The sequence below is a fragment of the Streptomyces sp. NPDC042638 genome (genome assembly GCF_040647235.1).
Lineage (GTDB): Bacteria > Actinomycetota > Actinomycetes > Streptomycetales > Streptomycetaceae > Streptomyces > Streptomyces rameus.
The window spans coordinates 17191-73546 of record NZ_JBEZBT010000033.1 but is presented as its reverse complement, the minus strand read 5'-3'; the positions used below and the strand labels follow the sequence as shown (position 1 = coordinate 73546).

The window sequence follows — 56356 nt, the reverse complement described above, 5'->3', positions numbered from 1 at the left end:
TCCGATCAGTGAGATGCGGCGCAGCGGGCAACGCAGCAGGATGCCCCGGCGGGGCAGACGCAGCAGAAGGTGGCCGTCGTCGACGGTCACCTGGTGTTCGGGGGCGGACACCTCGCGGATCAGGCAGTTGAGCAGTGTGTGGGCGGTGACGGCGTCGGCCGTCCGGGCCGGTTCGGCGGCCGGTGCGGTGACGGTCGCGGCGGTGGCGGTACTGGCGTCGGGGGCAGTGCCGGTGGTCATACGGTCGCTCCAGTGGGACAACACTCACGGTCGGGTTGCGTGAGGCGGGGCTCGGCGGCCCCGCGGGGAATGAAGATGCTGGTCGGCGGCCTGCGGGGGGCTCAGCGGCCCGGCGCCAGGGGGTTGGGAACGGACGTCCAGCGGGCCTTGCCCGGGTTCTCCGAGAGGCGCATGGCGATGGTCGCCTTCAGCGGCATCGTGTCCCCGAAGAACGCCGCGGCGTCCTCGTGGTCAGGCAGGCCGGCGTACACGCGGCGGCCGACCTCGGCCACCGCGCCCCACAACGCCCGGGGATCGGCTGCCCGCGTCCGGCCGAGGACGTGGACCAGTTCGCTGAAGACCCCGCTGACCAGGCCGCCGAACAGTTTGGTGTGCAGCGCGTCCACGTCGTCGCCCGCGCGGCTGCCGAGCAGCGGCGGCAGCGTGAAGCCGGACCTGGCCAGGCGGCGCGGGCTGACCCGTACGCCGTCCAGATCCCGGTACAGCACCCGCACCGGCCGCCCGTCTCGCAGCACGACCAGCGTGTTCTGCCCGTGGGCCTCCAGAGCCACCCCCATGGACAGCAGCGTCAGTGCGGGCGGCAGGACGAGTTCGGCGAAGTCCGTGAGCCAGCGCACCGGATCCCCCGACACCACGGCGGCTCCCGTCGCGTGGACGGCGGTGAGCGGTACCGCGATCTCCCCGGCGCCGAGGTGACACTCGGTCGACTCCCGGATCATCGCCGCCAGGCTCGCCGAGGGCTGTCCGTCCACGCACACGGCGCCGCCGCCCAGCTCACGCAGGACACGAAGGCTGCCGCCGTATCCGGCCTTGTCGATGAGGGCCGCGACCAGGTCGGACAGCACAGGCCCGTCGGCGACCTCGGCCGGGGAGATGGTGCGCCGGTAGTTGGTGACCTGCACGTCGAGCGCCGTCTTGATGTGGCAGCCCGGCAGGACGCCCAGCGGTGCCAGGGTGCGCAGCGACAGCAAGGGGCGGGCCGGGATCGTCTCTTGCGTGACGGCCAGGCCGGGGTGGTGTGCGAGGACGTGGTCCCGCTGCCAGGGATGCAGCGGCAGCAGGACCGTGTCGCCGTCGCGCAGCCGCGGCGGCCAGACGCCGGCGCTCCGCCAGCGATCGGCCGGGACCCGCAGCAGCGCCAGCTGGACGACCGGGTGGTGCTCGGGAGCGTAGGCGAGCACGTCGGTGACCGACATGCCGGTACGCGTCCGGCAGCAGGCATGCTGCGGGTGCCCCTCGACGACGGCCTGTTCGGCGTCCGCCGAGTCGTTCGGCGGAGCCGCCCGGTCTGCGTTCGCGGCCCTGGCCAGAGCCAGGTTGTCCACGCTGTTGTCCAGTTCGGCCGCCAGCCGTCGCGCGGCGGGCGTGCGCAGGCCGAGCTGCGCCAACAGCTGTGCGGGGCCGCTGATCGGCCCGTCGGGCCCGGACACGGCGAAGTCGTCCGGCACTTCGGCGAACGGCCGCGCACAGGACTCGGCCGCGGAGAGTGGGCCGCCCTGCCGCAACTCGACCACCAGGCTGCCGGACTCCCGGCGGTGTCCGGTCACACCGGGCAGGCGTTCTCGTACGAAGGCGCCCCACAGGCGGCCCAGCACGGTGGCCCGCGCTCCCGGGAGCGCGGCCGTGAACGGCTCCACGAGGTCCGGGCGGGTGCGACGGATCTCGTCAACGTGTGTCCGGGGCATGGTCACCGTCCCGATCCGGAGACGAACGGCTGTCGAGGGCGGGGAACGAGGAAGGGCATGGGGTGGTCCAGGGGGCTCGTGGGGGTGTGTTCGACGCGGCGCCGCAAGGGGCTCCGGCCGCGCCACGAACGCTACGGGAAGGCGATCAAGAGAATTGCCAGAGCAAATACAGCAAGTGTCCTGAGAACTGCCGGAGAAGCAGTGCGCCTGTACGGTCCGCTGCTGCTTCCGCCGCGGACGCTCCCTCCGACACGCTGGGGCCCTGGCTCGGGTCGCGGCCGTGACCTGGGCTGCTGGGCGTCTCTTAACTCTTTCCTGGCTCCACGCTGTCGACGTGCTGGATGTCGTCGCCGTGCGGCGTCCAGCGGTTACGCCGGCCGTGGTCAGGCCCCCGCCCGCCAGGGGCCCGCGTCCCGGAGATCGCCGCGCGGGCGGCGAGGATCACTGGCTCGGAGGAGGTTGCGGCGTTTGCGGCGCACGCTGCGGCGAAGGTCTGTAACTCTTCTCGGCATGCGTGTCTTGCTGATCGAGGACGACGACCGGGTGGCCGGACCACTGGCGGAAGGGCTGCGCCGTTTCGGGTTCACCGTGGAACACGCCAGACGGGGTGCCGACGGCCTGGCCGCACCGGACGCGGAGATAGTGCTGCTGGACCTGGGGCTGCCCGACATGGACGGCCTCGACGTCTGCCGCGCGCTCCGGTCCCGCTCGTCGGTGCCGATCATCATGATCACTGCCCGGGACGACGAGGTGGACCGGGTACTCGGTCTCGAACTGGGCGCGGACGACTACGTCTCGAAACCGTTCGGCGTGCGCGAGCTGGTCGCCCGGATCCGTGCCGTCACCCGCCGGACCCGGCCCGCGGTACTGGACGCGCACCGGGCGGGGCGGGGGCCCTCGGACGACCCGGCCCGGTCCGGGACACCCCACGTCCAGCGGATCGGCCCGCTGACCATCGACCGCCGTACCCGGCAGGTGCGCCTGGACCAGTCGCCGGTCGCCCTCGCACCCAAGGAGTTCGACCTGCTCACCTGCCTCGCGGAGGACCCCGGAGCCGTCTGCTCCCGTCGGCAGATCCTCGACACGGTGTGGGAGCCGCACTACTTCGGCCCCACCAAGACCCTGGACGTCCACATCGCGGCGCTGCGCCGCAAACTCGGTGACTCCTCCTGGATCGAGAACATCCGCGGAATCGGCTTCCGTCTGATCCCCCCGGCACCGGTCGACGCCGCGCCCGCCGCGGGGCCGGCGCGCGGAGGGCCGCGGTGACGCGTCGCCTCCTGCTCAGCTATCTGAGCCTCATGCTGCTCGTCCTGCTCGCCCTCGAAGTCCCGTTCGGCATCCTCTACGCCCGCAGCGAGCTGTCCCGCTTCACCCATGCGGCGCAGCAAGGGGCGATAACGTTCGCCGCGGTCTGCGAGGAGAAGATGGAACACGGCCTGACGGCGGACCTCCCCGAACTGGCCCGCGCCTACGGACGACGGACCGGCAGCCGCGTACTCGTCGCCGACCAGAAGGGCGTCGTCCTCACCGAGACCGCCGCCCTCCACCTGGTCGGCAAGGACCTGTCCGCCGAGCCGGACATCTCCGCCGCACTGCACGATCGCCCCGCGGTCGCCACGCGCGACGACCCCTCCACGAACGGCGAAGTCCTCTTCGTCACCGTGCCGGGGGGATCCGACGCCACCGTCCCCTGCGTGGTCCGGACCGTGTACCCGCTCAGCCCGATCCGGGCGAAGGCAGACGCCACATGGCTGGCCCTGGCCCTCATCGGGCTGGGCGCGCTGGCCACCGTGGCCCTGATCGGTTTCGTCCTCGCCCGCTCGATCACCCGTCCGGTCCGGGACCTGGAACGCGCCACCGCACAGCTCGCCGAGGGCCGCCTCACCGATCCGCCCGCCACCGATCACGGACCCCCTGAGCTGCGCCGGCTGGCGGCGTCGTTCACGAAGACCGCGACCCGCCTCCAGCACGTGATCCAGGCTCAGCAGGCGTTCGCCTCCGAGGCGTCGCACCAGCTGAAGACCCCGTTGACCTCCCTGCGCCTGCGCCTGGAGAACTTCGAGCCGCACCTCGCTCCCTGCGCCCAGGACAGCCTCGACAAGGCACTGGCGGAGACGGAGCGGCTCAGTCGTATGGTGCAGGGGCTGCTCGCCCTGGCCAGGCTGGAGAACTCCGCGATCAGGCCGGAGGCGGTCGATCTCGACGCCGTCGTCGCCGATCGCGCCGCCATCTGGACGGCGTTCGCCGATGAGCAGCAGGTCGGCATCATCGTCTCCGGAGCCACCCGCACCCGGGTGTGGGCGGTACCGGGGGCGCTGGAGCAGATCATCGACAACCTGCTCTCCAACGCGCTGCGCGTGTCCCCGCCGGGGACCGCCGTCACGCTGACGACCGTCATCGTCCCGGGGGAAGGCAGCCGCACGCCGCCGGTGGCCGAGTTGCACGTGATCGACCAGGGCCCCGGCATGACCGCGGCCGAACGGCTCAGGGCCTTCGACCGGTTCTGGCGGGCCCCCGCGGCCGACCACGACGGCACGGGCCTCGGCCTGCCGATGGTCCGCCAGCTCACCCGGGCCGGCGGTGGTGAGATCACCCTGGAGGCCGCCCCCGGCGGTGGGCTCGACGCCGTCGTCCGTCTCCGGCGCGCCGAGAGCCACCCGCACGGGAACGCCCCGGTGTCCCAGCGGACGCCGACCGCCCAGGCCGCGCGCCTCACCCCACCGCCCACGACGGCGAGGGGGCGGCACGGGGACGGCCCCGAACCGCCGACCGGCGGGGCGAACAGGCCCGCGAGGAGGAACGCGGCGACCGAGAAGCCGAGGAGGACGACGGCCTGCGGGCCCCCACCCTGAGCTGCCGGGCGGGCGGCCCACCCCCGGGAGGGCCGTGCTGCCCTGCCCGCCGGGAGACGCCCCCCGTTCGTCCGGCGGCCCGCTGCCACACGGCGGCTGACTACGAACTTGTAGTCAGCGCTGGTTCCCGTTTAAGTTAGGCATGCCTACGCTAATACGACTGTCGGCGGCGGGGTGGGGAGGGCCGTATGTGGGACGACGCGTTTCCGAGCTTCCTGATCGGACTGCGGGAGGGACTGGAAGCCGGACTCATCGTCTCCATCCTCATCGCCACCCTGGTGCGGGCCGACGCCCGCTCCCGGCTGCCACAGGTGTGGACGGGTGTCCTCGCGGCGATCGCGCTCGCGATGAGCTTCGGCGCGGTCCTCACCTTCACCGCGGCCTCCCTGTCCGCGACCGCCCAGGAGACCTTCGGCGGCACCCTGAGTGTGATCGCGGTGGCGTTCGTCACCGCGATGGTGTTCTGGATGCGCCGCTCGGCCCGCACTCTGTCCGGTGAGATCAAGGAGAAGGTCACCGGGGCGCTCGGCATGGGCGCGGGCGTCCTGATCGTCACCTCGTTCCTCGCGGTCGGCCGGGAGGGCCTGGAGACCGCCCTGTTCCTGTGGACCACCGCACAGGCGGCCGGCGAGTCCGCGGGTCCCCTGACGGGCGCCGCGATCGGCCTGGTCCTGTCGGCCGGCCTGTGCTTCGGCCTGTACCGGCGGGTTCTCAAGATCAACCTGACGAAGTTCTTCACCGCCACCGGCGCCGTCCTGATCGTGATCGCGGCCGGCGTCCTCGGCTACGGCCTGCGTGATCTGCAGGAGGGCGGTGTGCTGCCCGGGAAGTCGGCCTATGCCGTCGACCTGAGCGGCAGCATCGACGCGGGCTCCTGGTACAGCACCCTGGTCCAGGGCGTTTTCAATCTGACGCCGGCCATGACCTGGCTGCAGGTCGCCGCCTACGCCGGCTACCTCGCCGTGGTGATGACGGTGTTCGTGCGCGGGGTGCGCGCCACGACGCCGAAGCCGGCGCCCGCGCGGACGGACCCCGCGCAGCACGCTCCGCCGTCCGCGCGGCGCCGCCCCGCCTGGGTCGTCCCGGTCGCCGTCGTCACCGTCCCCGCCGTGATCGCGGGCCTCGCCGTCGCCTTCGGCCGTCCGAAAACCGCGGCGGGCCAGACCGTCGCCGTATCGGAGAAGGAGTGCGGCAAGGGGTTCACCCCGCCCGAGCCCGGCCGACGGACCTTCCAGATGCGCAACACCGGCGACAAGACCTCCGAGGTGTATCTCGTCGACCCCGCCACCAACGCCGTCTACGGGGAGATCGAGGGCCTGGCGCCGGGCACCACCCGCGCTCTGGTCGCCACCGTGGCCGGCGGCACCTACGCCTGGCGGTGCGTGCCCACCGGCGGTACCGCGGTCACCTCCAAGGCCGTCCGCGTCGCCGGAGGCGGAGGCGCGAAGGCGGTCGTCCCGGTCTCCGCGCAGGACCTCGCCGGCCCGCTCGCCCGGTACAAGGCGTACGTCGACAAGGGCCTGACCGCCCTCGGCGCACAGACCCGCACCCTGGCCGCCGACATCAAGGGCCGCCATCTCGGCAGGGCCCGCACCGACTGGCTCACCGCCCACCGCACCTACGCCTCCCTCGGTGCCGCCTACGGCACCTTCGAGGACTTCGACCGGAAGATCGACGGCAGGGCCGACGGCCTGCCCGACGGCGTCCACGACAAGGGCTTCACCGGCTTCCACCGCATCGAGTACGGCCTGTGGCACGGCGAGCCGGCGGCCTCCCTCACGGCCCCGGCCGAGCGGCTGGCCGCCGACGTGGCGGCACTGCGCACGGCTTTCCCACGACAGCACTTCCAGCCCGGCGACCTGCCGCTGCGCGCCCACGAGGTCCTCGAGAACACCCTGCAGTTCGAGCTGACCGGCGACACCGACGCGGGCAGCGGCACCAACCTCGCCACCGCCGACGCCGACCTCGCCGGCACACGCGAGCTGCTCACCGTCCTCGGGCCGCTGCTGACCACCCGTGCCCCGCACCTGCTGCCGACGGTCGACGCGGACATCGCCCGTCTGCAGAGGCTCCTCGACGCGGCACACCACGCCGGCTCCTGGACCCCCGTCGAACGGCTCGACGCGACCTCCCGGGCCCGCGTGAACGGAGCCACCGGCCGGCTCCTGGAGGACCTCGCCCCCGTCCCGGACCTGCTGGAGATCCGGAAGTCCGCCTGATGACCACCGCACGCCACCACAGCGACGACCCCGCACGCAGCGAAGGGAACACCCCCATGCCGTCCGCCGCATCCCCCGCCCCGCGAGGCGGCTGCCCCGCCGGTGCCGGCCGCCGTTCCTTCGTGAAGACGGCCCTCGGCGCCGGGGCCGCCGGAGCGGTGATGGCCGGCGGCGGCCTCGCCCTCACCGAGAGCGGCGGCGGCACCGCGCAGGCCGCCGCAGACACGCATAACGCCGCCGACGTCCCTTTCCACGGCATCCACCAGGCCGGCGTCGTCACCCCCGCACAGGCCGCCGCCGCCTTCGTCTCCTTCACCGTCATCGCCGAGGACCGAGGGGAACTGGCCGACCTGCTGAAGACGATCACCGAGCGGGCCCGCTTCCTCACCTCCGGCGGCACCCCCACCGATCTGGGGGTCGGCGCCCCGCCCTCCGACAACGGCATCCTCGGCCCGACCGTCCCCGCCGACGGCCTGACGGTCACGCTCGGCGTCGGCGCGTCCCTCTTCGACGACCGCTACGGCCTCGCCGCGGCCCGGCCCCGCCGCCTGACCCCGATGCGGACCTTCCCCAACGACAACCTCAGGGCCGCCGAGTGCCACGGCGACCTGTCCCTGCAGATCTGCGCGAACCGGCGGGACACCGTGCTGCACGCGCTGCGCGACATCGCCCGGCACACCCGCGGCGCCATGCAGGTCAAGTGGCGCATCGACGGCTTCCAGAACGCACCCCGCCCCACCGGCGCCCAGCGCAACCTGCTCGGCTTCAAGGACGGCATCGCCAACCCCGACGTCACCTCGGCCCGCGAGACGAACCGCCTCATATGGGTCGGCGACGGTGACGGGGAGCCCGCGTGGGCCACCGGGGGCAGCTACCAGGTGATCCGCATCATCCGCATGCTGGTGGAATTCTGGGACCGGGTCTCGCTCACCGAGCAGGAGAAGATGTTCGGCCGCCGCAAGGACACCGGCGCACCCCTGGACGGCGCTCTGGAGACCGACATCCCCCAGTACGCCAAGGACCCGCACGGCACGGTGATCCCGCTGGACTCGCACATCCGCCGCGCCAACCCGCGCACCGCCGCCACCGACAGCTCCCGCATCCTGCGCCGCGGCTACAACTACGACCGCGGCATCGACGACGTCGGCAACCTCGACATGGGCCTGGTGTTCTGCTGCTACCAGCGGGACGTCAAGGGGCAGTTCGAAGCCGTCCAGACCCGCCTGATCGATGAACCCCTGGTCGACTACATCTCGCCCACCGGCGGCGGCTACTTCTTCGCCCTGCCCGGCGTGCGGGACGACAGGGACTGGCTCGGCCGCGGGCTGCTCTCCGCCTGAGCCCGCGGCGCCGACGCCCGCCCCTTCTCCCACGCCCGCGGGACGCGCCTTGGCGGTGTACCCGGGCCTGGGCGCAGACCTCGCCGTGGGCGACCGGCTGCTCCTGGCACGGCGCTACCGAGGCACGCCGGTCAGCCGGAACCGGGGAGGCTGCGTCGCGGGCCGACCGTCGTGACGTCGAGGGCTCCGGCCGGGCCCGCTCTCCCCAGCCGTCGGCCACCCGGTCACGGCCGCGCCGCTCCTCCCCCGTCGGCGCACCGCCCACCGCCCGCACCACGTCCGCCGGGCGGCGAGGGGCGGGCCGGCCTCCCGGTCACGGGTGTCGCTCCCCACCCTCCGGATGGTCAGGACGTGCACAGCACCGGGCGACCGCGTGCCGGTGGTCTCCCGCCGGCGGTGGGCTCGTGAAGCCGGGGTGCGTCGCGCACCGCGCCCGCTGTGCGCTGTCCACCATCCGGTCGCTGTCGGACGCGGCGCCGGCGAGGCTCGCACAGCACACCGCCAGCAGCAGACCGCCCGCCACGAAGGGCAGGCTCCGGCGTGCGGGGGGCGGGGCCAGCAGGGCCCGTACCCGCTGCGGCACCGCCCCGCCGGTCACCGCCAGCGCGAAGGGACGGGACGCACCGGCGGAGGCCAGGGCGGCCCGCCCGACGGCGTGGGCGACCACCGTGCGGTCGCCGACCCGCTCGGCGGCCTCCTCGTCGGCCCAGCGCTCCAGGACGAAGCCGCCCGCGACGGCCAGGGGTCGCAGCAGCGGATTCAGGGCCGCCGTGAGCCGCCACAGGCTCTGGAACAGGTGGTGGCGGCCGCGCAGATGGGCCCGCTCGTGGGCGAGCAGGGCCTCCCGCTCGTGGCCGTCGAGGCAGCGCAGCATCCCCCGGGAGACCACGATCCGTCCCGGCGCACCGGGCAGCGCGAAGGCCAGCGGGACATCGTCGTCGACCACGGCCAGTTCCGTGTCTCCGGGCAGCTGGGCGCACTCCCGCCGCACGCGGGCGATGTCACGGACCTGCCGTACCGCGGCCACCCCGAGGGAGGCAATGCCCGCGGCCAGCACCAGGGCGCTGCCGACCGCGACGACGAGGTAGACGGGGTCGTGGGCACGCAGTACGGCCACCGACCAGCGGCCCTCCTCCGCGATCTCCGGTATCTGGGCCACACCGGTGAAGGCCAGCAGGGCGAGCGCGCCCGCCCAGCCCGCCGCCGACACGAGCGCGGCGCAGGCGAGGGCCCAGGCGGCCGGGCGCGGGGGCAGCCGGAGCGCCGGCCGGGGCGCGCACACGGCGAGCACGGCCGTGACGACGAACGGGACGTAGACGCTGATCAGCACCGGCTCACGACCTCCTGCGCGTGCTCTCGTCCTCGGTGCGTGTGCCGTGCCCATGCCCGGACAGCAGCTGGTGCAGCACGTGCTCGTCCTGCGCGGACAGCTCCGAGACGAAGCGGGCCAGCACCGCCTCACGGTCGGAGCCGCCCTCCAGGAGTGACCGCATGCGCCGGGCGGTGTGGGACGCCTCGTCCCGGGCCGGTGCGTAGGCGTAGCCGCGACCCTCGCGGTGCCGGACGAGCATGCCCTTGTCGTACAGCCGGGACAGGATGGTCAGCACGGTCGTGTAGGCGAGGTCGCCCGGCAGCTGTTCGCGGACCTGACGCGCGGTCAGCGGGCCGGCGGCGGCCCAGAGGGCGGCGAGCACGTCGCTCTCCAGTTCTCCGCGCGCCCGCCTGCCGGATGCCCCGGGGACCTCGTCGTCTCTTCGGTTCTCCACCGGCCGCCTCCTTTCGCCGTCTGCCCGCACAGACTACCGGGCGATCTCCTACTAGTTGTAGGAGGTATGCTCCGGTCTTCAAACCGCGAACTACTACATCTCGTAGTGTCCCGCCGCCCCTCGCCTGCGGAGGAAAGCCCATGGCCCACGCCGGAAGCACCACACCCAGACCCGCTGCCGCGGTCACCGTTCCGCGTCAGCGCGTCGCGACGCCCGGGGCGGGCCGGGTCGCGATCGTCTCCGCGAGCGTCGGCGCCGGCCACGACGGCGCCGCCGCCCAGCTCGCCCGGCGCCTTGCCGCTCACGGCTTCGCGGTGGACCGGTTCGACCTGCTGGAGCTGCTGCCCGCCCGGCTGGGTCGTGCCGTGCAGGAGGGCTACCACCGGATGCTCGTCCGGGCCCCGTGGGCCTACCAGCGGATCTATGCCGGCACCGAGCGCGCCGGGGGCGGCGGCCCGGTCGCGCGCGCACTGCTGCGGGCGGCGGAGGACCGGGTGCTGCACGCCCTGCCTCCGGACACCGGAGCGGTGGTGTCGACCTACCCGGGGGCCAGCCGGGTGCTGGGGAACCTGCGCCTGAAGGGGCGGCTGGGCGTCCCCGTCCTGACCTATCTGACCGACTTCTCCGTCCATCCGCTGTGGGTGGCGGACGGTGTCGACGTCCACCTCGCCGCCCATGCCGTGCCCGCTGCCCAGGCCCGGGCCGCCGGGGCACGGGACGTGCGGGTGTGCGGCCCGGTCACCGGTCCGCGTTTCCGGCCCTGCGACGCACAGGGGCGCCACGACGCGCGGGCCCGGTTCGGGCTGCCGCAGCACTCGCCGCTCGCCCTCCTGGTCGCCGGGTCCTGGGGGGTGGGGCCGGTCCGCAAGGTGGCCCACGAGCTGCGCGACTGCGGCGCCGCCGTCCCGGTCGTCGTGTGCGGCCGCAACGAGGCCCTGGCCGGGCGGCTGCGCGCGGACGGCATCGAGCACGCCTACGGCTGGGTCGAGGACATGCCCGGCCTGATGCACGCCGCGGACGTCCTCGTCCAGAACGCCGGCGGACTGACCTCGCTGGAGGCGTTCGCCTCGGGCCTGCCCGTGGCGAGCTACCGCTGCATACCCGGGCACGGACTGACCAACGCGGCCGCCCTGGACGAAGCCGGTGTCTCGGTGTGGGTCCGTGACCCGGCCGATCTGAAGGCGGTGCTGTGCGACCTGATCGACGGCCCGCCCGGACGGCAGCAGCGCGCGAGGGGCCTCGCCCTGTTCGACCGGCCCCAGGACGAGGGCCCGGCGGCCGAGATAGCGCGGGTCCACCGCTCCGGCCTCGCGGACAGGAGCCGGTACCCGGCCGCGCGGCGGCATCCTGGCCCGCGCCGGCTCGCCACCACCGCCGCGGCCGCGGCCGCCGTGTGGGCCTGCGCCGTCGGCACGGGCATGGCGACGTCGTACGACGGTCCGGGCCTCGCGCACGCCATCGGCCACGGCCTCGACCTGGACGGCCTGTCCGCCCACGACTCCCGGACCGGAGTCCACCACCCGTGACCACCGCCCGCACCCTGCGCACGGCCGCCCTCGCCGCCCTGCCCGTTCTCGCCGCCGCCCACGCCGCGCCCGTGGTCTCCACCTTCGGGCCGTTGCGCAACCGCGCCATGCCCCGGCTGTCGGGCCGGGGCCGCCCGGACCACGTCGCCCTGACCTTCGACGACGGGCCCGACCCCCGCTCCACACCGCGCTTTCTGCGCCTGCTCGACGAGCGCGGGGTGCGCGCCACGTTCTTTCTCCTGGGCAGCGAGGCGCACCGCGCCCCCGGTCTGGTCGCCGAGATCGCGGCGGCCGGCCACGAGATCGGCGTCCACGGCTGGCTGCACCGCCCACTGCTCCTGCGCGGCCCCCGCGCCACGTACGCCGACCTGGACCGGGCACGGGACACCGTCGCCGCCCTCACCGGGCGACCGCCCACGCTCTTCCGGCCCCCGTACGGTGTCATGTCGACCGCCGCGCACCTGACGGCCCGCCGCCTCGGCCTCACCCCGGTGCTCTGGACCTGCTGGGGAGAGGACTGGAGGGCACGCGCCACCCCGCAGTCGGTGCACCGCACGGTCACCGCCGACCTGGACGGCGGTGGCACGATCCTCCTGCACGACTCCGACTGCACCTCCGCCCCCGGAGCCTGGCGCGCCGCCCTCGGCGCGCTCCCCCGGATCCTCGACACCTGCGCGGAGCGGGGCTACCGGGTCGGCCCGCTGCGCGACCACGGACGTCCCCTGGGAAAGCCCGCTGCCGGGAAACGCCCAGCAGCCGCCGGTCGTCTACAGTTCGACAGACCGTCTACCTTGCTGTAGTCATTCGTATCGCCTCGTTCCCCCTTCGCATCCTTCCTCCGGAAAAGGCCAGGGCCGTATGACCACACCGGTGCACCTCGCGTCGCAGCTCGCCGTGAACGTCCTCGACGCCCGGTCGCTGCTGGCCGCCTTCGGCGTGCTGGGCGTCGGCGCCGTCCTGTTCGCCGAGACGGGGCTGCTGGTCGGGTTCTTCCTGCCCGGCGACTCCCTGTTGTTCACGGCGGGTCTGCTGTGCACGGGGGCGGCGGACCGGCCCGTGAAGTTGTCGCTGGCCCCGCTGCTGGTCCTGGCGGCCGTGGGCGCGCTGGCCGGGGCGCAGTGCGGATATCTGATCGGCCGTAAGGCGGGCGGGGCGCTGATGGCCCGCAGCCGGTCGCAGCGTCTGCGCGAGGGCATGGAACGGGCCGAGGAGCTGCTCGAACGGTACGGGTACGCCAAAGCGATCGTGCTGGCCCGGTTCATCCCGGTGGTGCGGACCGTCCTCAACCCGATGGCGGGCGCGCTGGAGGTCCCGGCCCGGACGTTCGCCCTGTGGCAGGCGGTGGGCGGGCTGGTCTGGACCGTCGGGCTCACCCTGGCGGGGTACGCGCTGGGCTCCTCGGTCCCGAACGTCGACCGTTACCTGCTGCCACTGGTCGCGGTGATCGTCGTCGTGTCGCTGATCCCTCTCTTCCTCGAGATCCTGCGCGGCCGCCGGGCGGCCAGGCCGAACGGGGGGCGGCCGTGACCCCGGCGTTCTACGGGTTCGCGGTGGGGCCCGACCGCGCTGCCCGGGTGGTCCGGAGCAGGACGAGTGCGGCGGCCTGGATACCGGCGACGGTGACGGTCAGGGCGGGGACGGACACGTCGTACAGGGCTCCCGTCAGCGCGCCGCCGCCCAGCGCGGCGACGCCCATGACCCCCGCGAAGACGCCGTAGGCGGTGGCCCGCCGCCCGGTCGGCACCAGGTCGGCGACCGTGGCGCGCAGAGTGGACTCCTGGACACCGACGGCGGCGCCCCACACCAGGGCGCCGGCCACGGCGATCCACAGTGTGCCGGTGAAGGCGAGGCCCGCGACGGCGGCGGACAGCAACGGCAGGACGACCAGGACCCGCGCGCCGACCCGGTCGTACAGCCAGCCGGTGGCCAGCGCCGCCAGCGCGTCCGCGGCCATGGCCGCCGCGTACAGCACCGGCACCGTCGCGGTGGGCAGCAGGTGGCGGGTCACCAGGTGGTAGGAGAGCACACCGAAGGTGGCGAAACCGACGAGGGTCGCGGCGGTGAAGGCCGCGTAGGCCCAGAAGGCTCGCGGCAGCTCCGGCTGCCGGGCCTCGACGGGGGACGGACGTCCGGGCGGCGGAGCGGCGGAGGTCGCCTCGTAGGCGATCGGGTCGGGGACCCGGGCACGCAACCACACCAGCAGGACGACGGCGGCCACACCGGGCACGGCGAGCACCCCGAGCGCCGGGGCGTAGTCGTCACCGGTCAGAGTGAGGACGCCGGCCACCGTGAGCGGACCGAGCACCGCGCCGACCTGGTCCATCGCCTCGTGCACGGCGAACCCACGCCCGCGGCCGGTGGCCGCGGTGGCGTGCGAGAGCAGCGTGTCCTTGGCCGGGGAGCGCACCGCCTTGCCGACCCGCTCGGCGACCACCAGGGCGCAGGCCACCCACAGGACGCCGGCCAGACCGAGCACCGGGACACTGACCGCGGTCAGGACGTACCCGGCGATCGTCCACAGCCAGAACCGGCGGCTTCGGTCGGCCAGCGGACCGGAGACCAGCCGCAGCCCGAGCGCGGCGGCTTCCCCCGCCCCCGTGACCACGCCGACCACCGCCGCCGAGGCGCCCAGGTGCGCGAGCAGCGGACCGGTGACGGAGCGGGCACCCTCGTAGACGAAGTCCATCAGCAGGCTGACGCCCCCGAACACCATCACGAACCGCCACGGCGACAGACGCCTGGCGGGTCCGCCGGACGATGCGGAGGTCCGGGGCGTGGTACGGGCGGGCGTCACATGTCCTCCCGGAAGCCGGCGTCCTCCTGCCGTGACCGGCCGACCGCCCGGTCATCGCCGACGCTCGGGACGGAGCGGCCGACCGCCCGGTCATCGCCGACGCTCGGGACGGAGCGGATCCGCGCCCGCATGTCACCGCCGTCGTCTTCCGGCGGGTGCGCTGCCGGGGGGAGGACATCAGGGGCATCCTTCGCGGGCGAGGTGCCGGCCGTCAAGCGGCGCCCGTCCGGGAACCACCCCGGCGGCGCCGCATCGCGTCCACGCGACGGCCCCGGCGCGCCGGCGCTCGGACCGGTGGCCGCGTGTCAGTCGGCTCCGCCACGGGCGGCGGCTACGCTCGCACGGGTGCCGGCCACGGCTCACAGCACCTTGCGACGGGCCAGGAGGACCAGCACGACGAGGCCCGGCACCAGCGGCAGCCAGGACGTCAGCAGACGGTAGCCGATCACCACCGAGGCAGCCGTACTCCCCGGGGCGCCGACCGCGACCAGCGCCAGGGCGAGCGCCGCGTCCAGCGAGCCGAGGCCGCCCGGACTGGGCAGCAGCACGGCGGCGCCGCTCGCCGCGAGGTAGGCCAGAGCGACCCCGGCGAGGGGCAACGGCAGTGCCAGGGCGTGGGCCACGGCATAGACGGTGAGTGCGTGCGCGGCGGCGAACGCGAACGAGCCGCCCCACAGCGCCGACGCCCGCCCGGGGTGTGCGTGCACCGCCCTGACTTCCGCACCCGCCACCCGCAGCAGCGCGCGGACACGCAGGCGAAGCGGCCGGACCAGCAGCGCTCCGGGGAGCAGCGCCAGGGCACACGTGGCCGCGGGCAGATGCGGAAGACGGAGGACACCGGGGCAGGCCACGGCCAGCCCGGCGATCAGCGCGACTCTCGACGCGGCGTTCGCGGCCGCCTTGAGGGCGAGGGCGGTCGCCGTGGCGGCGGGGGTCAGGCCGCACCGGCTCAGGAAGCGCCAGTTGACGGTGTTCGCCCCGAGTCCCGCGGGCAGGACGTGGTTGGCCGCGGAGGCCGCGAACTGCGCCGCCGTCAGCCGGGTCGCGGGCAGCGGCGCGGCGACCGCGCCCTGCTGGGCCAGGGCCGCACACGCCCACGTCGCGCACGCGGCCGTGACGGCCAGCGCCAGCCAGCCGCGGTCGGCGGCGGCCAGCTGGTCCGTGCCGGCGTCGAGCACCTGCCGGTTGCGGACGGCGAGCACGGCGCCGATGAGCAGCACCAGCAGGGAGACGGCCGTGTGCCAGCAGGTGCGCCGGCTCGTGAACGGGTGCGCCAGGGAGGGAGTGGTCATGAGCCGCGACGCTTGCCGGCGAAGGGGGCGACGCGGGCGTACACCCCGGCGTCAAGACGGACCGTGGTCCACGTCCGGGCGTAGGACGGAGGCTCGACGCCGTCGGCGGTCAGGACGGCGACCGGCATCCGTCGCGCGGTCCGGGCCAGGCCGGCGGCGGTGGTGTTCTCGTTGTGGCCGGCGGTGTTGGCGGAGGCGCAGCCGGCGTAGTAGGCGATCGGGACCGGGGGTGCCGTCGGGTCGTCGCCGGTGAGCAGGCAGGGCGGCGTCACGCCGTTGCGGTGGAGCCCGGCCGCGATGCGTGCCCAGCGCTGATGGCCTTCGGTCGTGCGGTCGACCAGGCGTACCAGCACGGTGGCCTGGATCGCCAGATGCCCGAGCAGGCCGAGGGTCACCGCGGTCACGGCGACCGGCCGCCAGGTCCCGCGCGGCCGGGTCAGCAGGAAGACGAGCGCGCCGGCGACCGGCAGGGAGAGCAGGGCGTAGGCGGGCAGGAGGAAGCGGGGAGCGGCGTAGCCGATGAGGAACAGGTAGGGGACCGCAGCGGTCGCCGCGCAGGCACAGGCCAGCACGGTGGCCGCGGCGCGCCGGGCCCGGAGCGCCACGACCAGCCCGAGCACCGCGAGAACGGGCAGCGCGAACCACCACAGGGTCTCGGCGACGCTCGGCATCGCCCCCGTGCACGGGCGGCACAGGGTGCGCCCGCCGAGGCTGCGCAGCTGGTCGCCCACAGCGTTGTTCCAGCCCAGGCCCCCCTGGATGCGGGAGCCTTCGGCCAGGCGCTGGGCCGGCCCGCCGAAGTCGACGTACGCCTCGATCACCCATTCGGCCGCGCCCGCCGCCAGGCCCCCGACGAGCGCGAGCAGCAGCGGCCCGTGCCGCCACCGCCGCACGGCGACCAGCGCCACCAGCAGCGGAAGGCAGACCCACACCGCGTCCGTCGGCCGCATCAACGCCATCAGCGCCGCGCCCGCCGCGAGCCCCCACACGGGGCCGGGCCGGCTCCGGTCGGCCTGGGCCTGCAGGAAGCAGCCCACCGCTCCGAGAGCGCCGAGTGCCACCCAGAGGTTGGGCATCGCCTGGGGGCCGTAGAACAGGGTCACCCACAGCGAGGCGAACAGTGCCCCGCCCAGCGCGACCACCCGCACGGGAAGGACTCCACGCCAGGCGCGCAACGCCAGGAACAGGCCGAGCCCGGACAGCACCGCCAGATACACGCGCAGCAGGGGTACGGACGACGACCACGAGGCGACCGGCGCCACCAGCAGGGAGACGCCACGGGCGCGCGGCGCGCTGAAGAACGCCGCGGGGGCGTGCTCGGCGACCTGGCTGACGTACACCGTCTCGTCCCAGCCGAGTCCCATGTCCGGACGGACCAGGACGATCTGGAACACGGTGAACGCGACGCCGACCGCGGCGAACCACGTCTCGGCGTTCCGGTGCCACGGTGTGGCACCGGGGGACGTCCGGAGACAGCGGGCGGGTGTGGTGCGTTCAGTGCCGGTCATCGAACCGCCCAATCTCCTACAAGACGTAGAACGTCCCTCAGCCTACAGGGCGTGGCGCCCGGTCCCGCTCGCCGGTGTGTCCGCCGTCCCGTCCCTTCGGGAGTCCTTCGCTGGTGGCGAAGTAGAAGACCGGGAGAACGACGAAGACGGCGATCGCCAGCAGCGGGGTGACGAGCACGCCCAGGACTCCGGCGGCGCCGTAGGCGAGGGCTCCGGCCCAGGAGCGCAGCCGCCCGTGCCGTACGTAGGCCGCCTCCACGTCCGCCTTCAGCACCTCGGGGCGTCGGGCGAGCTGATGGTAGAAGGCGACCCAGCTCAGACACATCGCCGCGGCCAGCCCGGCGTAGAGGGCGACGGCGACCCGTGCGTCGGAGCCCGCGGTGTCCGCCCGGAGTGCGTCCGCGACCACCGCGGTGGGGAACGAGAGCGCCGCCGTGGTGAACAGCAGCAGCAGGTTGGCGGCGTGCAGTCCGCGGTCCATGACCCGGATACGGACGAAGGCCTGGTGATGGTTGAGCCAGATCACCGAGACGTAGCCGAAGGAGGCGAGGTAGCCGAGGTAGGCCGGCCACTGGGCCAGCAGGGCGTGGCCGAGGCCGCCCGGCCGGTGCGGCGGGTCTGCCAGGCCGAGGGCCAGCAGCGTGACCGCGATCGCCAGCACGCCGTCGCTGAAGGCTTCGGCGCGGGAGGTGTCGGAGCGGGAGAATCCGTGGAGGGGGCTGCGGGGCACGCTGGCTCCTGAGGTGTCTGCTGGTGCCGGAGCGGGCGAGCGCCGCTGTCCGGCCGTCGGCGTCGCGGGTCGGGCCGGCGGGTCGTACGGATCCTGGGTGCCGGCGGGCGGGGCGGCTTGACCGTCCGTGCCCGGATCGTGGTCTGTCCGTGCCCTGGCCGTCCTCGGACCCCTCTCGCCGACGAAAAGGCGCGTCACCGCCGGAGGCGCTTGTGCTGCGGGAGGGGCCGAAGTACCGCATAGTGAACGAGGTGACCGGCGTCTGGGCGACGTCGTCCGGTGTGCCATCTCCCCGTCGGCATCGCCTTCCACGGCTGCTCCGGACAGAGCCGGCCCACGCGGGCCGCCGCACCGACGCTGCGCACAAAGGAGGCTGTATGTCGTTCCACGACCCCGCAGTGCCCGTCTGCCCCTTCGACTTCGCCGACGCGCTGGAGTTCGACCCCTCCTTGGCCGCACTGGCCGAGGACGGCCCGGTCAGCCGGATCCGGCTGCCCTACGGCGAGGCCGAGGCGTGGCTCGTGACCAGCTTCGCCGGGGTGCGTCAGGTGACGTGCGATCCGAAGTTCAGCCGGGCGGCGATCGTCGGGCGCGACTATCCGCGGATGACTCCCGAGCCCATCGTGTCACCGGAGTCCATCAACGTGACGGACCCGCCGCACGCCACCCGGCTGCGGCACGTCGCGGCCCAGGCGTTCACCCGGGACCGGGTGGCGGGTATGCGGCCGGCGGTGGACAGGGTGGTGGCCGGGCTGCTCACGGAGATGGCCGAGGCCGGGCCGCCCGCGGACCTGGTGACCCATCTGTCGGTGCCCCTCCCCCACCTGACGATCTGCGAGCTGCTCGCCGTCCCCGAGACCGACCGCGACCATCTGCGCACGCTCACCATGCGGCTCCTGGCCACCTCGCCGGACGCCCGGCAGGACGCGGCCGACGCCAAGGCCGACCTGCGGGCGTACTTCGCCAAGCTGGTCCCGGACCGCCGCGGCACACCGGGCGAGGACCTGCTCAGCACCATGGCCACGGCGCCGGTGCCGGAGGGCGAGGAGCCCCTGAGCGACGACGAGTTGGCGGTCCTCGCCGTGACGCTCATCCTCAGCGGCAACGACACGGCGACCTGCCAGATCAGCAACATCGCCTATCTGCTGCTGACCCGGCCCGAGGAGTGCGCCGCGCTCGCGCGCGACCTCGGCCGGCTCCCCGGCGCCCTGGAGGAGCTGCTGCGGTTCATCCCCTTCCGCAAGGGTGTGGGCATCCCGCGGATCGCGCTGGAGGACGCGGAGATCGAGGGCACCGCCATCAGGGCCGGCGACTACGTGCACGTGTCCTACCTGGCGGCCAACCGGGACCCGGACGTCTTCCCCGACCCGCACACGCTCGACCTCCGACGGCCGGTGCACCCGCACATGACGTTCGGCTGGGGCGGTCACCACTGCCTCGCCGCACCGCTCGCGCGGGCGGAGCTGGACAGCGCGGTCACCGGCCTGCTGACCCGCTTCCCCGGCCTGCGCCTCGCCGTCGGCCCCGAGGACGTCGAGTGGGACACCGGAACCATCCGCCGCTTCCCCGTGCGCCTGCCGGTCATCTGGTGACCGCGCGACGACCCGCCCGGCACGGGTGCCAGGTCTTACGGAGTCGTGACGTCAGAGCGCGCCCTTCCGGTCCGCCGCCGAGGCGGCCCTAGCGTGGGCGTATGCGTGTACTGGTCACCGGCGGTGCCGGGTTCATCGGCTCCCATGTCGTCGAGGCGCTGACGGCGCGCGGACACGAGGCGGTCGTGTTCGACGTGCGCGCGGACCCGGCCGCCGACGTTCGCGATCCGGCGGCCGTCGCGCGGGCCGTGGAGGGCGTGGACGCCGTCTGCCACCAGGCCGCCATGGTCGGGCTCGGCGTGGGGTTCGCGGACGCGGCGGAGTACGTGTCCCGCAACGACCTGGGCACCGCCGTCCTGCTCGCCGCGATGGCCGAGGCGGGCGTACGGCACCTCGTGCTGGCCGGGTCGATGGTCGTGTACGGCGAGGGCCGGTACGCCTGTCCGCGCGACGGGGTCGTACGGCCGGGGCCGCGCGCGGTCGCCGATCTGGAGGCGGGGCGGTTCGAGCCGCGGTGCCCGGTGTGCGGCGCCGAGCTGACACCCGGGCTGGTCGGGGAGGACGCGCCGGCCGATCCGCGCAACGTGTACGCCACGACCAAGCTCGCGCAGGAGCACCTGGCCGCCGCCTGGGCCCGCTCGACGGGCGGGTCGGCCGTCTCACTGCGCTACCACAACGTGTACGGCCCCCGGATGCCCCGCGACACGCCCTACGCCGGCGTCGCCTCCTTCTTCCGGTCCGCACTGGTCCGGGGCGAGGCGCCCCGCGTCTTCGAGGACGGGCGGCAGCGCCGGGACTTCGTGCATGTGCGGGACGTGGCCGCGGCCAACGTCGTGGCGCTTCAGGCGCCGTCCGCACCGGGCGCGCTCACCGCGTACAACACCGGCAGCGGCGAGCCGCACACGGTCGGGGAGATGGCCCGCGCGCTGGCCGACGCCCACGGCGGCCCCGCGCCCGTCGTCACCGCGGAGTACCGGCTGGGGGACGTACGGCACATCACCGCCGACTCCTCTCGGCTGCGGGCGGAGCTGGGCTGGAAGCCGGAGGTCCGGTTCGCGGAGGGCATGCGGGAGTTCGCGGCCTGCCGCTGACCGGCCCCAGGGTCTTCCGTTCGGATCGGGCCGGATCACCGATCCACCCGAGAGGCTCCAGCTCCGACTCAGGTCACTAAGGGGCCGCGGGCAGCGTGACCTCGAAGCGGCAGCCGCCGGGGATGTTGCGTACGCTCGCCCGGCCCTGGTGGGCCTCGACGATCCCCCGCACGATGGCGAGGCCCAGGCCCGCGCCGGCCGGAGGGGTGCGGGCGTCGGTGCCGCGCCAGCCGGTGTCGAAGACGCGCGGCAGGTCCTCCTCGGGGATGCCGCCGCAGCCGTCCGTCACGGAGAGGACGACACCGTCGGGCGAGCACTCGGCGGCGACGGCGACCGTGCCGTCCGCGGGTGTCCGGCGGATCGCGTTGACCAGCAGGTTTCCCAGGACACGGCTCATCTCCCTGGCGTCGACCTCGACCGGTACCGGCGCCACCCCGTCGCCGACCAGCCGTACGCCGTGTGCGTGGGCGAGCGGGCCGGCGCCGGCGAGGGCGTCGCCGACCAGGTCGTACAGGGAGATCCGGGACGGTGTCAGGGGGAGCGTGCCGGCGTGGATGCGGGAGAGTTCGAAGAGGTCGCCGACCATGCCGTTGAGGCGCTCCACCTCGGTACGCATCTGTTTCAGGTAGCGGGCGGGGTCGTCGGCGACGCCGTCCTCCAGGGCTTCCGACATCGCGCGCAGACCGGCGAGCGGGGTGCGCAGGTCGTGGGAGATCCAGGCGACGAGTTCCCGGCGTGAGGTCTCCAGCATGCGTTCCCGCTCCCGGGACTCGGCGAGCCGGGCGCTGGTGGCGGCCAGTTCGCGGCTCACCGCGGCCAGTTCGGCGGTGGCCGGGGTCGCGGGCGCGTTGAAGTCGCCGCCCTCGCCGAACGAGCGTGCCGCGATGGCGAGTTCGCGGCTGCGCGCAACGACCCAGCGGCCCAGTATCAGCGCCGTCACCAGGGAGACCACGGCCGCCATCGCGACGACGGTCGTCACCACCGTCAGGTCGTGCGGGGACAGGAACATCGCCCAGGCGACCGCCAGCGTGCCCGCGAGCACACCGCAGACACCGACGGCCGCGACCACGGCGAGGGACACGGTGAGCGAGCGGCGCCGCAAGCGCCGCAGCGCGGCGGCTCCCGCCAGGCCCGTGACGGCGGCCCCGGCGAAGGCGTACAGGGCGATGAGCAGGACGTCGCGCATGTCAGTCCGTCTCCTCGAGGCCGCTCGGGTCGAAGCGGTAGCCGACGCCCCACACGGTCTGGATCAGGCGCGGCCGGGCGGGGTCGTCCTCCACCTTGCCGCGCAGCCGGCGGACGTGGACCGTGACGGTGGACAGGTCGCCGAAGTCCCAGCCCCACACCTCGCGCATCAGGTCCTCCCGGCCGTACGCCCGCCCCGGGTGCCGCAGGAAGAAGGCGAGGAGGTCGAACTCCCGGAGTGTGAGGGCGAGTTCGACGCCGTTCCGGGTGGCGCGGCGGGCGGCGGGGTCGACGGTGAGCCCGGCCGCGGCCAGCCGGCGGGTGTCCACGGCCGGCAGCGTGCGGCGGAGCACCGACCGCACCCGCAGGATCAGTTCGCGGGGACTGAACGGCTTGGTCACGTAGTCGTCGGCACCGACCTCCAGCCCCAGGATGCGGTCGTCCTCGTCGCCGCGGGCGGTGAGCATGACCACGGGCACAGGCGCCCTGGCACGCAGCCGCCGGCAGACCTCCAGGCCGTCCATGCCGGGCAGCATCAGGTCGAGCACCACCAGGTCCGGCCAGTGGGCGGCGGCACGGGTGAGGGCGGTGGGGCCGTCGTCGGCCCGGTCCACGACATAGCCTGCGCGCCCGAGGTACCCGGCGACGACCTCGGCGACGGTGGCGTCGTCGTCGACGACCAGGACCCGCGCGGCCCCGGGGGCCGGCGGCACGCCGGGTGCCGCGGCGTCGGGGCCGGTTCCGTCCATGGCTCTGCCCGGCGTGGGCACGTGCGGCTGCTGCATGGTCCCAGCCTCGCACCGGGCCGCCGCGGATGTCGCACCCCTGACCGGGCCCCGGCCCCGACGTCCGCGTTTCGTAAGGAGCGGAAGCCCGATATGCCCGCTTGTCGTTCGTAGGGTGAACGCCGTGATCCCCTCGACACCCCCCTCACCGGCGAGCGTGGATGTGGTGCTGCCCTGCCTGGACGAGGCCGAGGCCCTGCCCTGGGTACTCGCCCGGATCCCGGCGGGCTGGCGTGCCCTCGTGGTCGACAACGGCTCCACCGACGGCTCGGCCGGCATCGCCCGCGCCCTCGGCGCGACGGTCGTCCACGAGCCGCAGCGCGGTTTCGGTGCCGCCTGCCACGCCGGGCTGACCGCCGCCACCGCCGACGTCGTCTGCTTCTGCGACTGCGACGCCTCGCTCGACCCCGCGCTCCTCGTCCCCTTCGTACGGGAAGTGCTCGACGGCGACGCCGACCTGGTGCTGGGACGGCGGCGGGCCCGGGCCCGCGGGGCGTGGCCCGCGCACGCCCGGGCCGGCAACCTCGCACTCGCGCGGCTGCTGCGCCGCCGTACCGGCTTGCGCCTGCACGACCTCGGCCCGCTGCGCGCCGCCCGCCGGGAGCCGCTGCTCGCGCTCGGTCTCAGTGACCGGCGCAGCGGCTACCCGCTCCAGATGGTGGTGCGCGCGGCCGACGCCGGCTGGCGGATCGCCGAGCACGACGTGCCCTATCTGCCGCGTACCGGCACCTCCAAGGTGACGGGCACCTGGCGTGGCACCTGGCAGGCGGTGCGGGACATGAGCCGTGTCCTGGCCGAACCCCCGGCCGACGGGAGGGCCGTACGGTGACCACGCTGCTCGTCATCGCCAAGGAACCGCTGCCGGGGCGGGTCAAGACGCGCCTCACCCCGCCGTTCACCCCCGCCGAGGCGGCCGCGCTCGCCGAGGCGGCGCTCGCCGACACCCTGCACGCCGTGTCGGCCGCCCCCGCCACCCGGCGTGTCCTGGTGCTCGACGGAACACCCGGACCCTGGCTGCCGCCCGGCTTCGAGGTCGTACCGCAGTGCGCGGGCGGGCTCGACCTGCGGCTGGCCGACGCGTTCGCGCGGTGCGACGGGCCCGCCCTGCTCATCGGCATGGACACCCCGCAGGTGACCCCGGAGCTGCTGACGGTGGACTTCACCGGGTACGACGCCTGCTTCGGGCCGGCGGAGGACGGCGGCTTCTGGGCGCTGGGGCTGGCCCGGCCCGACCCGGCCCTGCTGCGGGGTGTGCCCATGTCCACCCCGCGGACGGGTGCCGTCCAGCGGCGGCGGCTGGTGGCCGCGGGGCTGCGGGTGCGCGACCTGCCGCGGCTGCGGGACGTGGACACCGCGGCCGACGCGGCGGCGGTCGCCGCCCTGGCACCGCGCGGCCGGTTCGCCGCCCGGCTGGCCAGGGCGGTCGCGCACAGCGGGAACGGGACCCGGCGATGAGCACATCGCCGGCCGTCGCCTGGGCCGCGGCCGACCCGTACGCCGCCGCCCTGCGCACCGGGCGCGGCCCGCTGTTCCTGCGCCGGAGCGACGGATGGCTGCTGCCGCTGGAGGTCGAGCGGTGGTGCGCGCGGGCGGACCCGGTCGACCGGGCGGTGCTGGACCGGTGCGAGGGCGCCGTGCTCGACGTCGGCTGCGGACCGGGCCGGCTGGTGGCGGAACTCGCCGCCCGGGGCCGTCCCGTCCTCGGGATCGACGTCAGCGAGGCGGCCGTCGACCACACCGGGCGGCTCGGCGGCCCGGCCCTGCGGCGCTCGGTGTTCGAGCCGCTGCCCGGCGAGGGACGGTGGGGCACCGTCCTGCTCATGGACGGCAACGTGGGGATCGGCGGCGACCCGGCCGCCCTGCTGGACCGGGTGGCCCGGCTCCTGTGCCCGGGCGGCCTGCTGATCGCCGAGACGGCCGGGGTGGACGTCGACGAGCGGTCCGAGGTGCAGGTCGTCGACAGCGCCGACGGCCGGACGGGCGGCGGCGCCTTCCCGTGGGCGCGGGTGGGCACCCCGGCGCTGCTGCGGTACGCCCGGGGCTGGGACCGGGCCGGTCGGTGGACGGCCGGCGGGCGCCGGTTCGTGGCCCTGCGCAGCCGCGGCGCCGGCAGCGGCACCGGCACCGGCAGCGAGCCGCCGAACCGCACCGCGGTGATCAGCGGCCAGCGGAGGAGGAAGCCGCCGGCCACCGGGCCGGTGGCCTGACCGGCAGCGCCGGTCCGCCGGGCCGCGGTCCGGGAACCGGCCGCCCCACGGCGGTCGCTCCCGGGCGCGCCCGGGAGAGGGGGCGACCCATGACGAAAGTCTGACGTGGGGCCGCTGATCCGTTCTTTCGCCCGGTCGCCGACCTAGCGTTCCGGTGTGATCCCCCGTAGTCGATATGCCGATCTCAGTGCCGCCTCGGCGGCCGTCCTCCTCGTCCTCGCCGCCGTGCTCGTCGGCCGGCACCTCCAGGACACCTACCGCACCCTGTTCGTCCACTGGGCACCGGTGCTGGCCGAGTGGGAGCCGCACCTGGGCCCGGGCACACCGGCCGCCGTGCTGGTGGCGGTCGCCGTGGTGGCCTACGGGCCGTCCGCCGCCGCACGGCTGCCGTGGCGGCGCCTGCTGCTCGCCGCCTGGGCGACGGCGCTGGCCTGGACGTGGTCCCTCGCGCTGGTCGACGGCTGGCAGCGGGGCGTGGCCGGCCGGCTCACCAACCGCAACGAGTACCTCACCGTCGTCGGCCGCTTCCACGACATCCCGGGCACCCTGCGCGACTTCACCCACCACATCGTGATCGGCACCCCCGACCCCTGGCCCGCGCATGTCGCCGGACACCCGCCGGCGGCCACCGTCACGTTCGTGCTCCTGGACCGGATCGGTCTGCGCGGCGGCGGCTGGGCCGGTGCCTGGTGCATCACCGTGGGGGCGACCGCCTGCGTGGCGGTGCTGGTGGCCGTGCGGGCGCTGGCCGACGAGGGTCTGGCCCGGCGGGCGGCGCCGTTCCTGGTGGCGGCCCCGGCCGCCGTGTGGGTCGGGGCCTCGGCCGACGGGTACTTCGCGGCGGTCGCCGCCTGGTCCATGGCGCTGCTGGCCCTCGCGGTCACCGCGCGGTCGGTGGCCTGGGCCGCGGGCGGCGGGCTGCTGTTCGGCCTGACCTGCTACCTCTCGTACGGCCTGACGCTCTTCGCGCTGATCGGGGCGACGGTGCTGGTGCTCGGACGGCGCCGGGTCCGCGAACGACCGGTGCTGCCCGTCCTGTTCCTGGCCGGGGCGGCGGTCGTCCCGGTGGCGTTCACGCTCGCCGGGTTCGACTGGTGGGAGGGGTACCGGCTGCTGGTCACCCGCTACTACCAGGGCGTCGGCGGCATCCGTCCCTACGGCTACTGGGTGTGGGCCAACCTGGCCTGCACGGTGCTGATCACCGGCCTGGCCACGGCGGCGGGGCTGCGGCGGGCGGGCGCGGTCCTCGCCCGCCGCAGCGCGGCTCCCCCGGCCGATGCCCGGCTCGCCCTGCTCGTGGCGGCGGCGCTGCTCGCCCTGCTGGCCGCGGACCTGTCCGGGATGAGCAAGGCGGAGACGGAGCGCATCTGGCTGCCGTTCGCGATGTGGCTGCTCCCGGCCTGCGCTTTCCTGCCACGACCGCGAGCCTGGCTCGCCGCACAGGTGACGCTGGCGCTGCTGCTGAACCACCTTCTGCTCACCGGGTGGTGAGCGGCGCCGCCGTTCACGGGGGCCGAGCCGCGTCGACGGCCCGGGTCGGCCCGCGTCGCGCTGCGCGGCCCCGCGTCACCCCGCGCGGCCCGACCGGTGGTCGCTTTTCGAGACCTGGCCGGCCGGGCCGCCGCGTGCCGTTGCCGATCAGCCCTCGCGGCCGGCCGCCCGTGAGCGGAAGCGGCGGTACAGCACCGTTCCGCCCATCAGCGATGCCAGGCTCCCCGCGGCCGCCGCCCAGGCGTCGTCCGGGCCGGTGTGGGCGAGCGTGCCGACCGGGCGGTGCCGGACGACGACGGGGGACGGCTCCGGCGCGGGCCGGGTCGCGGGCGGCCGGTGGCGCACAGGAGGCGTGACCCGTGTCGGCGGTGGCGACACGGGCGTCGACTTCACCGGGGGCGTGGCCGGCTCGGCGGGGTGGTCGTCCGTGTTGACGGACTCGTTGCCGAGGACGGGGTTGCCCACGCCCACCACGTTCACACTGTTGCCGCTGACGTTCACGGGCAGTTGGACCGGCAGCTGGATCGCGTTGCCGGAGACCACGCCCGGCGAGTTCTGTGCGCTGCCCTGCGCCGTGGCCCCGCCCTCCGTCGTGGCCCCGCCGTGCGTCGTGGCGCCGCCCGGCTCCTTGGACGCTTCCTTCCCGGCGGCGCCGTCGCTCACGTTGGCGCACCGGTTGCCCGCCGCCGGGTTGAGCAGCCCGACCACGTTCACGGTGTTCCCGCACACGCTCACCGGGACGTGCACCGGCAACTGGATGCCGTTGCCGGAGATCAGCCCGGGCGAGCCTCCTGCGGAACCGTTCGCGGTGGAGTCGGCGTGCACCGGACCCACGACTGCCATCGCACCGGATGCGGCGGCGATGGCGAACACACTGTTTCGGGTAGCCCGTTTCATGGGGTTCCCTGCCCTTCCAGACACGGTCGCGGGCACTCACCCGCTCCCCGTGAAACGCATGTGAAACCAAACAAGTTATGGCTTTTCAGCCTTTTGCCCGGCAAGAGGGGTACTTTCGCCCGCCGGGCGGCCCATGCCGGCCCGCACAGATGGCCGAGTGCACCGCAGCGGCGGAACCGGGGAACTGGTACCTCTCGGTAGGGCAGCACTGCCGGAACCGATCGATCCGGAAACTACCGAGACGAGGAGCGATGGCAACCACCGTACGAGGCAGCAGGGCCGACACCGCACCCGCCAGTCTGCAACTGCCCGGGATCCTCCTGGGCGTCGGACTCGGCGGATTCGTCGACGGCATCCTGCTGCACCAGCTCCTGCAGTGGCACCACATGCTCACCAGCACCGACCACGACCACATCGGGGTGAAGTACTACGACCCGCACACCGTCTCCGGGCTGCGGATGAACACCGTGTGGGACGGCGTCTTCCACACCGTCTGCTGGCTGGCCGTCCTCACCGGGCTCGCCGTTCTGTACGCCCGGGTGACCACGGACCGGCGGCGGGTGTGGGCCTCACGGGTACTGTGGGGATGGATCCTCGCCGGCTGGGGCCTGTTCAACCTCGTGGAGGGAGTGCTGGACCATCACATCCTGGGCATCCACCACGTCCACGGCGGCCCGTACCAGGTCTGGTGGGACATCGGCTTCCTCGTCCTCGGCGCGCTGCTGACGGCCGGCGGCGGGCTTCTGCAGCGCGGCGGACGCTCGTTCGACCCGGCGGCGCCCGGGGCCGGCCGAGACGGGCACGACGTCTGATGGATCATCACATGTCCCCCCTCCCCCGCCAGGAGAGCGGCGGTGCGGCGGGGGTCGTGCTGCCGGCCCTGGTGCTGCTGGTGTGCGCGGGCGGATACCTGCTGCTGGCGCGCGAGGCCCGCCGCCGGAATCCGGTGCGGGCCTGGCAGCCCTCCCGGACCGTCGCTTTCTGCGCGGGCGTCGCCCTGCTGGCGGCGGCACTGCTGCCCCCGGTCGCGCCCTTCGCCCACCGCGACTTCCGCGGTCACATGGTCCAGCACATGCTCATCGGGATGTACGCCCCGCTCGCCCTCGTGCTCGGCGCCCCGGTCACCCTGCTGCTGCGCACCCTTCCCGCCACCGGCGCCCGCCGGCTCACCGCCGTGCTGCACAGCGGCCCGGCCCGGCTCCTCGCGCACCCGGCCGTCGCCCTGCTGCTGTCCGCGGGCAGCCTGCCGCTTCTGTATTTCACCCCGATCTACGAGGCCTCCATGGGCCATCCGGCCGGGCACTGGCTGCTGCACGCGCACTTCCTGCTCTCGGGGTGCCTGTTCGCGCACTCCGTCGCCGGACCCGACCCCGCCCCGGGCCGTCCCGGCGTGCGGGCCAGGCTGGTCTGTCTCGGGTGTGCCATCGCGGTGCACGCGGTCACCGCGCAGCTGATGTACGGCGGATTCTGGGTGGACATCCACGCTCCCGTCGCCCAGGTGCAGGGCGGCGCGGAGATCATGTACTACGGCGGCGACATCGCCGAACTCCTCCTGGCGGCGGCGCTCGTCGCCACCTGGCGCCCCGCACGCCGGGCGATGCCGGCGGCCGCGGCCCAGCCGGTCCGGTGACCACCGCGAACGGCGGCCACGGGGGCGGTAGTGGAATATTCAACAACTGGGTTCCGTTGTGGCGGTCGAAGGGGGTCAGGAGTGGAGACGCAAGTGGAGACCACGTACTACGACCAGGGCACGGCCGCCGATCGCTGGGAGCGCGCGCAGCTGTTCTTCGACGCGAAGGACTACGCGGGTGCGGCACGGGTGCTGGCCCGGCTGGTCGAGGAGGTGCCGGAGCAGACCGGACCCCGGCTGCTGCTGGCCCGCGCCTACTACCACTCGGCCCAGCTGCGCCGCGCCGAAGCCGAGCTGCGGACCGTCGTGGAGCGGGACCCGGTGGAGCACTACGCCCGGCTCATGCTGGGCCGCACGCTCCAACGGCAGGCCCGGCACGAGGAGGCGGAGCAGCACCTGCGGATCGCCTCGGCGCTCGCGGGTGACTTCCCCCAGGAGTGAGCCGTACGCCCCGGGCCCGGTACCCCGTCGCGGGAGCCGGGCCCGCGGCACGTCTCCGCCCCGGGGCGGCACCGCCCGCGGGACCGTCGGGCCGTGCACCCCGCAGGCTCGGCAGCCGTACCGCTCGCGTCCCGCGTCCCTGCGGGTCACAGCGGGGTCGCCGCGTACAGGACCAGGAACAGGGCGACCGCCGAGTTCGCCGACGACATCGCGGACACCAGGGCCCCGGCGGCGGCGCCCCAGACGGCCAGGCCGACCGAGGTGAACGCCGGCGGCCGGCTGCGGGCCGCCGGTGCGGGGGCCGGCAGCGCGGCCACCCGGCGCGGCACGGGACCGTTCGCGGCCGGCGCTGCCAGGGTCGGCACCGGGCTGCCCGGGGACAGCAGGGCCGCCTTGCCGATGGCGCGGGCGACCGTACGCCGGTCGCCCACCGCGCGCGCCGCCTCCTCGTCCGCCCAGCGCTCGGCCGTGTAGAAGACGGCGGTGCGCAGCGGGCGCAGGAACGGGTTGGCACGGGCGGCCAGCTGCGCGGCGAGCAGGTGGCGGTGGTGCCGGGCGGTCAGGTGGGCCCGCTCGTGGGCGAACAGGGCGCGCCGCTCGGCGGGGGCGAGACCGGCCAGCAGCGCCGTGGTGACGACGATCCGGCCCCGGCGACCGGGGAGCGCGTACGCGTACGGCGTGCTGTCGGGCAGGACCGCCACCGTGGGCCCCGGCACCCCGGCCAGGGCCCGGCGGGCGCCGCGGGTGACCCTGCGGTGCCGCCACAGGGTGCGGGCACAGGCGACGGTGACCACGGCGAGGGCGGGGACGGCGGCCCGGCCGGCCACCTCGTCGTACGGGAGAGCGGCCCGCACCTGCGGGTCGGACCAGCCGTCGGGGAGCGGATCGCCGGGCAGTTGCGCGGTACCGGCCACCATGAGCAGGGTCAGGCACAGCGTGCTGCACCCGGCCATGACGACGGCGACCGCGGTCAGCAGCCGGGTGGCGGTGCGCGGGTGCAGCCGTGTCTCGGCGAGCCGGGCGACCGGCCACGCGGACAGGGGCAGCACCAGGGGCAGGAAGACGAAGACGCCCGCGTGCGGTCAGTCCTCCGTACCGCCGGTGTCCGTGCCCGGGATGTCGAGCAGGGCCCGCAGGACCCGCTCGTCACCGGGCGGCAGGGCGGTGACGAAGCTGGCCAGGACCGCCTCACGGTCCCGTTCGCCGTCCAGCAGGCGGCGCATGCGCAGGGCGGCCAGCCGGGCCACGTCGGCCGTCGGCGTCCACAGGAAGGACCGGCCGTGCCGCTCACGGGAGACGACGTCCTTGGCGAGCAGCCTGGTCAGGATGGTGACGACGGTGGTGTAGGCGAGGTCGCCGCCGAGGCGTTCCTGCACCCAGCCCGCGGTGACCGGCCCGTCCGCCTCGCGCAGCGCGCCGAGCACCTGGCCCTCCAGCTCGCCCTGGCCGCGCCGCCGGGCCCGGCCGTCTTCCCGCGCCATCGCCCCGTCCCCTTCTCCCGCGGCTCGCCTCAGACCCGCCCCTTCGGCGTGTCGTCCCACGCTACTTCACCCCTCCGACACCCCTCGGCCACGGCGCCCGCGCCCGTGCGCCGGCCGGCTGAGCACCCTCCCGCGGGCACATAAGCCGGCCGGCTGGATGCCTGGCGGCGGCACAGACCGGCCGACCACGGCGACGACCGCCAGGGCCGGGAGGGCCGCGACGGCCGCGACGGCCGCCAGGGCCGACGGCGGGAGGAAGGCGGCGCCTCCCGCCCGGGCACCCCGTGGGAGGGGCCGGGCGGGAGCGCCGGCCGGAGAGCGGGGTGCGGGCGAGCGCGGGCGGCAGCGGGGCGGACCGAACGGGACGCCGGTGTGCGGGGCGACGCCCACCGAGGGAGGTCGGCGGGCACCGGGGGCCGGCGGACGTGGGCCACGTGGCCAGTGGGCGGGGCGAGTGTCACAGGGGCGGCGGGCGGGCGTGGCATGCTGACGCGATGGCACCTCCCCGTGATGACGCACCGCTCACCGAGCGGGTCGAGGAACTCCTCGCCGCCGGCGGCCCCTTGCCCATCGTCGCGGCCGGCCGGCCCGTGCTGCGGCGCGGCACCGAGCCGTACGACGGTCAGCTCGGTCCCGCGCTGCTGGCCCGGTTCGTCGAGGCGCTGCGCGCCACCATGCACGCGGCCCCCGGCGTGGGGCTGGCCGCGCCGCAGGTCGGCGTGCCGCTCAGGATCGCGGTCATCGAGGATCCGGCGCCGGTACCGGAGGAGATCGCGGTGGCCCGGGGCCGGGTGCCGCAGCCGTTCCGGGTGCTGGTGAACCCGCGGTACGAGCCGGTCGGCACGGTCCGGGCCGCGTTCTTCGAGGGCTGCCTGAGCGTGCCGGGCTGGCAGGCGGTGGTGGCCAGGCACGCCGAGGTGCGGCTGCGCGGCGAGGACGAGCACGGCCGCGCGCTGGACGAGGAGTTCGCGGGCTGGCCCGCCCGGATCGTGCAGCACGAGACGGACCACCTCGACGGCACGCTGTACCTGGACTTGGCGGAGCCGCGGTCCCTGTCGACCAACGAGGCGGTCGCGGCCCTGTGGGGCCGGCCGACACCCGAGGCGGCGGCCGAGGCCCTCGGCTTCGAACTACCCTAGAGCGCCGTTCAGTTGTCCCGGTACGCCTCCAGCAGCCGCAGCCACACCTCGCTCAGCGTCGGGTACGACGGGACGGCGTGCCACAGCCGGCCGACGGGGACGCGGCCCGCCACCGCGACGGTGGCCGAGTGGATGAGTTCACCGACGCCGGGGCCGACGAAGGTGACCCCGCGCACGATCTCGTCCTCCAGGTCCACGACCATGCGGGCGCGGCCCTTGTAGCCCTCGCCGTAGAGGCCGGCCCCGGCGACGGAGGAGAACTCGACGTCGACGGCGCGCACGCGGTGACCGGCCTGTTCCGCCTCGGCGAGGGAGAGTCCGACCGCGGCGGCCTCCGGGTCGGTGAAGACGACCTGGGGTACGGCGTCGTGGTCGGCGGTGGCGGCGTGGGCGCCCCAGGGCTCGTCCCTGAGGGGGCTGCCGGCGGCGCGGGCGGCGATGGCGGCGCCGGCGACGCGGGCCTGGTACTTGCCCTGGTGGGTGAGGAGCGCCCGGTGGTTGACGTCGCCGACCGCGTACAGCCAGTCGGTGCCGGTGACCCGGAGGCTGTCGTCGACGTCCAGCCAGGAGCCGGCTTCCAGGCCGACGGTCTCCAGGCCGAGGTCCTCGGTGCGCGGGGCGCGGCCCGTGGCGAAGAGGATCTCGTCGGCCTCGATGCGGTCACCGGCGGAGGTGACGGCCACGACCGTGCCGTTGTCGCGGGTGACGGACTCCACGGAGGTCCCGGTGCGGACTTCGACGCCCGCCTCGCCGAGGGCCTCGGCGACCAGTTCCCCGGCGAACGGCTCCATGCGGTTCAGCAGGCCCTTGCCGCGGACCAGGAGGGTGACCCGGGAGCCGAGGGCCTGCCAGGCGGTGGCCATCTCGGTGGCGACGACACCGCCGCCGACGACGATCAGCCGGCCGGGGGCCGCCTTGGCGCTGGTCGCCTCCCGGCTGGTCCAGGGCTTGACGTCGGCGAGCCCGGGCAGGTCGGGCAGCTGGGCGCGGGTGCCGGTGGAGACGACGACGGCGTGCCGGGCGGTGAGGGTGGTGACCGTGCCGTCGGGGGCGGTCACGGTGACCGTGCGGGGTCCGGCGAGGCGGCCCTGGCCGCGGTACAGGTCGGCGCCGGTGCCCTCCAGCCAGGCGACCTGGCCGTCGTCCTTCCAGTGGGAGGTGAAGTCGTCCCGGCGGGCCAGCACGGCCGGGGTGTCGAGCGGGCCCCGGACCGCCTGGGCGAGGCCGGGCAGGCGGCGGGCGTCGGCCTGGGCGATGACCGGCCTGAGCAGGGCCTTGCTGGGCATGCAGGCCCAGTACGAGCACTCGCCGCCGAGCAGTTCGCTCTCCACGACCGCGGTGGTGAGGCCGGCCGCGCGGGTACGGTCGGCGACGTTCTCCCCCACCGGGCCGCCCCCGATCACCACGACGTCGTACGCGTTGGATTCCGTTTCCGTCATGGGGTCAGTCTGGTGGGTGGTGTGCTCCGGGGCCACATGGGTACGCGCGCGGAACACAAGGCGTGCACGGGTGGAATAGCCGGACCGGCAGCCGTGTTTGCGTCCTCGGCACACCCCCACACCAGGAAGAGGGAATCACGCCATGAGCAGCACCGTGGAGTTGACCAAGGAGAACTTCGACCAGCTGGTCTCCGAGAACGAGTTCGTTCTCATCGACTTCTGGGCGTCCTGGTGCGGGCCGTGCCGGCAGTTCGCCCCCGTCTACGAGAAGGCCGCCGAGGAGAACCCGGACCTCGTGTTCGGCAAGGTGGACACCGAGGCGCAGCCGGAGCTGGCCTCGGCCTTCGGCATCTCGTCGATCCCGACGCTGATGATCGTCCGTGACCAGGTCGCGGTCTTCTCCCAGCCGGGCGCCCTTCCCGCGCCGGTGCTCGCCGACCTCATCGGGCAGGCCCGTGAGCTCGACATGGACGAGGTGCGCAAGGGCATCGCCGACCAGGAGGGCCAGACCCAGCAGTGACGCGCGGGGGCCGCGGGTGACGGCGGGCGCGGGACCGGCTCAGCTGGACTCGCGCCGCACCACCGAGGCGCCCAGCACGGTGTGCACCTCGGGCTCGCCGCCGGGGTCGCGCACCGCGCGGTCGACCAGTTCGGCGAGATCGCGGCCCGAGGGCAGTTCGATGTGGACCGTGCTGAGCCGGGGCCGCAGCAGCCGGCCGAGCATCAGATCGTCGGCGCCGATCACGGCGACGTCCTCGGGGATGCGTATCCCCTCGTCCTGCAGGGCGCGCATCAGCAGCATCGCGTACTCGTCGTTGTAGGCGAACACCGCGTCCAGAGCCGACGCGCGCCAGCGGGCGGCGAGTTCGGCGGCGGCCTCCTCGGTGTAGGCGAGCGGCAGCTCCGTCACGGTGGCGTCGGTGCCGCGCAGCGCCTCGCGCACTCCGGCGAGCCGGGGCAGTGCGTAGTCCCGGAGACCCGGCTCCCCGGGCAGCACGACACCGACCCGTCGGCGCCCCCGGGCGTACAGGTGGGCGCCCGCGCAGTGGCCCACGGCGTCGTGGTTCATCAGCAGGGCGTGCGCTCCCTCGACGCGGCCGGGGCCGACGGTGACCACGGCCCGGGCGCCGGAGCGCTTGAGGACGGCGACGCCCTGCGGGCCGAGGCCCGCGCCGGGCACCAGTACGGCGACGGGCCGCAGCTCGGCCCAGGCGCGGGCGGCCTCGTCACCGTCAAGGCCCGCACCGCCGTACTGGACGACGGTGTAGTCGAGACGGCCGAGCGCCCACTGGAACTCGCTGAGGAACCTGCCGTAGAGGTGGCCCACCGGGATGGCGGGGGCGGGCATCAGGACCATACGGCTGTGCCCGGCGCGCAGGCTGCGGGCGGCGGCGTGCGGGACGTAGCCCAGTTCGCGGGCGGCCTGGTGCACGCGCTGCCGTGTGGCTTCGCTGATCCGTACCGCGCTGGTGTTGTTGAGCACGTAGGAGACGGTCGCGCGCGAGACTCCGGCCAGGCGGGCCACATCGGTACTGGTGGGCGTGTTCGGTATCTGCACCATGACAGACCGCATCTTGGCAGAGGGCCGCGGGCCGGGGCCGGGCGGGGCGCCGTGGTTCATCGTTCGACGAAGTCGGCCTGCTTCCACGCCCTGAAGCGAACACGTTCTGTCCGAACACGTTCTCTCCGAGCACGTTCTTACGAACACGTTCTTCACGAACTTGTTCGCAACGAACACGTTCGTTAGTGTGGTGGCATGACCGTTGCCCCCCGCTCCCGCCGGGAGCGCCCCGCCAAGCCCGCCCTCACCCGGGAGGGCATCGTCGCCGCCGCCGTCGCGATCCTGCGGACGGAAGGGCTCCGCAAGGTGACGATGCGACGGCTCGCGCAGGAGCTCGACACCGGCCCCGCCTCGCTGTACGTGTACGTCCGCAACACCGACGAGCTGCACGCGGCCGTCCTGGACGAACTGCTCGGCACGGTCGGTCCCGCACCGGCCGAGGGCGGCTGGCGGGAGCGGCTGGAGCGGGTGCTCACCAGCTACACCGCGATGCTCCTGGAGCACCCGTCGCTGGCCCGCTCGGCGCTGACCGCACGGCCGAGCGGCCCGCACTACCTGCGCCTGATCGAAACCCTGCTGGGGCTGCTCGCCGCGGGCGGGGTACCGCGCGCCCAGGCCGCTTGGGGCGTGGACCTGCTGCTCCAGCACGCCACCGCGACCGCCGCCGAGCACGCCGGGGAGGAGTCCCCGGGCGAGTGGCAGGCGGTGGCCCGGGCACTGCGCGACGCACCCGCCACCACTCATCCGCACATCGCCGCCGACGCCGGCGCGCTGCTGTCCGGCACGCCCGAGGCCCGCCTGTCCTGGGCCTTGCGGACGCTGATCAACGGCATCGAGCGGACCGCCGTACCGACCGAAGGCCAGGAGGCCCCATGAGCACCGCACCTCTCCCCCACCACCCCGTCGCCGTCGTCGGCGCGGGCCTCGGCGGGCTCACCCTCGCCCGGGTGCTGCACGTGCACGGCGTCGAGGCCGCGCTGTTCGATCTGGACGGGACGCCGGACGCCCGGGCGCAGGGCGGCATGCTCGACATCCACGACGACTCCGGCCAGGAGGCGCTGCGGGCCGCCGGGCTGCACGAGGAGTTCCTCGCGCGCGTCCACACCGGCGGCCAGGCGGTGCGCGTCCTCGACCGGCGGGGCACCGTGCGGTTCGCGCAGTCCGACGACGGCACCGGCGACCGCCCCGAGATAGACCGGGGGGAACTGCGCGGGCTGCTGCTCGGCTCCCTGCCCGCGGGTACCGTCCGGTGGGGCGCCAAGGTCACGGACGCCCGCCCGCTGGGCGGCGGCCGGCACCGGGTGACGCTCGCGGACGGCACGGAGTTCACCACCGACGTCCTGGTCGGCGCGGACGGCGCCTGGTCGCGGGTGCGCCCGCTCGTGTCCGCCGCGCGGCCCGCGTACACGGGCGTGTCGTTCGTGGAGGCGGACCTGACCGGCGCGGACGTCCGGCACCCCGTGAGCGCGGAGGTGGTCGGCGGCGGCATGCTCTTCGCCCTCGGTCCGGGCCGCGGCTTCCTCGCCCACCGCGAGACCGACGGCAGCCTGCACGTGTACACCGCCGTGGCGGCGCCGGAGGACTGGCTGGACGGCATCGACTTCACGGACACCGAGACGGCGAAGGCGGCCGTACTGAAGGAGTTCGACGGCTGGGACGAGCGGCTGCGGGCGCTGGTCGCCGACGCGGACGGGGCGCTGGTGCCCCGCCGGATCCACGCACTGCCGACGGACCACCGCTGGGACCGGGTGCCCGGGGTCACGCTGCTCGGCGACGCCGCCCATCTGATGTCCCCGTTCGCGGGCGAGGGTGCCAATCTGGCCCTGCTGGACGGCGCCGAACTGGGCCTCGCGCTGGCCGCGCGCCCCCGGGACACCGAGGCCGCGCTGGCCGCCTACGAGGCCCGGATGTTCCCGCGGGCGCAGGCGTCCGCGGTCGACTCCGCCCGCGGCCAGGACCTGCTGTTCGGCGCGGACGCCCCGCTGGGGCTGGTGGAGGTGTTCAGCGGCCGGGGCGACTGACCGGGCACCGGGCGGGCCGGCCGCCGCGCCCGTCCGTCTACTGCGGGGCCTGCGTGCCGGTCACCCGGGCGACCAGGCCGAGCCAGGCGGCCTCCAGCCGCTCCATGGGCATCCCGCGCTGCCGGGTCAGGTGATGGATGAGCGCGGGGTCGAGCGAGGCCAGCAGCGTGTGGGCCAGCAGCTCGCAGTCGGCGTCCGGGAGGATCTGGCGCAGCAGCATCGACACGTGCGTGTGCAGCGACCCGGCCGCGGGGTGGGAGAACCTGCGGGTCGGCTCCGGCTGCGCGGCCAGTTGGAGGTCCAGCTGCTCGGCCGAGCGGTACAGCACCGCCACGCCGAAGGCCCGCAGCCGCTCCAGGGGCGGCGCGTCGGGGCCCAGCGGCGGGGGGCCGCCCAGGAAGTCGGCCTGCAACTGCCTGGCCGAGTGGTCGAGCAGGGCCATCAGCAGCCCGGTGCGGTCGCCGAAGCGGCGGAAGACGGTGCCTTTGCCCACCTGGGCCGCCGCGGCCACCGCCTCCATCGTCACCCCGGCCACCCCGTGCTCGGCGATCAGCCGGGCCGCGGCCTCCAGCAGCCGCGCCCGGTTCCGGGCCGCGTCGGCACGCAGGCACGGCTCGTCGGACGTCGCACCGATCTCCAGCAACGGGGGCGCGCCGAGGGGTTCCTGAGGCTTGGGGAAGGGCGGCAGAGCGCTGGACATGAAGACAGCGTAAAGCATCGGGAACAAAACTGGACCGAGGTCCGCTTATGGTGGTACACACTTAAGCGGACCTCGGTCCGGATCGTGTCACTGAGTTTCATCCCCTTGGAGTTCTCCATGTCTGTTCGCATTCTGGCGCTCGTCGGCAGCCTTCGCGCCGGTTCCCACAACCGCCAGCTCGCCGAGGCCGCCGTGAAGCTCGCACCGGCCGGCGCCGAGGTCGAGCTGTTCGAGGGCCTGGCGGAGGTCCCCTTCTACAACGAGGACATCGACGTGGAGGGCGACGTCCCGGCCGCCGCCGCGAAGCTGCGTGAGGCCGCCCAGGCCGCCGACGCCTTCCTGCTCTTCTCCCCCGAGTACAACGGCACGATCCCGGCCGTGCTGAAGAACGCCATCGACTGGCTGTCCCGCCCGTACGGCGTCGGCGCCTTCGGCGGCAAGCCCGTCGCCGTGGTCGGCACCGCCTTCGGCCAGTACGGGGGCGTGTGGGCCCAGGACGAGGCCCGCAAGGCCGTGGGCATCGCCGGCGGCAAGGTGATCGAGGACATCAAGCTGTCCATCCCCGGCTCCCTGACCCGCTTCGCCGAGACCCACCCGGCCGATGACGCCGAGGTCGCCGCCCAGCTGACCGAGGTCGTGGCCCGCCTGCACGGGAACGTGGGCGCGGCGGCCTGATCCGCACACGTCCCTCGGGGGCCGGAGCCGCCACGGCTCCGGCCCCCACGCATGCCGCCCGCCGCTTCCCGGCCCCCGCGCACCTCTTCCCGGTCCCGCGCATACCGCGCACCTGATCCCGGCCCCCGACCATCCCGCGCGCCCCGTCCGGACCCCACGCAAGCCGCCCGGCACTTCCCGGCCCCACGTACGCCGCGTGCCTCATCCCGGCCCCACGTACGCCGCGCGCCGCTTTCCGGCCCCCGCATGCCGCGCGTCCCATCCCGGCCCCCACGCGTGCCGCGCACCTGGACCCGGTCCCGCGACCCGGCCGGCTCGGCCGCACCGGCTCCGCCTTCCGGACACCGGCCTCACCGGGGGGCGTCTTCGTGCTGTACGGCTCGGTGAGCGGCTGCCGCCCCTCCTGCTGCCGGTCACCCGTCCTCGCGACCCGCTCGGTCCGACCGCGCCCGGAGCGTGCGGCGCGGGCGCGCCCGTGCCGCCGCCGCTGGACGCGGCGGGAGTCCCGTCGGGGTACTGACCGTGCCGGGGCGGGTGCGGCACGTGACGGCCCGGCCGGCCGAGGCCGTGTCCGCTCGTGAGGCCGCGATCACGGGGCGCAGCTCGGGCGGGACGGGGTAGTCGGGACGTGACACGTACAGCCGCCCGGCTCCGGCGCGGCACCGCGACGGGTGTCCCGGTCACGCGCCTCGGCGCACGGCCGGCCCTGCCACGGTGCGCGACCGGCCGCCGGACGACTCCCGGAAGGAGAAGCCATGCCCATGCTCCCGCCGCCGCTCGATCGGGAACTGGCCGCCGCGCTGGAGCAGTTCATGGACGCGATCGGGCCGGGCTTCACGCTGGCCGACCTGCCCGCAGCCCGGCGGAACGCCGCCGTCGAACTGCTCGACCTCACCATGGACGGCGCCTTCGAGACCGAGGACCGCACGGTTCCCGGCCCCGAGGGCGCGCCGGGCGTTCCCCTTCTCGTGTGCCGCCCGTCGGCCGCTCCCACGACGGCGGCCCTGCCGGTGATCTACCACGCGCACGGCGGCGGCCTGATGGCCGGCAGCAACCGGGCCGGCGTGACCGAACCGCTGGCCTGGGCGCGCGAACTCGACGCGGTGGTGGTGTCGGTGGAGTACCGGCTCGCGCCCGAACACCCGTACCCGGCGCCGGTCGAGGACGCGTACGCCGGGCTGCTGTGGGCCGCGGAGCACGCGCGCGAGATCGGCGGGGACCCGGACCGGATCGTCGTCACGGGCTCCAGCGCGGGCGGTGGTCTCGCCGCGGCGCTCACCCTGCTCAGCCGCGACCGGCAGGGTCCGCGCCCGCTCGGCCAGCTGCTGATGTACCCGATGCTGGACGACCGCAACAACAGCGTCTCCAGCCGTCAGATGGCCGGTTCGGGCCTGTGGGACCGCACCGCCAACGAGACCGCCTGGACGGCCCTGCTCGGCGACCGCCGGGGCGGTCCCGGCGTCCCGCCGTACGCGGCCCCCGCCCGCGCCACCGACCTGTCCGGTCTGCCGCCGGCCTTCCTGGACGTCGGCTCCGCGGAGACCTTCCGGGACGAGGTGGTCGGCTACGCGTCCCGCATCTGGCAGGCGGGCGGTGTCGCCGAACTGCACGTCTGGCCGGGCGGCTGCCATGGGTTCGACGCCCTCGCCCCGGAGGCGGCACTGTCCCGTACGGCCCGCGCGGCACGGGTGGCATGGCTCCGGCGGCTGCTGGCGGAGTGAGGCCGCCGGCTCCCGTACCGCCTCCTCCACGACACCTGCGCGGAAACCGTATGCGCGGCCACGTCCGGACGTTACCGTTCGGTAGACATCGTGCCCGGAGCCTCCCGGAGGTGCTCGCCCATGACGCCCGACCGTGCCGCAGGCCTCGCGGAGACCCGACGCGCCCTGGCCGAGGGGGAGGTGACCTCCCGCGCCTCGGTGGCCGACGCCCTGGCCCGGATCGAGGCCACGCAGCCCACCCTGAACGCCTTCCGGATCGTCCGCGCCGAGGCGGCCCTGGCCGAAGCCGAGGCCGCCGACCGGGAGTTGGCCGCGGGTGGGCGGCGCCCGCTGCTCGGGGTGCCGGTGGCGGTGAAGGACGACATGGACGTGGCGGGCGAGCCGACGGCGTTCGGCTGCTCGGGGGAGTTTCCGCCGGCGGCCGAGGACGGGGAGGCGGTACGGCGGCTGCGCGCGGCCGGCGCGGTGATCGTCGGCAAGACCAACACCTGTGAGCTGGGACAGTGGCCGTTCACCGAGGGGCCGGCGTTCGGCGAGACCCGCAACCCCTGGGACACCGCGTACACGCCCGGCGGGTCCTCCGGCGGTTCGGCCGCCGCCGTCGCCGCCGGGCTGGTCCCGGCCGCGCTCGGCTCCGACGGCGCCGGTTCGGTGCGCATCCCGGCCTCCTGGACCCATCTGATCGGCATCAAGCCGCAGCGCGGCCGGATCTCGACCTGGCCGCGCGGCGAGTCGTTCCACGGCATCACGGTGAACGGCACCCTCGCCCGTACGGTCGCCGACGCGGCCCTGCTGCTGGACGCGGCGAGCGGCAACCACGAGCGGGACCCGCACCGGCCGCCGGCCCTGACGGTGGCGGACGCGGTCGGCCGCGACCCGGGCCGGCTGCGGGTCGCACTGGCCCTGAAGCCGCCGTTCACCGCCGTGCCCGCCCGGCTGCACCCGGAGATCCGCGCCAGGGTCGTCGAACTCGCCGAGCGGATGGCGGGGTTGGGCCACGTCGTCGAGGAGGCGGATCCGCCGTACGGGCAGATCGGGCTGGCCTTCCTGCCCCGGGCCACCGCCGGGATCGCCGAACGGGCCCGCGAGGCCCCCGACCCCGCGCTGCTCGACCCGCGCACCCGGGAGGCGGCCCGGCTCGGCCGGCTGCTGGGCGGGGCCCCGCTGCGGGCGGCCCGGCGCGCGGAGGCGGTGCTGCACCGGCGCATCGGCACGTTCTTCCGGTCGTACGACGTGATCCTGGCACCGACGACGGCGACGCCCCCGCCGCGGATCGGCGCTTTCCAGAAGCTCGGCGGGATGGCCACGGACCGTGCCATCATCGCCGCCTGCCCGTACGCCTGGCCGTGGAACGTGCTGGGCTGGCCGGGGGTGAACGTGCCCGCCGGGTTCGTCGGGCCGGGGCTGCCGGTGGGCGCCCAGCTGCTCGGCCCGGCCGACAGCGAACCGCTCCTGGTGTCGCTGGCCGCGCAGTTGGAGGCGGAGCTGCGCTGGCACGAGCGGTGGCCGCCGGGGCACCGGACGGAGTCGGCGAAGGCCGGCTGAGACGCCGGCTCCGTCCATCGCGCGCCGCGCGCCGCGCGATGAACGGCGCGTGGTGTGAGAGCAGTCGGCGATCTTGGGCAGTCGTAGACAGGTGATCTTCGTTGTCACCGTCCGCGAGGAGGCCCGCATGACCATACCCGTGCGCCCGGTTCGGCGTCCGGAGCGCCACCGGCGCTTCGACCTGGGCACCACCACGATGTTCTTCCTGCTGCTCGCGATCATCCTCTGCGTCGTCGCGTTCCTCGCCCGCACGGCGGTGGGCATCGTGGAACGCCGGCCGCCCTGGGCCGTGGTACTGGTGGTCCTCGGCGTGGCCGGCGCACTGAAGTTCCGTTCCGGGTGGCGCCGCCGCACCGCCGGGAGATACGCGCGCAGGGCCGCTCTGGCTCTGGAGGAAGCGGCCGAGAAGGCGTCCGACAGTCTCCGCCTCACGGCGGCGGACGAAGCGGTCGCCGTCGCGGGTGCCGGTGCGATGGGCGGGCCGATCGGCGCCACCGCGCCCGCGGGCCCCGGTCCCGGCCGCGCCCCCGCCGACGTGCTCCCTCCGGAACCGGTCCAGGACACCGTGCCGTTGGCCCCGTGCTGCGAGGGGCTGGACACCTGCCCCGACCACGGAGCCGACTACGCCGAACTCGATCCGGACGGTTTCGAGCAGGCCGTGGCGGAGCTGTGTCTCCACCACGGCTGCCGGGAGGCGGAAGTCGTGGGCGGCGCCGGGGATCTGGGGGCCGACGTCGTCGCGGTCACCGGGGACGGGCGGCGCGTGGTCATCCAGTGCAAGCAGTACGGTGACGCCCACAAGGTCGGCTCACAGGACATGCAGCGCTTCGGGGGCACCTGCTTCACCATCCACGAGGCGGACGTCGCGGCGGTCGTCACCACGAGCGACTTCACGGCGCCCGCGCTGGAGTACGCGCGTCAGTGCGGGATCGTCTGCGTGAACGGCGACGCGCTGGACGCCTGGCGCGAGGGCACCGGCCCCGGCCCCTGGGACGGGGCGGCCATCGCGCTCTGAGTCACGGCGGCAGGCCCCTACTCTGTTCCCATGGACGACGCGTCGATGGTCGGGCTGATGGGGCGGGTGACGGGGACGGTCGGGCCCGGTCTGGTCGGTGAGGTGATCGTACGGGTGCGCGGCGGCGCCGAGCACTTCCTCGCCCACCCGGCGGACGGCGCGTCCCGGATCGCCACCGGAACGGTGGTGATGGTGATGGAGCATCTGCCGCCGAGGACCGTCTACGTCACGGCGGCGTACGACAGTTGAGCCCGCTGCGCCCCAGGTGAGAGTGGTATGCGTCAAGATTGCGACAAGGATCCGTCAGCGTCTTCACCCGGGGCCCGGGCAGGCGCACACTCCCTTCGTTCGGTGCCGAAAGGGCACCATGCAAAGGGGGCGTATGCCGATGATGGTCGGCGTCGTTGCGGGGGCGGTCGTCGTGGCCGTTCTCGTCCTGATCGGTCTGTTCAAGATGATGTGGCGGGTCGCCGAGCCGAATGAGGCGCTCGTCATCTCCGGGTCCAGGCACCGCACGGAAGGCATCGAGGAGGGCCTGGGCTTCCGCATCGTCACCGGGCGGGGCACGCTCGTGCTGCCCGGTGTGCAGGCGGTGCGCAAGCTGTCGCTGGACCTGAACGAGACCGATCTGCACGTGGACTGCGTGACGCACCAGGGCATTCCGCTGAAGGTGCGGGGCGTGGTCATCTTCAAGGTGGGCGACGACTTCGTGTCGATCGCGAACGCGGCCCGCCGGTTCCTGGACCAGCAGAAGCTGATGTCGGAGCGGGTGCACAACGTCTTCGCCGGCCACCTGCGGTCCATCGTGGGCGGGTTGACGGTCGAGGACATGATCCGCGACCGGGAGAAGCTGACCGGGCAGACCCGGGCGGCCTGTGGCACGGAGATGGAGAAGCTCGGTCTGATCGTGGACTCGTTGCAGATCCACGAGATCGAGGACCCGACCGGCTACATCCAGAACCTGGCGATGCCGCACGCGGCGGCCGTCCAGCGGGACGCGCGCATCGCGCAGGCGGAGGCCAACCGCCTGGCCACCGAGGCCGAGCAGCAGTCGTTCGCGCGGATGGCGGAGGCCACCCGGGACAGCGAGATCCTGCAGGCCGGCTACCAGGCCGAGCGGGACAAGGCGGCGGCCAAGGCCCAGCAGGCCGGTCCGCTCGCGGCTGCCGCGTCCCGGCAGGAGGTCGTCGTACAGGAGACGCGGGTCGCCGAGCTGGAGGCGCACCGGCGTGAGCAGCAGCTCCAGGCGGACGTCCGCAAGCCGGCGGACGCCAAGGCGTACGAGAAGCGGACCCTGGCCGAGGCCGAGCGCGACGCGCGGATCTCGGCGGCCCAGGCCAAGGCGAAGGAGACGGAGCTCGCCGCCGCGGCCGAGGCGACCCGGGTGAAGGCCGCCGCGGCGGCCGAGGCCGAGGCGACCACGACCCGCGGTACGGCGAGCGCCGCCGCCACCCGGGCCACCGGTGAGGCCGAGGCGGCCGCCGCGCAGGCGAGGGGTCTGGCGGAGGCCGAGGCGACCCGGGCGCAGGGCCTGGCGGAGGCGGAGGCCATCAAGGCCCGGGCCGCGGCGCTCGCGGAGAACCAGGAGGCGGTCGTCGCCCAGCAACTGGCCGAGAAGTGGCCGGAGATCGTCCAGGCCGGCGCGGCCGCGTTCGGCAACGTCGACAACATGGTGCTCCTCAACGGTGCCGACGGCATGGGCGAGATGTTCGCCAAGGCGCTCACCATGGGCGGCACGGGTCTGGGCCTCGCCCGGAAGCTGCTCGCCTCGATGGGCGACAACGGGCAGCCCGTGAACGGCACCTCGCCCTCGCTCAACGGAGTGGTGGCTCCCCCGCCGCAGAAGGTGACGGTGGATCAGGAAGGCTGACCGGGACCGTCGTCCGCACGGCCGGGGTCGCCCGCCAGGGGCCCCGGCCGTGCGTGCGTACCGGCCGGGCGACCGCCTCCCGCTTCGAGCGCCGGGATGGCGGGGACTAGGGTGCTTTCCGTGAGCACGTCCACCGAAGAGAACGTCCCCGGCCGGCACGGTCCCCACGCCACCACGCAGGCGGACCCGCACGAGGTCGGCCGGGTGCGCACCGAGTACTCCCCGGCCCGTGACGGCGACCCCGACCCCGGCGAGATCGTGTGGACCTGGGTGCCGTTCGAGGAGAACGACGGCCGGGGCAAGGACCGTCCGGTGCTGGTCGTGGCCCGGGAGGCGGCCGGCACCTTCCTCGCCGTACAGCTGTCGAGCAAGCGGCACGACGGTGACCGGGAGTGGGTGGGGATCGGCAGCGGGCCGTGGGACCGGTCGGGCCGGGACTCGTGGGTGGACGTGGACCGGGTGCTGCGGCTGCATGAGCGGGGCATGCGCCGGGAGGCGTGCGCGCTGGACCGCATGCGCTTCGACCTGGTCCGGCAGCGGCTGCGCGAGCGTTACGGCTGGACCTGACCGACTCGCGCCCGCCGGCCCGCCTCAGCCCTCCGCGACCGCCCGTGCCACGGTAGCCGCAGGCCGTCGGCCGTCTCCGGGACACGTTCGCCGCGCACCGCCAGGACGCGTTCGCCGCGCACCCCCAGAGCGCGTTCGCCGCGTACCGCCAGAGCGCGTTCGCCGCGTGCCGTCGAGGGCGCCGGACGGTTCGGCGGCCCGCTCGGGCGCCGTACGCCGTGTCACGCCCGCGTGGGGCGGCCCCCGGCCACGATCCGTTCCGTCTCCGCGGCCGTCCCGCGCAGGCGCGCGCCCGCGGCGCCACCCCCGTGGGCGCCGCGACCACGCCCTGCGCGGTCCCCCGTCGTGCTCATGTACGCATCGTGGGTGATGCTGGTGGTGCGGTGCAACGGAGTTTCCCGCCCCCGGAACGGCCCGGGAACGCACAGGGAAACGGAGGTGACGGAGCCGGAACGTCCGGACGGGCACCCTTGTGCGATTCCTGGGAAAGGTCTTGGGTGGGACGAGTGCCGGCCCGGCGGACGCACCGGGCCGGTGGCATGGTGGAACCTCAGGAGGAGATCCCGACATGTCGGATACGCACAGTGACGGTGGTGACTGTACGCGACACCGCACCGCCGTCACCGAGGCCGAGGTGGAGGCCCTGGTCCGGGGCATCTGCTTCAAGACCGGCCCGCCGCGCACGCTCGGTGTCGAGCTGGAGTGGCTCGTCCACTCGCGGGAGCTGCCACAGCTCCCGGTCACACCCGAACAGCTCGAAGCGGTCTACGCAACGCTGCGGGCCGTGCCCCTGGTATCGGCGCTCACCGTCGAACCCGGCGGCCAGCTGGAGCTGAGCTCCCAGCCCGCGGCCTCCCTCATGGAGTGCGTGGAGACCGTCTCCGCCGATTTGGACACCGTCCGGGCCGTCCTGGCCGAGGACGGACTGTGCCTCACCGGCATCGGTCACGACCCCTGGCACACGCCCCGCAGATTCCTGCGCGAGCCGCGTTACGACGCCATGGAGGCCTGCCTGGACCGCACCGGTCCGGCCGGCCGGCACATGATGTGCACCTCGGCCTCCGTGCAGGTGTGCGTGGACGCCGGCCACGAGGAGCCCGGCCCGCTGGGGCACGCCCGGCGCTGGTGGCTGGCGCACCAGCTGGGCGCCGTTCTGGTGGCCGCGTTCGCCAACTCGCCGCTGCTCGGCCTGCGGCCCACGGGCTGGCAGTCCACCCGCCAGCTGATGTGGATGGAGATCGGTGCCGGCCGGGCCGGCGGTCCGTCGCTGGACGGCGAACCACGGGCCGCGTGGGCCCGGCACGTGCTGGACTCGCCGGTGATGTGCGTGCGCCGCGACAGCGGTCCCTGGGAGGTGCCCGAGGGGCTCACCTTCCGGGAGTGGACCCGTTCCCGGTCGCTCGGTCCGCCCACCCGGGCGGACCTCGACTACCACCTGACCACGCTGTTCCCGCCGGTCCGGCCGCGCGGCCACATGGAGCTGCGGATGATCGACGCGCAGCCCGGCGAGGACGGCTGGCTCGTGCCGCTCGCGGTGACGGCGGCGCTGTTCGACGACCCGGAGGCGGCCGAGTCCGCGTACCGGACCGTGAAACCGCTCGCCGAGCGGGCCCTGAACCTGCCCGCCCCGCACAACCCGCTGTGGGTCGACGCGGCGCGGCACGGGCTCGCCGACCCGGAGCTGCGCGAGGCCGCCGACAGCTGCTTCGCGGCGGCCCTGGAGGCGCTGCCCCGGCTCGGCGCCGACACGCGGGTCACCGACGCCGTGGCCGCGTACCGGGACCGCTACGTCGCCCGGGGCCGCTGCCCGGCCGACGACCTGCTCGACCGGCTGCCCACTCTGGATCCGCACCGGTCCCGGCCCGGTACGACCAGGGGCACGACCGCCCACGGGAGGAAGGACATCCGCACATGACCGCCCCGGAGACCGAGCCCACGACCACCGAGACGGACACCGAGGCCCTGCGGAACCGCGCGCTGGCCTCCCTCACCACCGCCCGGGACCGCACCACGCTGCTGACCAGCTGTGTCGACGGACCCGATCTCACCGCCCAGCACTCCCCGCTGATGTCCCCGCTGGTGTGGGACCTGGCGCACATCGGCAACCAGGAGGAGCTGTGGCTGCTCCGGACGGTCGGCGGCCGGGAGGCGATGCGGCCCGAGATCGACGGCCTGTACGACGCCTTCGAGCATCCGCGCGCGGAGCGCCCCAAGCTGCCGCTGCTGCCGCCCGACGAGGCCCGCCGGTACGCGGCCGAGGTGCGCGGCCGCGTGACGGACCTGCTGGAGGGCGCGGACTTCCACGGCACCCGGCTGACCGAGGCCGGTTTCGCCTTCGGGATGATCGCCCAGCACGAACAGCAGCACGACGAGACCATGCTGATAACCCATCAGCTCAGAAAGGGTCCGCAGGCCCTGACCGCACCCGACCCGGAACCGGCCCCGCCGTTCACCGGTCCGGCCGAAGTCCTCGTCCCCGGCGGCCCGTTCACGATGGGCACCTCCGGTGAGCCCTGGGCGCTGGACAACGAACGCCCGGCGCACCCGCGGGAGGTGGAGCCGTTCTGGATGGACACCACGCCGGTGACGAACGCGGCGTACCAGGCGTTCATCGAGGACGGCGGCTACGACACCGAGCGCTGGTGGGCACCGGCGGGCTGGGCGCACATCAGGCAGCACGCCGTCTCCGCGCCGCTGTTCTGGCAGCGGGACGGCGGGCAATGGCTCCGGCGGCGGTTCGGGATCACCGAGCCCGTTCCGCCGGACGAGCCGGTGCTGCACGTGTGCTGGTACGAGGCGGACGCCTACGCCCGCTGGGCCGGGCGGCGGCTGCCCACCGAGACGGAGTGGGAGAAGGCGGCCCGCTTCGACCCGGCCAGCGGCCGTTCCCGGCGCTACCCGTGGGGTGACGCCGACCCGGCGCCCGAGCACGCCAACCTCGGTCAGCGGCACCTCGGGCCCGCCCCGGCCGGCAGCTACCCGGCCGGTGAGTCGCCCCACGGCATACGGCAGTTGATCGGTGACGTGTGGGAGTGGACGGCGAGCGACTTCCTGCCGTACCCGGGCTTCCGGGCCTTCCCGTACAAGGAGTACTCGGAGGTCTTCTTCGGCCCCGAGTACAAGGTGCTGCGCGGCGGCTCGTTCGCCGTGGACCCGGTGGCCTGCCGGGGCACGTTCCGCAACTGGGACTACCCGATCCGCCGGCAGATCTTCTGCGGGTTCCGCACCGCCCGCTCCGAGGCCGTCTGATGTGCCGTCACCTCGCCTACGTGGGGCCCGAGGAGCCGCTCGGACGGCTCCTCGTGGAGCCACCGCACAGTCTGTTCCGCCAGTCGTGGGCACCGCGCCGGCAGCGGTACGGCACGGTCAACGCCGACGGCTTCGGGGTGGGCTGGTACGCGCCCGGGGATCCGGTGCCGGCCCGCTACCGGCGGGCCGGGCCGATCTGGGCCGACCTGTCCTTCGCCGACCTGGCGCGGGTGGTGCGCGCGGGCACCGTGCTCGCGGCGGTCCGGGACGCGACCCTCGCGGGGGCGGACGCCGAGGCCGCGGCGGCACCGTTCGCGGCCGGGCGGTGGCTGTTCAGCCACAACGGCGCGGTCGCGGGCTGGCCGGACTCGGCGGCCCACCTGGTGTCCGCGCTGCCCCCGGTCGACCTGCTGTCGCTGCAGGCCCGCAACGACTCGGCGTTCGTCTGGGCGCTGGTCCTGCACCGGCTGCGCAGCGGCGACACGCCGGCCCAGGCCCTGGGCGAACCGGTCCGCCTGCTGGCCCGTGCGGCGCCCGCCTCCCGTCTCAACCTGCTGCTGACCGACGGGGAGACGATCGCCGCCACCGCCTGGGGCGACTCCCTCTGGTACCGCACCGAGCCCGGCCGGGGCACCGTCGTCGCCTCCGAGCCGTACGACGACGACCCGCTCTGGCAGGAGGTCCCCGACCGTACCGTGCTCACCGCGAGCCGCACCGGTGTGCTGCTCGCCCCGCTGGAGGATCCGGCGGCCTCCCCCACTCCCGGCTCCGCCCGAGCGGGGTCCCCATCAGCGAAGGAGCCCTGCCATTGAGTCCCCTGCACGTCACCCGCACGCTCCCCGAGGACGCGACGGACGCCGCGCTGCGCGCCGACGTCCTCGGCGGCCTCACCGTCACGCCCAAGTGGCTGCCGCCCAAGTGGTTCTACGACGCCCGCGGCAGCGAGCTGTTCGAGCAGATCACCGAACTGCCCGAGTACTACCCCACGCGGGCCGAGCGGGAGATCCTCGCCGCCCGGTCCGGTGAGATCGCCGCCGCCAGCGGCGCCCGCACCCTGGTGGAACTGGGCTCGGGCTCCTCGGAGAAGACCCGCTATCTGATCGGGGCACTCACCTCGCTGGCCGCCTACGTCCCCGTGGACGTCAGTGAGAGCGCCCTCACCCAGGCCGGGCAGGCCCTCGTCGCGGAACGCCCGGACCTGGACGTGCACGCCCTGATCGCCGACTTCACCGCCCCGATGACCCTGCCCGCCACGCCCGGCCCGCGCCTGGTGGCGTTCCTCGGCGGCACGCTCGGCAACCTGCTGCCCGCCGAGCGCGCCCGGTTCCTGGCCTCCGTGCGCTCGCTGCTCGCCCCGGGCGACGGGCTCCTGCTCGGCACGGACCTGGTCAAGGACGAGCGGGTGCTGGTCCGGGCGTACGACGACGCGGCCGGGGTGACGGCCGCGTTCAACAAGAACGTGCTGGCCGTGGTCGACCGCGAGCTGGGCGCCGACTTCGACCTGGACGCGTTCGACCACGTGGCCCTGTGGGACGCGGAGCGGGAGTGGATCGAGATGCGGCTGCGCTCCCGCACCGCCCAGACCGTGAAGGTGCCCGCGCTGGACCTCGCCGTGGACTTCGCGGCGGGCGAGGAGCTGCGCACCGAGGTGTCGGCCAAGTTCCGGCGTGCGGGCGTCACGTCGGAACTGGCGGCGGCCGGCCTTGAGCTGACCCACTGGTGGACGGACGCGCAGGACCGCTTCGCACTGTCGCTGAGCGTGGTGCGGTGAGCCGAGAACGGCCGCTCAGCCGAGGTCCGGGGTGAGCACACGGCCGCTCAGCCCAGGTCCGGGGCGAGCGCCTCGGTGATCTTCCGTGAGGCGCGGCGCGCCTCGGTCGCCGGGTCCGCGCCGCCCAGCACCCGGGTCATGTACTCCTTGATCGGGTTGTCGGCCTCGACGTCGGCCCACTGAGGGGTGCTGGGGGTCGCCCGGCCGTGTGCCGCGCCCGCGGCCATGGCGGCGACCCCCTCCTCGCTCGCGACGGCGCCGGCCAGCGTGGTCTTGTTGGGCACGTAGTTCATCGTGCGGGCCAGTTCGGTGTCCCACTTGGCGTCGGTGAGCGCCCCGACGACGGTGGTCGCGGCGAACTGGTCGTCGGTGTTCTGCGGGACGACCAGGTCGGAGCCGCCGGTGAAGACGGTGCCGGGCCGCCCGGCCGTGCGCCCGGGCACGGGGAAGTAGCCGAGCTTGTCCTTCAGGCGCGGGTTCTCCTGGACGATCGACTGCGTGAGCCCGGGTACGGCGATGATCTGGGCGACCTTCCCGGCGGCGAACACCCCGGCCTGGGGCGGGTGTTGTTCGTCGGCGTCCACGGGGCCCCGGCCCAGGGCCTGGAGCCGCCGGTAGAAGTCCATGCCGCGCAGCGCGGCCGGGGTGTCCAGGGTGCCCTGCCACTCGTGGTCCTTCTCCCGGGCGAGGTCGCCGCCCTCGTCCCAGATGAAGCCCGACAGCGTGTACCAGTCCTGACCGGCGAGGTAGATGCCCTGGTTGCCGTCGGAGTCGAGCTTCTCGGTGTCGTCGAGCCACGCGTCGCGGGTCTTCGGCGGGCTGGTGATGCCGGCCTGCTCGAACAGGTCCTTGCGGTAGATGACGACCCGGTTGGCCGCGTACCAGGGGATGCCGTACTGCTTGTTGCCGTCCTTGCCGGGCTGGGCGAGGCCGGGCAGCCACTTCTCCTTGTCCCAGTCCCGCATGGACTCCAGGGTGAGGTCCACGAGCCGGCCGCCGTCGGCGTACAGCGGCACCTGGGTGTTGCCGACCTCGATGACGTCCGGGCCGTCGGCGGAGCGCGTCTTGAGCGCGGTGCGGACCTTCTCCACGATGCCGGTCCACTCCTGGATGCGGAAGTCGAGGCGCAGGTCGTCGTGGGTGCGTTCGAAGTCCTCGGTGAACCGGTCCAGGAACTCCTTGGAGGCGCTGTCCTTCATCAGCCACACGGTGACGGTCTTGCGCCCGTGGTCGCCGGGAAGCATCCCGCAGGCGCTGACGAGGGAGCCGGTGACACAGATGAGGGCGAGCAGGCGACGTCTCACGAGGGGTCCTGTTCTGTCTGGCAGAGGTGCTGGGACAGGGGTGGGGGCCCGGCGTGGGGGGACGAGCGGGGAGCTCATACGGGTGTGCTGGGATTTTGGTATGGACCAATGCGGAGGTCAAGCGCTCCTGGCCAGGCGCTCCCGGCCGCGGGCCCGCGACGCCGTGCGGACGGAGCGCGGATACGGCACGGTGGAGTACGGCGCGACACGAGAGGAGCACCCGCATGTCGAACCACACCTACCGGGTCACCGAGATCGTCGGTACCTCGCACGAGGGCGTCGACCAGGCCATCCGCAACGCCATCGCCCGTGCCGACCAGACGCTGCGCAACCTGGACTGGTTCGAGGTGACCCAGGTCCGCGGCCAGATCGAGAACGGCCGGATCGAGCACTACCAGGTAGGACTGAAGGTCGGCTTCCGCATCGAGGACGGCGACTGAGCCGCCCGCCCCGGCGCCGGTCCCCCGTCCGGTGTCAGGTACGCCCCTCCCGCTCCTGTGCCTCCTCCAGCGCGGCCGACCGCACGGCCCAGCGGGCCCGGACGACGGTGAACCCGGCGCGCTCGGCGTCGTCGCACACCAGCTCGTCGTCGTCCACGAGCATCCGGACCTCACCGTCCCGGGCGAGCCGTCGCAGGATCTCCAGCTTGGTGGTCCGGGCCGGCCTGCGGTCGGCGTTGCCCCGCATGTACAACCGTCCCTCGGGCAGCCCATGGGCCGCCAGCCACTCCAGCGTGTCCCGGCGGCACCGCTCGGGACGGCCGGAGAGGTAGACGACCTCGCAGGCGCGGGCGCTCTCCACGGCCAGCGCGACGCCCTCGGCGAGCGGCGGGTCCTGCGGTGCGGCGGCGAAGAACGCGTTCCAGTCCCGCGGCCGGCCCGCCAGGAAGTGCTGCCGGTGGGCGGTGTCGGCCAGCGTGTTGTCCAGGTCGAACACGGCGATCGGACGCCGGCTGCTGTCGGTCACCCCGCCACCCTAGGGCCTCCCGTTCGGATCACGCCGGGCTCGCGGGCCCGGCACCGCGCCCCGCCGTGCGCCCCCCGGTGCCGAAGCCGTCCCACGGTGGCGGGACCGCACGCACCCGCGCGCCGGCCGGACCGGGACCGCGGGAATCCCCGGCCGGTGAGGGCGTTGAACCCTTCGTGAGCAGCACAGTGATCACCTCGACCCGGTTCTCCGTCCTCGACCGCTCCCGCACCCGCGAGGGCCGCCCGCCCGGCGAGGCGCTGCGGGACACCGTCGCGCTGGCCCGGGAGGCCGAGGCGCTCGGCTACCACCGGTTCTGGGTGTCCGAGCACCACGGGGTGCCCGGCGTCGCCGGCTCCGCGCCGACCGTGCTGGCCGCCGCTGTCGCCTCGGCCACCCGCACCATCCGGGTCGGCACCGGCGGGGTCATGCTGCCCAACCACCGGTCCCTCGTCGTGGCCGAGCAGTTCGGGGTGCTGGAGGCACTGTTCCCGGGGCGTATCGACATGGGCCTCGGCCGCTCCGTGGGTTTCACGGACGGGGTGCGCAGGGCGCTCGGCCGGGACAAGGGGGACGCCGAGGACTTCGCGGCACAGCTCGGCGAGCTGCTGGAGTGGTTCGGCGGCGGCTCCCCGACCGGGGTGCACGCGCGCCCGTCGGAGGGCCTGACGGTGCCGCCGTTCGTGCTGGCCATGGGCGAGGGCGCGCGGATCGCCGCCCGCGCCGGCCTGCCCATGGTCATCGGCGACCTGCGCAACCGCGAGAAGCTGCTGCGTGGCATCGACCAGTACCGCTCCCTGTTCCGCCCGTCGCCCTGGGCGGCCGAACCGTACGTCGTGATCTCCGGCACGGTCGCGGTCGCCGGCAGCGAGGCCGGGGCCCGCCGGCTGCTGGTTCCCGAGGCCTGGTCCATGGCGTACTCCCGCACCCACGGCACCTTCCCGCCGCTCGCCCCCGCCGAGGCGGTGGAGGCCCGCACGATGACGGCGAGGGAGCGCGACCTCTACGAGTCGGGACTCGCCGGGCACCTCGCCGGGACCGCGGAACAGGTCGCCCGGGAACTGGAGACGGTGCTGAGGGAGACCGGCGCCGAGGAGGTGCTCGTCACCACCAGCGGCTACGACCGTACGGCCCTGCTGGACTCGCACCGGCGGCTCGCCGCGCTCTTCGCGCCCGGCCGGTGAGCTGGCCGAGATGCGGACCCGGCGCCGTCAGGTGAACCTGGGAGGACGGATTCCGAGCGACGAGGAGGGCTCCCATGTCCATCATGGGCAAGATCAAGGACATGCTCAAGGGCCATGAGGGCGCGGCCGACAAGGGCATCGACAAGGGCGGGGACTATCTCGACCAGCGGACCGGGAACAAGTACCAGTCCCAGGTCGACACCGGTCAGGACAAGCTGAGGGACGAGTTCGGGACCCGGCAGGACCGGGGCAACCCCCCGCAGTCGTAGCGGTCGGGGGCGGCTAGAGTTTCTCCCCGATGCCCAGCCCCCATGACCCGTACATCCGCGTCCGCGGCGCCCGCGAGCACAACCTCAAGGGCGTCGACGTGGACATCCCCCGGGACGTACTGGCCGTGTTCACCGGCGTCTCCGGCTCGGGCAAGTCCTCCCTGGCGTTCGGCACGGTCTACGCCGAGGCCCAGCGACGGTACTTCGAGTCGGTCGCCCCGTACGCGCGCAGGCTGATCCACCAGGTCGGGGCGCCCAAGGTGGGCGAGATCACCGGTCTGCCGCCCGCGGTCTCGCTCCAGCAGCGCCGCTCGGCCCCCACCTCGCGCTCCTCGGTGGGCACGGTCACCAACCTGTCCAATTCGCTGCGCATGCTGTTCTCCCGCGCCGGGACGTACCCGCCCGGCGCCGGACGGCTCGACTCGGACGCGTTCTCACCGAACACGGCGGCCGGCGCCTGCCCCGAGTGCCACGGCCTGGGACAGGTGCACGAGACCACCGAGGAACTGCTCGTCCCGGACCCGTCGCTGTCCGTCCGCGAGGGCGCCGTCGCGGCCTGGCCGGGCGCCTGGCAGGGCAAGAACCTGCGGGACATCCTCGACACGCTGGGGTACGACATCGACCGGCCGTGGCGCGAGCTGCCCGCCGGGCAGCGCGAGTGGATCCTGTTCACCGACGAGCAGCCGGTCGTCACCGTCCACCCCGTCCGCGACGCCGACCGCATCCAACGGCCCTATCAGGGCACGTACATGAGCGCCCGCCGGTATGTGCTCAAGACGTTCTCCGACACCAGGTCGGCCACCCTGAGGGCCAAGGCGGAACGCTTCCTGACCAGCGCGCCCTGCCCGGCCTGCGGGGGCAGCCGGCTGCGGCCCGAGGCGCTCGCGGTGACCTTCGGCGGCCGGACCGTCGCCGAGCTGGCCGCGCTCCCGCTGACCGACCTCGCGGGGCTGCCCGACGGCGACACCGAGACCGCCCGGGTGCTCACCGCCGACCTGAGGTCGCGGATCGCGCCGGTGGTCGAGCTGGGGCTCGGCTATCTGAGCATGGACCGGCCCACCCCCACCCTCTCGGCGGGCGAGCTGCAACGGCTGCGGCTGGCCACCCAGTTGCGCTCCGGACTGTTCGGCGTGGTGTACGTGCTCGACGAGCCGTCCGCCGGACTGCACCCGGCGGACACCGAGGCACTGCTGACGGTGCTGGACCGGCTGAAGGCCGCGGGCAACTCGGTGTTCGTCGTGGAGCATCACCTGGAGGTGGTGCGCGGGGCGGACTGGCTGGTGGAGGTGGGCCCGGGCGCCGGCGAGCACGGCGGGCGGGTGCTGTACAGCGGGCCGGTCGCCGAGCTGGCCTCGGTGGAGGAGTCGGCGACGGCCGCGTACCTCTTCGACGAGTCACCCGGCCCGGCGCGGACCGTCCGGGAGCCGCGCGGCTGGCTGACGGTCGGTCCGGTGACCCGGCACAATCTGCGCGCGGTGACGGCCCGGTTCCCGCTCGGCGCGTTCACCGCCGTCACCGGGGTCTCCGGATCCGGCAAGTCCACGCTCGTCGGTGAGTTGACGCAGGAGGTGGCGGGCGTGGGGCGGCTGGTGCGGGTCGACCAGAAGCCCATCGGGCGCACCCCGCGCTCCAACCTCGCGACCTACACGGGCCTGTTCGACATCGTACGGAAGGTGTTCGCAGGCACGGAGGAGGCGCGGGCGCGCGGGTACGGGGTCGGGCGGTTCTCCTTCAACGTGGCGGGAGGCCGCTGCGAGACCTGCCAGGGTGAGGGGTTCATCAGTGTGGAGCTGCTGTTCCTGCCGAGCACGTACGCGCCCTGTCCGGACTGCGCGGGCGCCCGCTACAACCCCGAGACGCTCGAAGTGGCCTACCGGGGGCGGAACATCGCCGAGGTGCTGGACCTGACCGTGGAGGCCGCCGCGGAGTTCTTCGCGGACATCCCGGCCGCCGCCCGCAGCCTGGGCACGCTGCTCGACGTGGGCCTCGGCTATCTGCGGCTCGGCCAGCCCGCCACCGAGCTGTCCGGCGGGGAGGCACAGCGGATCAAGCTGGCGAGCGAGCTCCAGCGCGGGCGGCGCGGCCACACCCTCTACCTGCTGGACGAGCCGACGAGCGGACTGCACCCGGCCGACGTGGAGGTGCTGACGGACCGGCTGCACGGACTGGTCGACGCCGGGCACACGGTCGTCGTGGTCGAGCACGACATGACGGTGGTCGCGGGCGCCGACTGGGTGATCGACCTGGGCCCGGGCGGCGGCGACCGGGGCGGCCGGATCGTGGCCGCCGGGCCCCCGGAACGGCTGGCCCGGGCGACCGGCAGCGCCACGGCTCCGTACCTGGCGCGGGTCATGCCCTGAGCGTCGAGCCGAGCGCCCCACCGGTACGCACGCCATCGCCACCCGACGGCGACCGGGGCCGCCGGACCGTGGCCGCCGGGCCCCCGGAACGGGTCGCCCAAGCGGCCGGCAGCGCCACGGCTCCGTACCTGGCGCGGGTCATGCCCTGAGCGTCGAGCCGAGCGCCCCACCGGTACGCACGCCATCGCCCCCCGACGGCGACCGGGGCCGCCGGACCGTGGCCGCCGGGCCCCCGGAACGGGTCG

53 protein-coding genes (1 of these 53 cut by a window edge) are annotated in these 56356 nt (G+C 74.6%); 35 read left to right on the top strand and 18 right to left on the bottom strand.

Translation table 11 applies throughout. The features are described 5' to 3' along the window. Together AB0B40_RS24680 and AB0B40_RS24675 are read right to left on the bottom strand one after the other, a co-directional pair. A protein-coding gene (locus AB0B40_RS24680) for an IucA/IucC family protein (protein ID WP_362265601.1) crosses the window boundary here: on the bottom strand, positions 1-240 show its beginning. It extends 1476 nt beyond the left edge of the window; 240 of the gene's 1716 nt are visible here — the first part of the coding sequence; its start codon is at positions 238-240; its stop codon lies beyond the left edge, outside the window. A gap of 101 nt (positions 241-341) precedes the next feature. Further along, positions 342-1925, bottom strand: coding sequence for an IucA/IucC family protein (locus AB0B40_RS24675; protein ID WP_345049840.1), 1584 nt, complete (start codon positions 1923-1925; stop codon positions 342-344). Positions 1926-2435: 510 nt separating this feature from the next. Between AB0B40_RS24675 and AB0B40_RS24670 the strand changes: the two genes are divergently transcribed. From AB0B40_RS24670 to efeB, 4 genes are all read left to right on the top strand, one after another. Continuing rightward, entirely contained in the window at positions 2436-3194 is a 759-nt protein-coding gene (locus AB0B40_RS24670) for a response regulator transcription factor (protein ID WP_345049838.1), read from the top strand. Further along, positions 3191-4780 (top strand): HAMP domain-containing sensor histidine kinase, encoded by a 1590-nt coding sequence (locus tag AB0B40_RS24665; protein WP_362265599.1) that lies wholly within the window; start codon positions 3191-3193, stop codon positions 4778-4780. The genes AB0B40_RS24670 and AB0B40_RS24665 overlap by 4 nt, the downstream gene beginning before the upstream one ends. Positions 4781-4968: 188 nt before the next feature. After that, positions 4969-6999 carry an iron uptake transporter permease EfeU gene (efeU, locus tag AB0B40_RS24660; RefSeq protein WP_362265597.1) on the top strand — a complete coding sequence of 677 codons (2031 nt, stop codon included), beginning with the start codon at positions 4969-4971 and terminating at the stop codon, positions 6997-6999. A gap of 56 nt (positions 7000-7055) precedes the next feature. Continuing rightward, positions 7056-8339, top strand: a complete 1284-nt coding sequence (efeB, locus tag AB0B40_RS24655) for an iron uptake transporter deferrochelatase/peroxidase subunit (RefSeq protein ID WP_362265619.1) — start codon at positions 7056-7058, stop codon at positions 8337-8339. A gap of 313 nt (positions 8340-8652) precedes the next feature. On the opposite strand, the gene AB0B40_RS24650 is transcribed toward efeB, so the two are convergent. After that, complete coding sequence (locus AB0B40_RS24650) at positions 8653-9669, bottom strand: M56 family metallopeptidase (RefSeq protein WP_362265595.1); 1017 nt, start codon at positions 9667-9669, stop codon at positions 8653-8655. 4 nt (positions 9670-9673) lie between these two features. Beyond that, entirely contained in the window at positions 9674-10105 is a 432-nt protein-coding gene (locus AB0B40_RS24645) for a BlaI/MecI/CopY family transcriptional regulator (protein WP_345049828.1), read from the bottom strand. Positions 10106-10245: 140 nt separating this feature from the next. On the opposite strand from AB0B40_RS24645, the gene AB0B40_RS24640 reads away from it, so the two are divergent. Genes AB0B40_RS24640 through AB0B40_RS24630 form a run of 3 tightly spaced genes read left to right on the top strand, consistent with a single transcriptional unit; the run spans position 10246 to position 13158 of the window. After that, entirely contained in the window at positions 10246-11631 is a 1386-nt protein-coding gene (locus AB0B40_RS24640) for a glycosyltransferase (RefSeq protein ID WP_345049825.1), read from the top strand. Beyond that, positions 11628-12431, top strand: coding sequence for a polysaccharide deacetylase family protein (locus AB0B40_RS24635; RefSeq protein WP_345049822.1), 804 nt, complete (start codon positions 11628-11630; stop codon positions 12429-12431). Before AB0B40_RS24640 ends, AB0B40_RS24635 begins: the two co-directional genes overlap by 4 nt. Positions 12432-12489: 58 nt before the next feature. Then, on the top strand, positions 12490-13158 hold the full coding sequence (locus AB0B40_RS24630) for a DedA family protein (protein ID WP_345049820.1): 669 nt from the start codon (positions 12490-12492) through the stop codon (positions 13156-13158). Positions 13159-13168: 10 nt separating this feature from the next. Here the strand turns inward: AB0B40_RS24630 and AB0B40_RS24625 are convergent, their stop codons facing one another. The 4 genes from AB0B40_RS24625 to AB0B40_RS24610 all read right to left on the bottom strand — a co-directional run bounded on the left by AB0B40_RS24625 (position 13169) and on the right by AB0B40_RS24610 (position 17955). Beyond that, positions 13169-14425 carry an MFS transporter gene (locus AB0B40_RS24625; RefSeq protein ID WP_345049816.1) on the bottom strand — a complete coding sequence of 419 codons (1257 nt, stop codon included), beginning with the start codon at positions 14423-14425 and terminating at the stop codon, positions 13169-13171. Positions 14426-14784: 359 nt separating this feature from the next. Beyond that, entirely contained in the window at positions 14785-15717 is a 933-nt protein-coding gene (locus AB0B40_RS24620) for a lysylphosphatidylglycerol synthase domain-containing protein (protein ID WP_362265591.1), read from the bottom strand. After that, a complete protein-coding gene (locus AB0B40_RS24615; RefSeq protein ID WP_362265617.1) occupies positions 15714-17081 on the bottom strand; it encodes a hypothetical protein in 1368 nt (455 codons plus the stop codon). Before AB0B40_RS24615 ends, AB0B40_RS24620 begins: the two co-directional genes overlap by 4 nt. Before the next feature lie 181 nt (positions 17082-17262). Continuing rightward, positions 17263-17955, bottom strand: a complete 693-nt coding sequence (locus AB0B40_RS24610) for a TMEM175 family protein (RefSeq protein WP_362265589.1) — start codon at positions 17953-17955, stop codon at positions 17263-17265. A 377-nt stretch (positions 17956-18332) separates the two neighbouring features. On the opposite strand from AB0B40_RS24610, the gene AB0B40_RS24605 reads away from it, so the two are divergent. Continuing rightward, the gene (locus AB0B40_RS24605) at positions 18333-19547 is read left to right on the top strand and encodes a cytochrome P450 (RefSeq protein WP_345049805.1); all 1215 of its coding nucleotides are present in this window, start codon (positions 18333-18335) and stop codon (positions 19545-19547) included. 101 nt (positions 19548-19648) lie between these two features. After that, positions 19649-20638: an NAD-dependent epimerase/dehydratase family protein gene (locus AB0B40_RS24600; protein ID WP_362265587.1), complete on the top strand. Its 990-nt coding sequence runs from the start codon at positions 19649-19651 to the stop codon at positions 20636-20638. A 76-nt stretch (positions 20639-20714) separates the two neighbouring features. On the opposite strand, the gene AB0B40_RS24595 is transcribed toward AB0B40_RS24600, so the two are convergent. After that, the gene (locus AB0B40_RS24595) at positions 20715-21824 is read right to left on the bottom strand and encodes a HAMP domain-containing sensor histidine kinase (protein ID WP_345049801.1); all 1110 of its coding nucleotides are present in this window, start codon (positions 21822-21824) and stop codon (positions 20715-20717) included. 1 nt (position 21825) lies between these two features. Continuing rightward, positions 21826-22572 carry a response regulator transcription factor gene (locus AB0B40_RS24590; RefSeq protein ID WP_345049934.1) on the bottom strand — a complete coding sequence of 249 codons (747 nt, stop codon included), beginning with the start codon at positions 22570-22572 and terminating at the stop codon, positions 21826-21828. 151 nt (positions 22573-22723) lie between these two features. Here AB0B40_RS24590 and AB0B40_RS24585 point away from each other — a divergent pair, with 151 nt between their 5' ends. The 4 genes from AB0B40_RS24585 to AB0B40_RS24570 all read left to right on the top strand — a co-directional run bounded on the left by AB0B40_RS24585 (position 22724) and on the right by AB0B40_RS24570 (position 26306). Beyond that, complete coding sequence (locus tag AB0B40_RS24585) at positions 22724-23437, top strand: glycosyltransferase family 2 protein (protein WP_345049799.1); 714 nt, start codon at positions 22724-22726, stop codon at positions 23435-23437. Continuing rightward, positions 23434-24063: a DUF2064 domain-containing protein gene (locus AB0B40_RS24580; RefSeq protein ID WP_362265585.1), complete on the top strand. Its 630-nt coding sequence runs from the start codon at positions 23434-23436 to the stop codon at positions 24061-24063. Before AB0B40_RS24585 ends, AB0B40_RS24580 begins: the two co-directional genes overlap by 4 nt. Next, positions 24060-24815: a methyltransferase domain-containing protein gene (locus AB0B40_RS24575; protein WP_362265583.1), complete on the top strand. Its 756-nt coding sequence runs from the start codon at positions 24060-24062 to the stop codon at positions 24813-24815. The genes AB0B40_RS24580 and AB0B40_RS24575 overlap by 4 nt, the downstream gene beginning before the upstream one ends. 159 nt (positions 24816-24974) lie before the next feature. Continuing rightward, positions 24975-26306 carry a hypothetical protein gene (locus tag AB0B40_RS24570; protein WP_362265615.1) on the top strand — a complete coding sequence of 444 codons (1332 nt, stop codon included), beginning with the start codon at positions 24975-24977 and terminating at the stop codon, positions 26304-26306. Positions 26307-26453: 147 nt separating this feature from the next. On the opposite strand, the gene AB0B40_RS24565 is transcribed toward AB0B40_RS24570, so the two are convergent. Next, on the bottom strand, positions 26454-27149 hold the full coding sequence (locus AB0B40_RS24565) for a chaplin (RefSeq protein WP_362265581.1): 696 nt from the start codon (positions 27147-27149) through the stop codon (positions 26454-26456). Positions 27150-27454: 305 nt separating this feature from the next. Here AB0B40_RS24565 and AB0B40_RS24560 point away from each other — a divergent pair, with 305 nt between their 5' ends. From AB0B40_RS24560 to AB0B40_RS24550, 3 genes are all read left to right on the top strand, one after another. Beyond that, the gene (locus AB0B40_RS24560; protein WP_362265580.1) at positions 27455-28015 is read left to right on the top strand and encodes a DUF2243 domain-containing protein; all 561 of its coding nucleotides are present in this window, start codon (positions 27455-27457) and stop codon (positions 28013-28015) included. An 11-nt stretch (positions 28016-28026) separates the two neighbouring features. Next, positions 28027-28833 (top strand): cytochrome c oxidase assembly protein, encoded by an 807-nt coding sequence (locus tag AB0B40_RS24555; RefSeq protein WP_362265578.1) that lies wholly within the window; start codon positions 28027-28029, stop codon positions 28831-28833. Positions 28834-28926: 93 nt separating this feature from the next. Further along, positions 28927-29274, top strand: a complete 348-nt coding sequence (locus tag AB0B40_RS24550) for a tetratricopeptide repeat protein (protein WP_362265613.1) — start codon at positions 28927-28929, stop codon at positions 29272-29274. A gap of 146 nt (positions 29275-29420) precedes the next feature. On the opposite strand, the gene AB0B40_RS24545 is transcribed toward AB0B40_RS24550, so the two are convergent. Together AB0B40_RS24545 and AB0B40_RS24540 are read right to left on the bottom strand one after the other, a co-directional pair. Further along, a complete protein-coding gene (locus AB0B40_RS24545; RefSeq protein ID WP_362265576.1) occupies positions 29421-30323 on the bottom strand; it encodes a M56 family metallopeptidase in 903 nt (300 codons plus the stop codon). A 33-nt stretch (positions 30324-30356) separates the two neighbouring features. After that, positions 30357-30755 carry a BlaI/MecI/CopY family transcriptional regulator gene (locus tag AB0B40_RS24540; protein WP_362265574.1) on the bottom strand — a complete coding sequence of 133 codons (399 nt, stop codon included), beginning with the start codon at positions 30753-30755 and terminating at the stop codon, positions 30357-30359. 494 nt (positions 30756-31249) lie between these two features. Between AB0B40_RS24540 and AB0B40_RS24535 the strand changes: the two genes are divergently transcribed. Further along, positions 31250-31894 (top strand): peptide deformylase, encoded by a 645-nt coding sequence (locus AB0B40_RS24535; protein ID WP_345049775.1) that lies wholly within the window; start codon positions 31250-31252, stop codon positions 31892-31894. 8 nt (positions 31895-31902) lie between these two features. On the opposite strand, the gene AB0B40_RS24530 is transcribed toward AB0B40_RS24535, so the two are convergent. After that, positions 31903-33333: an NAD(P)/FAD-dependent oxidoreductase gene (locus tag AB0B40_RS24530; protein ID WP_345049772.1), complete on the bottom strand. Its 1431-nt coding sequence runs from the start codon at positions 33331-33333 to the stop codon at positions 31903-31905. Positions 33334-33475: 142 nt separating this feature from the next. On the opposite strand from AB0B40_RS24530, the gene trxA reads away from it, so the two are divergent. Continuing rightward, on the top strand, positions 33476-33853 hold the full coding sequence (trxA, locus tag AB0B40_RS24525) for a thioredoxin (protein WP_345049769.1): 378 nt from the start codon (positions 33476-33478) through the stop codon (positions 33851-33853). 39 nt (positions 33854-33892) lie between these two features. Here the strand turns inward: trxA and AB0B40_RS24520 are convergent, their stop codons facing one another. Continuing rightward, complete coding sequence (locus AB0B40_RS24520) at positions 33893-34894, bottom strand: LacI family DNA-binding transcriptional regulator (RefSeq protein WP_345049766.1); 1002 nt, start codon at positions 34892-34894, stop codon at positions 33893-33895. Positions 34895-35089: 195 nt separating this feature from the next. Here AB0B40_RS24520 and AB0B40_RS24515 point away from each other — a divergent pair, with 195 nt between their 5' ends. Further along, a complete protein-coding gene (locus AB0B40_RS24515; protein WP_362265570.1) occupies positions 35090-35770 on the top strand; it encodes a TetR/AcrR family transcriptional regulator in 681 nt (226 codons plus the stop codon). After that, the gene (locus AB0B40_RS24510) at positions 35767-36915 is read left to right on the top strand and encodes an NAD(P)/FAD-dependent oxidoreductase (protein WP_362265569.1); all 1149 of its coding nucleotides are present in this window, start codon (positions 35767-35769) and stop codon (positions 36913-36915) included. The genes AB0B40_RS24515 and AB0B40_RS24510 overlap by 4 nt, the downstream gene beginning before the upstream one ends. 37 nt (positions 36916-36952) lie before the next feature. Here AB0B40_RS24510 and AB0B40_RS24505 read toward each other — a convergent pair whose 3' ends face one another. Then, positions 36953-37633 carry a TetR/AcrR family transcriptional regulator gene (locus AB0B40_RS24505; RefSeq protein WP_345049758.1) on the bottom strand — a complete coding sequence of 227 codons (681 nt, stop codon included), beginning with the start codon at positions 37631-37633 and terminating at the stop codon, positions 36953-36955. Between the two features lie 99 nt (positions 37634-37732). Here AB0B40_RS24505 and AB0B40_RS24500 point away from each other — a divergent pair, with 99 nt between their 5' ends. The 11 genes from AB0B40_RS24500 to egtD all read left to right on the top strand — a co-directional run bounded on the left by AB0B40_RS24500 (position 37733) and on the right by egtD (position 50028). After that, a complete protein-coding gene (locus AB0B40_RS24500; protein WP_362265567.1) occupies positions 37733-38290 on the top strand; it encodes an NAD(P)H-dependent oxidoreductase in 558 nt (185 codons plus the stop codon). A gap of 755 nt (positions 38291-39045) precedes the next feature. Continuing rightward, entirely contained in the window at positions 39046-40011 is a 966-nt protein-coding gene (locus tag AB0B40_RS24495) for an alpha/beta hydrolase (protein WP_345049752.1), read from the top strand. Between the two features lie 120 nt (positions 40012-40131). Then, positions 40132-41556 (top strand): amidase, encoded by a 1425-nt coding sequence (locus AB0B40_RS24490; RefSeq protein ID WP_345049748.1) that lies wholly within the window; start codon positions 40132-40134, stop codon positions 41554-41556. 127 nt (positions 41557-41683) lie between these two features. Further along, a complete protein-coding gene (locus AB0B40_RS24485) occupies positions 41684-42571 on the top strand; it encodes a restriction endonuclease (RefSeq protein WP_345049745.1) in 888 nt (295 codons plus the stop codon). Between the two features lie 30 nt (positions 42572-42601). Continuing rightward, positions 42602-42820 carry a hypothetical protein gene (locus AB0B40_RS24480; protein ID WP_345049739.1) on the top strand — a complete coding sequence of 73 codons (219 nt, stop codon included), beginning with the start codon at positions 42602-42604 and terminating at the stop codon, positions 42818-42820. Positions 42821-42953: 133 nt separating this feature from the next. After that, positions 42954-44441: an SPFH domain-containing protein gene (locus AB0B40_RS24475; protein ID WP_362265564.1), complete on the top strand. Its 1488-nt coding sequence runs from the start codon at positions 42954-42956 to the stop codon at positions 44439-44441. Positions 44442-44561: 120 nt separating this feature from the next. Next, positions 44562-45008, top strand: coding sequence for a type II toxin-antitoxin system PemK/MazF family toxin (locus AB0B40_RS24470; protein ID WP_345049734.1), 447 nt, complete (start codon positions 44562-44564; stop codon positions 45006-45008). A gap of 568 nt (positions 45009-45576) precedes the next feature. Next, positions 45577-46923 carry an ergothioneine biosynthesis glutamate--cysteine ligase EgtA gene (gene egtA, locus AB0B40_RS24465; RefSeq protein WP_345049732.1) on the top strand — a complete coding sequence of 449 codons (1347 nt, stop codon included), beginning with the start codon at positions 45577-45579 and terminating at the stop codon, positions 46921-46923. Next, positions 46920-48257 (top strand): ergothioneine biosynthesis protein EgtB, encoded by a 1338-nt coding sequence (gene egtB, locus AB0B40_RS24460; RefSeq protein WP_345049727.1) that lies wholly within the window; start codon positions 46920-46922, stop codon positions 48255-48257. Before egtA ends, egtB begins: the two co-directional genes overlap by 4 nt. Further along, positions 48257-49069, top strand: coding sequence for an ergothioneine biosynthesis protein EgtC (gene egtC, locus AB0B40_RS24455; RefSeq protein WP_345049724.1), 813 nt, complete (start codon positions 48257-48259; stop codon positions 49067-49069). The genes egtB and egtC overlap by 1 nt, the downstream gene beginning before the upstream one ends. Beyond that, positions 49066-50028, top strand: coding sequence for an L-histidine N(alpha)-methyltransferase (egtD, locus tag AB0B40_RS24450; protein WP_345049722.1), 963 nt, complete (start codon positions 49066-49068; stop codon positions 50026-50028). The genes egtC and egtD overlap by 4 nt, the downstream gene beginning before the upstream one ends. Before the next feature lie 47 nt (positions 50029-50075). Here egtD and AB0B40_RS24445 read toward each other — a convergent pair whose 3' ends face one another. After that, on the bottom strand, positions 50076-51332 hold the full coding sequence (locus tag AB0B40_RS24445; RefSeq protein ID WP_345049720.1) for an extracellular solute-binding protein: 1257 nt from the start codon (positions 51330-51332) through the stop codon (positions 50076-50078). Positions 51333-51556: 224 nt separating this feature from the next. On the opposite strand from AB0B40_RS24445, the gene AB0B40_RS24440 reads away from it, so the two are divergent. After that, the gene (locus AB0B40_RS24440) at positions 51557-51772 is read left to right on the top strand and encodes a dodecin (protein ID WP_345049717.1); all 216 of its coding nucleotides are present in this window, start codon (positions 51557-51559) and stop codon (positions 51770-51772) included. Positions 51773-51806: 34 nt separating this feature from the next. Here AB0B40_RS24440 and AB0B40_RS24435 read toward each other — a convergent pair whose 3' ends face one another. Next, on the bottom strand, positions 51807-52298 hold the full coding sequence (locus AB0B40_RS24435; RefSeq protein WP_345049715.1) for a hypothetical protein: 492 nt from the start codon (positions 52296-52298) through the stop codon (positions 51807-51809). Positions 52299-52474: 176 nt separating this feature from the next. Here AB0B40_RS24435 and AB0B40_RS24430 point away from each other — a divergent pair, with 176 nt between their 5' ends. The 3 genes from AB0B40_RS24430 to AB0B40_RS24420 all read left to right on the top strand — a co-directional run bounded on the left by AB0B40_RS24430 (position 52475) and on the right by AB0B40_RS24420 (position 56111). Continuing rightward, positions 52475-53482, top strand: coding sequence for an LLM class flavin-dependent oxidoreductase (locus AB0B40_RS24430; RefSeq protein ID WP_345049712.1), 1008 nt, complete (start codon positions 52475-52477; stop codon positions 53480-53482). Positions 53483-53556: 74 nt separating this feature from the next. Then, positions 53557-53751, top strand: coding sequence for an antitoxin (locus AB0B40_RS24425; protein WP_345049710.1), 195 nt, complete (start codon positions 53557-53559; stop codon positions 53749-53751). Between the two features lie 29 nt (positions 53752-53780). Next, positions 53781-56111 carry an excinuclease ABC subunit UvrA gene (locus AB0B40_RS24420; RefSeq protein ID WP_362265560.1) on the top strand — a complete coding sequence of 777 codons (2331 nt, stop codon included), beginning with the start codon at positions 53781-53783 and terminating at the stop codon, positions 56109-56111. Positions 56112-56356 lie beyond the last annotated feature (245 nt).

Bases quoted from the DNA above. Each gene is read 5' to 3' on its own strand.
- AB0B40_RS24475 (WP_362265564.1), top strand. From the start codon at position 42,954: ATGCCGATGATGGTCGGCGTCGTTGCGGGGGCGGTCGTCGTGGCCGTT.
- AB0B40_RS24535 (WP_345049775.1), top strand. From the start codon at position 31,250: ATGGCACCTCCCCGTGATGACGCACCGCTCACCGAGCGGGTCGAGGAA.
- AB0B40_RS24630 (WP_345049820.1), top strand. From the start codon at position 12,490: ATGACCACACCGGTGCACCTCGCGTCGCAGCTCGCCGTGAACGTCCTC.
- AB0B40_RS24605 (WP_345049805.1), top strand. From the start codon at position 18,333: ATGTCGTTCCACGACCCCGCAGTGCCCGTCTGCCCCTTCGACTTCGCC.
- AB0B40_RS24515 (WP_362265570.1), top strand. From the start codon at position 35,090: ATGACCGTTGCCCCCCGCTCCCGCCGGGAGCGCCCCGCCAAGCCCGCC.
- AB0B40_RS24485 (WP_345049745.1), top strand. From the start codon at position 41,684: ATGACCATACCCGTGCGCCCGGTTCGGCGTCCGGAGCGCCACCGGCGC.
- AB0B40_RS24615 (WP_362265617.1), bottom strand. From the start codon at position 17,081: ATGGGACTCGGCTGGGACGAGACGGTGTACGTCAGCCAGGTCGCCGAG.
- AB0B40_RS24555 (WP_362265578.1), top strand. From the start codon at position 28,027: ATGTCCCCCCTCCCCCGCCAGGAGAGCGGCGGTGCGGCGGGGGTCGTG.
- trxA (WP_345049769.1), top strand. From the start codon at position 33,476: ATGAGCAGCACCGTGGAGTTGACCAAGGAGAACTTCGACCAGCTGGTC.
- AB0B40_RS24590 (WP_345049934.1), bottom strand. From the start codon at position 22,572: ATGGACGGAACCGGCCCCGACGCCGCGGCACCCGGCGTGCCGCCGGCC.
- AB0B40_RS24620 (WP_362265591.1), bottom strand. From the start codon at position 15,717: ATGACCACTCCCTCCCTGGCGCACCCGTTCACGAGCCGGCGCACCTGC.
- egtC (WP_345049724.1), top strand. From the start codon at position 48,257: ATGTGCCGTCACCTCGCCTACGTGGGGCCCGAGGAGCCGCTCGGACGG.
- AB0B40_RS24600 (WP_362265587.1), top strand. From the start codon at position 19,649: ATGCGTGTACTGGTCACCGGCGGTGCCGGGTTCATCGGCTCCCATGTC.
- AB0B40_RS24495 (WP_345049752.1), top strand. From the start codon at position 39,046: ATGCCCATGCTCCCGCCGCCGCTCGATCGGGAACTGGCCGCCGCGCTG.
- AB0B40_RS24565 (WP_362265581.1), bottom strand. From the start codon at position 27,149: ATGGCAGTCGTGGGTCCGGTGCACGCCGACTCCACCGCGAACGGTTCC.
- AB0B40_RS24640 (WP_345049825.1), top strand. From the start codon at position 10,246: ATGGCCCACGCCGGAAGCACCACACCCAGACCCGCTGCCGCGGTCACC.
- egtA (WP_345049732.1), top strand. From the start codon at position 45,577: ATGTCGGATACGCACAGTGACGGTGGTGACTGTACGCGACACCGCACC.
- AB0B40_RS24500 (WP_362265567.1), top strand. From the start codon at position 37,733: ATGTCTGTTCGCATTCTGGCGCTCGTCGGCAGCCTTCGCGCCGGTTCC.
- AB0B40_RS24490 (WP_345049748.1), top strand. From the start codon at position 40,132: ATGACGCCCGACCGTGCCGCAGGCCTCGCGGAGACCCGACGCGCCCTG.
- AB0B40_RS24505 (WP_345049758.1), bottom strand. From the start codon at position 37,633: ATGCTTTACGCTGTCTTCATGTCCAGCGCTCTGCCGCCCTTCCCCAAG.
- efeU (WP_362265597.1), top strand. From the start codon at position 4,969: ATGTGGGACGACGCGTTTCCGAGCTTCCTGATCGGACTGCGGGAGGGA.
- AB0B40_RS24520 (WP_345049766.1), bottom strand. From the start codon at position 34,894: ATGGTGCAGATACCGAACACGCCCACCAGTACCGATGTGGCCCGCCTG.
- AB0B40_RS24560 (WP_362265580.1), top strand. From the start codon at position 27,455: ATGGCAACCACCGTACGAGGCAGCAGGGCCGACACCGCACCCGCCAGT.
- AB0B40_RS24595 (WP_345049801.1), bottom strand. From the start codon at position 21,824: ATGCGCGACGTCCTGCTCATCGCCCTGTACGCCTTCGCCGGGGCCGCC.
- AB0B40_RS24540 (WP_362265574.1), bottom strand. From the start codon at position 30,755: ATGGCGCGGGAAGACGGCCGGGCCCGGCGGCGCGGCCAGGGCGAGCTG.
- AB0B40_RS24420 (WP_362265560.1), top strand. From the start codon at position 53,781: ATGCCCAGCCCCCATGACCCGTACATCCGCGTCCGCGGCGCCCGCGAG.
- efeB (WP_362265619.1), top strand. From the start codon at position 7,056: ATGCCGTCCGCCGCATCCCCCGCCCCGCGAGGCGGCTGCCCCGCCGGT.
- AB0B40_RS24440 (WP_345049717.1), top strand. From the start codon at position 51,557: ATGTCGAACCACACCTACCGGGTCACCGAGATCGTCGGTACCTCGCAC.
- AB0B40_RS24480 (WP_345049739.1), top strand. From the start codon at position 42,602: ATGGACGACGCGTCGATGGTCGGGCTGATGGGGCGGGTGACGGGGACG.
- AB0B40_RS24510 (WP_362265569.1), top strand. From the start codon at position 35,767: ATGAGCACCGCACCTCTCCCCCACCACCCCGTCGCCGTCGTCGGCGCG.
- AB0B40_RS24575 (WP_362265583.1), top strand. From the start codon at position 24,060: ATGAGCACATCGCCGGCCGTCGCCTGGGCCGCGGCCGACCCGTACGCC.
- AB0B40_RS24425 (WP_345049710.1), top strand. From the start codon at position 53,557: ATGTCCATCATGGGCAAGATCAAGGACATGCTCAAGGGCCATGAGGGC.
- AB0B40_RS24530 (WP_345049772.1), bottom strand. From the start codon at position 33,333: ATGACGGAAACGGAATCCAACGCGTACGACGTCGTGGTGATCGGGGGC.
- AB0B40_RS24670 (WP_345049838.1), top strand. From the start codon at position 2,436: ATGCGTGTCTTGCTGATCGAGGACGACGACCGGGTGGCCGGACCACTG.
- AB0B40_RS24675 (WP_345049840.1), bottom strand. From the start codon at position 1,925: ATGCCCCGGACACACGTTGACGAGATCCGTCGCACCCGCCCGGACCTC.
- egtB (WP_345049727.1), top strand. From the start codon at position 46,920: ATGACCGCCCCGGAGACCGAGCCCACGACCACCGAGACGGACACCGAG.